At 58.3% G+C, this 57,671-nt stretch carries 35 protein-coding genes, 10 pseudogenes and 1 other annotated feature (1 of these 46 running past the window's edge); of the genes and pseudogenes, 14 read left to right on the top strand and 31 right to left on the bottom strand.

Annotated elements, in window-relative coordinates:
* From ACYCVF_RS36035 to ACYCVF_RS36015, 5 genes are all read right to left on the bottom strand, one after another.
* Window positions 1-359, bottom strand: the start of a protein-coding gene (locus tag ACYCVF_RS36035) for an acyl-CoA dehydrogenase family protein (RefSeq protein ID WP_459607514.1). Its footprint begins 802 nt before the window's first position; 359 of the gene's 1,161 nt are visible here — the first part of the coding sequence; it begins with the start codon at window positions 357-359; its stop codon lies beyond the left edge, outside the window.
* A 19-nt stretch (window positions 360-378) separates the two neighbouring features.
* Complete coding sequence (locus ACYCVF_RS36030; RefSeq protein ID WP_459607516.1) at window positions 379-1,443, bottom strand: acyl-CoA dehydrogenase family protein; 1,065 nt, start codon at window positions 1,441-1,443, stop codon at window positions 379-381.
* Between the two features lie 88 nt (window positions 1,444-1,531).
* On the bottom strand, window positions 1,532-2,929 hold the full coding sequence (locus ACYCVF_RS36025; RefSeq protein ID WP_459607518.1) for an aminotransferase: 1,398 nt from the start codon (window positions 2,927-2,929) through the stop codon (window positions 1,532-1,534).
* Window positions 2,930-3,085: 156 nt separating this feature from the next.
* Window positions 3,086-4,120 (bottom strand): dipeptidase, encoded by a 1,035-nt coding sequence (locus ACYCVF_RS36020; RefSeq protein ID WP_459607520.1) that lies wholly within the window; start codon window positions 4,118-4,120, stop codon window positions 3,086-3,088.
* 244 nt (window positions 4,121-4,364) lie between these two features.
* Window positions 4,365-5,402 carry an ABC transporter substrate-binding protein gene (locus ACYCVF_RS36015; RefSeq protein WP_459607522.1) on the bottom strand — a complete coding sequence of 346 codons (1,038 nt, stop codon included), beginning with the start codon at window positions 5,400-5,402 and terminating at the stop codon, window positions 4,365-4,367.
* Window positions 5,403-5,527: 125 nt separating this feature from the next.
* Between ACYCVF_RS36015 and ACYCVF_RS36010 the strand changes: the two genes are divergently transcribed.
* A complete protein-coding gene (locus ACYCVF_RS36010) occupies window positions 5,528-6,790 on the top strand; it encodes an NAD(P)/FAD-dependent oxidoreductase (protein WP_459607523.1) in 1,263 nt (420 codons plus the stop codon).
* Here the strand turns inward: ACYCVF_RS36010 and ACYCVF_RS36005 are convergent.
* The 4 genes and pseudogenes from ACYCVF_RS36005 to ACYCVF_RS35990 all read right to left on the bottom strand — a co-directional run.
* Window positions 6,760-6,969: pseudogene (locus tag ACYCVF_RS36005) on the bottom strand (hypothetical protein); the annotation flags it as partial. The gene ACYCVF_RS36010 and the pseudogene ACYCVF_RS36005 sit on opposite strands and share 31 nt — an antisense overlap.
* A 268-nt stretch (window positions 6,970-7,237) precedes the next feature.
* Window positions 7,238-8,002, bottom strand: coding sequence for an ABC transporter permease (locus tag ACYCVF_RS36000; protein ID WP_459607492.1), 765 nt, complete (start codon window positions 8,000-8,002; stop codon window positions 7,238-7,240).
* Between the two features lie 57 nt (window positions 8,003-8,059).
* Entirely contained in the window at window positions 8,060-8,884 is an 825-nt protein-coding gene (locus ACYCVF_RS35995) for an ABC transporter permease (protein ID WP_459607494.1), read from the bottom strand.
* 511 nt (window positions 8,885-9,395) lie between these two features.
* Window positions 9,396-10,187, bottom strand: coding sequence for an SDR family oxidoreductase (locus tag ACYCVF_RS35990; RefSeq protein WP_459607496.1), 792 nt, complete (start codon window positions 10,185-10,187; stop codon window positions 9,396-9,398).
* Between the two features lie 175 nt (window positions 10,188-10,362).
* Here ACYCVF_RS35990 and ACYCVF_RS35985 point away from each other — a divergent pair, with 175 nt between their 5' ends.
* Entirely contained in the window at window positions 10,363-11,448 is a 1,086-nt protein-coding gene (locus ACYCVF_RS35985) for an ABC transporter ATP-binding protein (protein ID WP_459607498.1), read from the top strand.
* 139 nt (window positions 11,449-11,587) lie between these two features.
* A complete protein-coding gene (locus ACYCVF_RS35980) occupies window positions 11,588-13,285 on the top strand; it encodes an MFS transporter (RefSeq protein WP_459607525.1) in 1,698 nt (565 codons plus the stop codon).
* 32 nt (window positions 13,286-13,317) lie between these two features.
* On the opposite strand, the gene ACYCVF_RS35975 is transcribed toward ACYCVF_RS35980, so the two are convergent.
* From ACYCVF_RS35975 to ACYCVF_RS35930, 10 genes and pseudogenes are all read right to left on the bottom strand, one after another.
* On the bottom strand, window positions 13,318-14,706 hold the full coding sequence (locus ACYCVF_RS35975) for an aminotransferase family protein (protein WP_459607526.1): 1,389 nt from the start codon (window positions 14,704-14,706) through the stop codon (window positions 13,318-13,320).
* Between the two features lie 115 nt (window positions 14,707-14,821).
* Window positions 14,822-16,222 (bottom strand): amidase family protein, encoded by a 1,401-nt coding sequence (locus ACYCVF_RS35970; protein ID WP_459607528.1) that lies wholly within the window; start codon window positions 16,220-16,222, stop codon window positions 14,822-14,824.
* 128 nt (window positions 16,223-16,350) lie between these two features.
* Window positions 16,351-17,391: an ABC transporter substrate-binding protein gene (locus ACYCVF_RS35965; protein ID WP_459607530.1), complete on the bottom strand. Its 1,041-nt coding sequence runs from the start codon at window positions 17,389-17,391 to the stop codon at window positions 16,351-16,353.
* Window positions 17,392-18,346: 955 nt separating this feature from the next.
* A complete protein-coding gene (locus ACYCVF_RS35960) occupies window positions 18,347-18,493 on the bottom strand; it encodes a hypothetical protein (protein ID WP_459607532.1) in 147 nt (48 codons plus the stop codon).
* A 70-nt stretch (window positions 18,494-18,563) separates the two neighbouring features.
* Window positions 18,564-19,736: pseudogene (locus ACYCVF_RS35955) on the bottom strand (amidase); the annotation flags it as partial.
* A complete protein-coding gene (locus ACYCVF_RS35950) occupies window positions 19,733-19,936 on the bottom strand; it encodes a hypothetical protein (protein ID WP_459607534.1) in 204 nt (67 codons plus the stop codon). The gene ACYCVF_RS35950 and the pseudogene ACYCVF_RS35955, both read right to left, overlap by 4 nt.
* A gap of 33 nt (window positions 19,937-19,969) precedes the next feature.
* Window positions 19,970-21,007 carry an ABC transporter substrate-binding protein gene (locus ACYCVF_RS35945; protein WP_459607536.1) on the bottom strand — a complete coding sequence of 346 codons (1,038 nt, stop codon included), beginning with the start codon at window positions 21,005-21,007 and terminating at the stop codon, window positions 19,970-19,972.
* 743 nt (window positions 21,008-21,750) lie between these two features.
* Window positions 21,751-22,797 (bottom strand): dipeptidase, encoded by a 1,047-nt coding sequence (locus ACYCVF_RS35940; protein WP_459607537.1) that lies wholly within the window; start codon window positions 22,795-22,797, stop codon window positions 21,751-21,753.
* Between the two features lie 825 nt (window positions 22,798-23,622).
* On the bottom strand, window positions 23,623-24,810 hold the full coding sequence (locus ACYCVF_RS35935; RefSeq protein ID WP_459607539.1) for an acetyl-CoA C-acyltransferase: 1,188 nt from the start codon (window positions 24,808-24,810) through the stop codon (window positions 23,623-23,625).
* Between the two features lie 395 nt (window positions 24,811-25,205).
* Window positions 25,206-27,302: a 3-hydroxyacyl-CoA dehydrogenase NAD-binding domain-containing protein gene (locus ACYCVF_RS35930; protein WP_459607541.1), complete on the bottom strand. Its 2,097-nt coding sequence runs from the start codon at window positions 27,300-27,302 to the stop codon at window positions 25,206-25,208.
* Between the two features lie 297 nt (window positions 27,303-27,599).
* Between ACYCVF_RS35930 and ACYCVF_RS35925 the strand changes: the two genes are divergently transcribed.
* Window positions 27,600-27,842 carry a hypothetical protein gene (locus tag ACYCVF_RS35925; protein WP_459607543.1) on the top strand — a complete coding sequence of 81 codons (243 nt, stop codon included), beginning with the start codon at window positions 27,600-27,602 and terminating at the stop codon, window positions 27,840-27,842.
* A gap of 33 nt (window positions 27,843-27,875) precedes the next feature.
* On the opposite strand, the gene ACYCVF_RS35920 is transcribed toward ACYCVF_RS35925, so the two are convergent.
* The 3 genes from ACYCVF_RS35920 to ACYCVF_RS35910 all read right to left on the bottom strand — a co-directional run bounded on the left by ACYCVF_RS35920 (window position 27,876) and on the right by ACYCVF_RS35910 (window position 33,308).
* Window positions 27,876-28,904 (bottom strand): ABC transporter substrate-binding protein, encoded by a 1,029-nt coding sequence (locus ACYCVF_RS35920; RefSeq protein ID WP_459607545.1) that lies wholly within the window; start codon window positions 28,902-28,904, stop codon window positions 27,876-27,878.
* 13 nt (window positions 28,905-28,917) lie between these two features.
* Window positions 28,918-30,546 (bottom strand): L-glutamate gamma-semialdehyde dehydrogenase, encoded by a 1,629-nt coding sequence (gene pruA / locus ACYCVF_RS35915; protein WP_459607547.1) that lies wholly within the window; start codon window positions 30,544-30,546, stop codon window positions 28,918-28,920.
* Window positions 30,547-32,456: 1,910 nt separating this feature from the next.
* Window positions 32,457-33,308 carry an IclR family transcriptional regulator gene (locus ACYCVF_RS35910; protein ID WP_459607549.1) on the bottom strand — a complete coding sequence of 284 codons (852 nt, stop codon included), beginning with the start codon at window positions 33,306-33,308 and terminating at the stop codon, window positions 32,457-32,459.
* A 682-nt stretch (window positions 33,309-33,990) separates the two neighbouring features.
* Between ACYCVF_RS35910 and ACYCVF_RS35905 the strand changes: the two are divergent.
* A pseudogene (locus ACYCVF_RS35905) lies at window positions 33,991-35,199 on the top strand (IS3 family transposase).
* Window positions 34,275-34,391: a sequence feature (AL1L pseudoknot), on the top strand. Its footprint overlaps the pseudogene before it by 117 nt.
* A gap of 111 nt (window positions 35,200-35,310) precedes the next feature.
* Here the strand turns inward: ACYCVF_RS35905 and ACYCVF_RS35900 are convergent.
* The 5 genes and pseudogenes from ACYCVF_RS35900 to ACYCVF_RS35880 all read right to left on the bottom strand — a co-directional run bounded on the left by ACYCVF_RS35900 (window position 35,311) and on the right by ACYCVF_RS35880 (window position 41,645).
* A pseudogene (locus tag ACYCVF_RS35900) lies at window positions 35,311-36,392 on the bottom strand (IS5 family transposase).
* A gap of 2,001 nt (window positions 36,393-38,393) precedes the next feature.
* Window positions 38,394-39,144: pseudogene (locus ACYCVF_RS35895) on the bottom strand (IS5 family transposase).
* Between the two features lie 184 nt (window positions 39,145-39,328).
* The gene (locus ACYCVF_RS35890; protein WP_459607551.1) at window positions 39,329-39,544 is read right to left on the bottom strand and encodes a hypothetical protein; all 216 of its coding nucleotides are present in this window, start codon (window positions 39,542-39,544) and stop codon (window positions 39,329-39,331) included.
* Window positions 39,541-40,768: pseudogene (locus ACYCVF_RS35885) on the bottom strand (IS91 family transposase). The gene ACYCVF_RS35890 and the pseudogene ACYCVF_RS35885 overlap by 4 nt, the downstream one beginning before the upstream one ends.
* Window positions 40,769-40,788: 20 nt before the next feature.
* A pseudogene (locus ACYCVF_RS35880) lies at window positions 40,789-41,645 on the bottom strand (tyrosine-type recombinase/integrase).
* Between the two features lie 1,207 nt (window positions 41,646-42,852).
* On the opposite strand from ACYCVF_RS35880, the gene ACYCVF_RS35875 reads away from it, so the two are divergent.
* Together ACYCVF_RS35875 and dapA are read left to right on the top strand one after the other, a co-directional pair.
* A complete protein-coding gene (locus ACYCVF_RS35875; RefSeq protein WP_459607553.1) occupies window positions 42,853-43,080 on the top strand; it encodes a hypothetical protein in 228 nt (75 codons plus the stop codon).
* Window positions 43,081-43,580: 500 nt separating this feature from the next.
* Window positions 43,581-44,468, top strand: a complete 888-nt coding sequence (gene dapA, locus ACYCVF_RS35870; RefSeq protein WP_459607568.1) for a 4-hydroxy-tetrahydrodipicolinate synthase — start codon at window positions 43,581-43,583, stop codon at window positions 44,466-44,468.
* Between the two features lie 88 nt (window positions 44,469-44,556).
* Here the strand turns inward: dapA and ACYCVF_RS35865 are convergent.
* From ACYCVF_RS35865 to ACYCVF_RS35850, 4 genes and pseudogenes are all read right to left on the bottom strand, one after another.
* Window positions 44,557-45,489 (bottom strand): annotated as a pseudogene (locus ACYCVF_RS35865) (IS630 family transposase).
* A 194-nt stretch (window positions 45,490-45,683) separates the two neighbouring features.
* Entirely contained in the window at window positions 45,684-45,899 is a 216-nt protein-coding gene (locus ACYCVF_RS35860) for a hypothetical protein (protein ID WP_459607551.1), read from the bottom strand.
* A pseudogene (locus ACYCVF_RS35855) lies at window positions 45,896-47,123 on the bottom strand (IS91 family transposase). Before ACYCVF_RS35855 ends, ACYCVF_RS35860 begins: the two are co-directional and overlap by 4 nt.
* Window positions 47,124-47,143: 20 nt before the next feature.
* A pseudogene (locus tag ACYCVF_RS35850) lies at window positions 47,144-48,000 on the bottom strand (tyrosine-type recombinase/integrase).
* Window positions 48,001-48,690: 690 nt separating this feature from the next.
* Between ACYCVF_RS35850 and tnpA the strand changes: the two are divergent.
* The 7 genes from tnpA (at window position 48,691) to ACYCVF_RS35815 (ending at window position 57,572) form a co-directional block, all read left to right on the top strand.
* Window positions 48,691-49,164 carry an IS66-like element accessory protein TnpA gene (gene tnpA / locus ACYCVF_RS35845; protein ID WP_459607555.1) on the top strand — a complete coding sequence of 158 codons (474 nt, stop codon included), beginning with the start codon at window positions 48,691-48,693 and terminating at the stop codon, window positions 49,162-49,164.
* On the top strand, window positions 49,145-49,498 hold the full coding sequence (tnpB, locus tag ACYCVF_RS35840; protein WP_459607557.1) for an IS66 family insertion sequence element accessory protein TnpB: 354 nt from the start codon (window positions 49,145-49,147) through the stop codon (window positions 49,496-49,498). Before tnpA ends, tnpB begins: the two co-directional genes overlap by 20 nt.
* A gap of 52 nt (window positions 49,499-49,550) precedes the next feature.
* On the top strand, window positions 49,551-51,122 hold the full coding sequence (gene tnpC, locus ACYCVF_RS35835; protein ID WP_459607559.1) for an IS66 family transposase: 1,572 nt from the start codon (window positions 49,551-49,553) through the stop codon (window positions 51,120-51,122).
* Between the two features lie 408 nt (window positions 51,123-51,530).
* The gene (locus ACYCVF_RS35830) at window positions 51,531-52,046 is read left to right on the top strand and encodes a PleD family two-component system response regulator (RefSeq protein ID WP_459607561.1); all 516 of its coding nucleotides are present in this window, start codon (window positions 51,531-51,533) and stop codon (window positions 52,044-52,046) included.
* Between the two features lie 167 nt (window positions 52,047-52,213).
* Window positions 52,214-53,032, top strand: a complete 819-nt coding sequence (locus tag ACYCVF_RS35825) for an IclR family transcriptional regulator (RefSeq protein WP_459607563.1) — start codon at window positions 52,214-52,216, stop codon at window positions 53,030-53,032.
* Window positions 53,033-54,238: 1,206 nt separating this feature from the next.
* The gene (gene ccrA / locus ACYCVF_RS35820) at window positions 54,239-55,504 is read left to right on the top strand and encodes a crotonyl-CoA carboxylase/reductase (protein ID WP_459607565.1); all 1,266 of its coding nucleotides are present in this window, start codon (window positions 54,239-54,241) and stop codon (window positions 55,502-55,504) included.
* A 1,636-nt stretch (window positions 55,505-57,140) separates the two neighbouring features.
* Entirely contained in the window at window positions 57,141-57,572 is a 432-nt protein-coding gene (locus ACYCVF_RS35815) for a nitroreductase family protein (protein WP_459607566.1), read from the top strand.
* Window positions 57,573-57,671 lie beyond the last annotated feature (99 nt).

The following is a 57,671-nucleotide window of genomic DNA, read 5'->3' as shown; positions in this document are numbered from 1 at the left end:
AGGATATTGCTCTTGATGTGCTCGGGGGCATATTTCAGGAGGACTGGCCCGCTCTGTCGATCAGCGGTGAAGAATTGGCGCGTAGGCGCGTTGGCAACTTTCATCTCCTCCGTCACCACATACCGCTCAAGAAAAGAGCGCTCGTGGCCACCATACTTTCTTGGCCAAGTCATCCCGATCCAGCCGCGCTCGCCGACCTTGCGCGAGAAACCCGACACATCCGCGCCCTCATGGTTCAGTGAGTGGGGGTTGAACGTACCGGTCGCGATTTCTTCCGCAAGGAAGGCGCGCACTTCCTTGCGCAATTCGTCGCACTTGGGCGGCAACCGGATCGGGTCAAATCGCAAAGCTGCGGTCATATGCAGAACCTTTCCAGTATCAGCGCGAGGCCACCAGCGGCCACAGTTCGTCGGCGCCCCGCCGGGCGACCCGCTTGCCGAGCTCGACCGCCCAAAAGCTTTCCGAGCCGAAGTCGTCACGCCATGACAATGCGCGCAAAGAGAAGCGATGTAAGACGTGCTCGAGCGTAAAACCGATGGCGCCATGGACCTGGTGCGCAATGGCGCTGCCCTTGTCGGCCGCCTCCGCGCACCGAATCTTGGCCGCAGCCGCTTCGAGGAACACCGCGTCGTCGAAGGAGGCACTGTTCGCCAGCGTGTCGGCGCCGGAAGTAGCCGCCGTGAGCGCCGCCGCCACTTCGCCGGCAAGGCGCGCGAGGTTGTGCTGAACGGCTTGGAATTTCGAAATCTTCTTCTCGAACGCCACGCGCTCGTTGGAATAACGCACACTGAGATCGAGCATAGATTCGAGCGCGCCCGCAATCTGCAAAGAGCGCACCACCCCGCCCATCAGCATCAGGGCAGTCTGATCCAGACCTTTCGGCGCGGGTTTGATCGCGACCGGTTCGACCTTGTCGAACTTTACAGTATCACTACTGTCATTGGCCAGATTGAGTCCAGACTCGATTCGCAGTCGCGAGGCGTTGACTAGCGCGACTGACCACTCGTCCGCTCCGCTCGCGAGAACCGCGACATGCTTTGCAGATTTTGCGAAGGGCACCCCGCGGGCGCGGCCTGACAGCAGGCCATCGGAGCTCACCGTGACGCGATCGTTCGGGCGCGACGGGGCAACTGTCATCTCGCCTTCGGGGGGGGCAATCCCCGCCTGCGACAGCAGCCAGCCAGCAAGCATTGTCTCGGCTAGCGGCACTGCGATTGCAAACCGCCCGGCAGCGCCGAGCACGGCAAAACCTTCGGCCAAAGTGACGCCTGAGCCGCCGTATTCTGCCGCCACCCATGACAGCGGCAAGCCAACTTCAGTCAGCGCTTGCCACAGCGGCGCTTTCCATGCGCCAGTCTTATCGGCGTTGATGGTTTGGGCATCGGCGAAATCGGAAAAAATTTTTTCAGCGGTTTCGGCGACGATATTCTCAATTTCTGCCACGGCGTTGCTCGTTTCGGTTGAGTTAGCACCTGCGCGGCAGGATCACGCGGCGATCGTGTCGTGCAAGGGGTGAGAAGAAGCGGCGGAGTTAAACCCGCTTTGCTAGACCCTCCTTGGTGATCCAGGACGCGGTGTCGGCCAAGGCCTTGTCGAAGCGGTCGAACATCTCGTTAAGCTCGACTTCGGATATGATCATTGGAGGGCAGAAGGCGATGCTGTCGCCAAGTGCCCGGAAAATTGCGCCGTGACTTTCGGCGAATTTCGCGAGTGCTGCGCTGACACCAGCTTTCGCATCGAAAGAACGCTTCGTTTTCTTATCCGCGACTAGTTCCAGAGCCCCGATAAGGCCGCAGTGGCGCACCTCGCCAATAAATTCATGTTCTGCCGCCTTCTTGAGCCGCGCCTCAAAAATCGGTGCGAGCTTTCGTACATGGCCCAGAATATCGCGCTTCTGATAGATCTCGATGGCTTTGACTGCAACCGCGGCACTGACCGGATGGCCGCCATAGGTGAAGCCGTGGCCGAAGCTACCTATCTTGGCGGAGTGGTCGACATAGGCCTGATAAATGTTCTCAGGAACCATGACGGCGCCGAGCGGGGCGTAAGCGGCGGTAAGCTGCTTCGCAGCTGTGATGGTGGTGGGTGTCATGCCTAGCGACTGACTGCCCCACCAATTTCCGGTTCGGCAAAAGCCGTTTATGACCTCGTCATCAATGAACATGATGTCGTGTTCGTGGAGCACTTTTTGGATAGCGGGATAGTAACCCCTCGGCGGCACAATGACGCCGCCGGCCCCCATGACTGGCTCGGCAATCATGGCGGCGATCGTTTCTGGTCCTTCGCGCTCAATCAGGTTGCGGAGCGACTGCACAAGGCGCGCGGTGAACTCTTCCTCGGTCTCGCCCTCCTTGCCGGCGCGGTAGAAGTGCGGGCACTCTGTGTGCAGGACGCCAGGCAGCGGCAGATCCCAACCATTGTGGTTAATTGGTAGACCTGTCAGAGAAGCAGACATTATAGTAACGCCGTGATACGCCTTCACGCGCGAAATGATCTTCTTCTTTTTCGGCCGTCCGAGCGCATTGTTAAGGTACCAAGCAAGCTTGACCTGCGTATCGTTCGCCTCGGAGCCGGACGAGGTGAAGAATACTTTTGAGATTGGAACGGGCGCCAGTTCCTTGAGCTTCTCTGCCAGCTCGATAGCTGGCTCCACACTCTTTGCGGCAAAGAGATGATAGTAAGGAAGATTGCGCAGCTGCGCAGTCGCCGCCTCGATCAGCTCTTCGTCTCCGAAACCGAGCCCAGCGCACCAGAGGCCCGACATGCCCTCGATATAACTGCGACCTTGCGTGTCGTAGATGAATACGCCCTGACCTCGCTGGATGATATTAGGCCCTATCTCGCGCAATTTGTGCAGCGCGGTGTAGGGATGCAGGAGTGCCTCGACGTCACGGACCTGCAGATTGGTAAGGGGCGGAAGCGTGTCCATGCACAACTCTCTGTTTGGTTTACGTTCTAGGCACCCGTCGATCACAGAACGGTGCTTAAGCGTCCATTGGAAGCCGACACGCATCGAGGGAATGGCCAGCCAACTCCCGAGCAGCGGCAGAATTGATGTCTTCGGCTAACGCGCCGGCCCGTGGGGCTATTTCCAGACCTTCTCTGCAACGCGCAAGAAATTCTCGCCCATAATTCCGCGGACATCATCCACGCTGTAGCCCTTGTTGAGCAACTGACTCAACACTGATGGTGTTTCGCCAGGATCGAAGAATCCCCAAGGCAGATCTTTGGGCAGCCCCATCTTCGACACATCGCCATGAAGCTGCGTCTCAAATATCCACTTGTTACATTTCGGACTTGAGTAATCGAGGCCAAGCGAAATATGCTGAGGTCCAACGAGTTTAGCCACGTAGTCGATCTGGCGAACGACGGCATCCGCAGGGCACGCCTTATCATATTCCTTGCCGATGAATGGCCCTACGCCGTGAATGCCAATAATCCCGCCGGTCTCCGCACACGCTTTGATTTGATCATCCCGTATATTTCGTGGGTGGTCGTTCAACGCTCGCGGATTTGAATGTGAAAATATACACGGCATAGCTGAGGTGGACATTGCGTCCATCGATGTGCGATATCCCGCATGCGAGCAATCGACGAGCATGCCGACGCGATTCATCTCGGCAATTAAGTTTTTACCGTAGTCTGATAGCCCAAGATCGCGCTTTTCTCCCTCAAGGCAACCCGTGCCTACATTGTTCTGAAAGTTGTACGCCAATCCCATGATACCAACGCCGAGCCTGTAATAAGCTCCGACATTTGCGAGATCGCGCCCGATCGGCTCGGTGCCCTGGAAAATAAAATTGACTCCAAGTTTTTTGTTTTTCTTGGCAGATCGAATATCTTCCACTGAATAGGTCAGAGCAAACTTTTCTTCATGGCGACTGATCCCGTGCCGTATTCGAGCTAATCTGGAGAAAACCTGGGACGGCGCGGCCTCGTTGTCTGCGGCCATCGACAGCGACACAAACGAAAACCCTTTGGTCCACTGGGCCTCCATCACCTCAAGAACATGGTCAGGCTCAATCGGCGAAGCATTGAACACCAAGTCGCACAAAACGGCATCGCTAAACTGCGGAAGATCGGAAAGCACTTCAGTGGCTGCCGCATAGTTTCGGGTCATCGCGTTATCCTGATCAAAACGAATAGATAGACCTAGAGGTCACCACTCAAACTGTAGCCTGGGTGATAAGCAATTCGTTGGAAGCATGGCATTTTGGCTGCTCGATGTTCGTCCGCCGCTCGGCGGAGCACGACAATTGGACTGACCAACTCGCGCTTTCGCCGCGACGCACTGCCCCAGAACGCTTCCGCGGCGATTATGCCGACTACGCTGGGACGACCTCAAGAGCTCTGAGCCGATCACCTCAGGACAAGATCCACTCCTTGAAGCGCTTCTCCAGCACTTGATCTTTTTCAGCCCAGTATTTGTCCTGCGCCACCAGACTCTTGGGATTGTCCGGATTGGGAAACCAGCGCTTCGCCTCGTCGCTAACGAGCCGCTCAGCACCTTTCGTCATCGGCGAGAAACCCAGCTTGGTACCTATTGCCGCTTGCTGCGCATTTCTGGTGACGAATTCCAAAAATCGCATCGCAGCCTCCTTCCGCTTGGTGCCTTTGAGCACAGAAAAGCACCCAAACTTCAGAACGTTTTGACCAAACGAAAGATCAATTGAGACGCCCGAATCTTTAGCGGCCTTGACCCGGTTCTGGGACGTGTAAGTGTAGTCCGCCTCATTCGTCTGGATGAGGGTCGTCCCCTCACCACTTGCTGCAAACCACTTCCTGACGAAGGGCTTGATCCGGTCGAGCGCCCTGAATGCACGCTCGACATCAAGCGGATAGACCTCGTTTGGCGGCACGCCGTCCGCGAGTAGAGCAAGCTCAAGCGTTCCGTTGGCGTAACTATTTAAGGCACGACGCCCGGGAAAGTTCTTGACGTCCCAAAGCTGAGGAAAGTCATTTGCCGGGGGCTTGGTCCGACTCGGGTCGTAAGCAATACCAAGCGCGTAGCCATATGTGGGCACAAAGAACGGCGGAGGCTCAATATTAAATCGCGCGCGATCCACGATTTTGGTATCGACCGGCTCCCACAACCCCTCCCGCTCGCCACCCCAGGCCATACTGCCATTCAACTCAATCACATCCCATTCGACATTCCCTGTCGTGACTTGAGCCTTCACCTTCGCCATGTCCGGCGTATTGATGTATTGCACTGATATTCCGGTCTCAGCGGTAAAAGGCGCTAGCCAGAGTTCTTTCTCGGCATCACCTAAGCTTCCACCCCAGCCAGCGAACACCAGTGTGGTCTCGGCACGAGCTCGAGATGGGAGGACGAAGGGAGCGCTTACAGACAGCGCCGCGCCCAGTTTCGCTGCGCCGGTCAATACTTCTCTGCGGTTCATAATTTCCTCCTGATCAGGCCATTACGATCATTTGCATTACAATGCAATATATCGTATCTGCGCTTCTTTCAAGCGGTTTTTGTGACATCTGAACGACAGACGGTCGCTGCTGAGGACTAGCCATAATGACGAACTCTCCAACCAACCCATCGCCTCAAACCGTAGCCGTTATCGGCGCCGGCATCGTAGGCGCGGCTTCGGCCTGCTCTTTGGCGCGAGACGGCCATCGCGTAACCATTTTTGATCCAAATAAGCCGGAGGTCGCGGCAAGTTTCGGCAACGCAGGCCTGATTACCCCCGGTGGCTGTGTTCCGAATGCTATGCCCGGAATCTGGCGCAAGGTGCCGAAGATGTTGCTCGACAGCAATTCTCCTCTCACGATTCGGCCTTCCTATGCTCTTCGGATCGCGCCGTTTCTTCTGAGGATGCTGGCATCCTCGCGGCCTGCGCGTGTAGAGGAAATCTCAAAAGGTCTCGCCGGCCTGCTGGAGGGAGCTGAGGAGGCCTATTTTGATCTATTGGGCGAGACCGCTGGAGAGCTGATCCGCCGAACCGGCCTCCTGTACACTTTCCGCTCAGAAGATAGTTTTGCTGGTGCGGCAGGCTCGATTGATCTTCGAACACGTCGCGGTGTGAAATTAGAGATCCTGGGGCCGGAAGAGCTTTATCGTTTGGCCCCCTCATTGGACCGGAAGCACGTCAAGGGAATTTACCTGCCCGATGCGGCGCACTCATTAGACCCGCAATCACTCGTCAGCGCTCTCTTGGACAAGGCTGCCAACCACGGAGCTCTGTTTGAGTATCAACGGGTTGATAGGATAGAGGTTCTAGGAGATGCCCGGCTGAAGCTCTGGAGCGGACGCGAGCAACGTGTCTTCGACAAGATCGTCATCGCGGCTGGTGCTTGGTCAAGGGAGTTAGCACGGCAGGTAGGCGCGAGAGTGCCGCTCGAAGCAGAGCGAGGATACCACGTAATGCTTGAAAAGCCCGGCCTGGAAATTCGGGTTCCGATGATCTCCGACTTTGGAATCGCCGTAACTCCGATGCGGCACGGCCTTCGGATCACTGGCATTGTGGAATTTGCTGACGTAAGTGCGCGGCCAGACTGGTCGAAAGTAGCCCGAATTTTAAGCCAGGCTAAGAGACTGTTGCCGGATCTGCAAACGGATAGTCATACCCGTTGGATGGGCCCGCGACCGGCACTTCCCGACACGTTGCCCGTGATTTCTCCTGCTCCCGCCACACCAAACGCAATTCTTGCCTTTGGCCACGGACATCTCGGCGTTACTTTTGGGGGAGTGACAGGACAGCTCGTCGCTAACCTCATCGCAGGACGGCCAAACCGGCAACTCAGTGCTTACCGATCCAGCCGGTTTGTTTTCATGTGAACGGTGGATTTTAAGTGAGCGCTTCTGTGGCCAGTCCTCCTTCCAATCGAAGACGCGAGCCCGAGGCCGCTTGGGGCAGCCCGCCGGATATTGCCGACGAATAGGTTAGCCGATCTCATCAAACAGCGCACGATTGATTTGCCGGCCTCGGACTTCGAATCAACAGCAACACTTCGTTTGTTTCTATTTCGTCTTCGCCCGCCGGGATTGTCGCGAACATGCGGCGCCCAGGAAAGCCCTTATGTCCAAAGTCCTTCGCCGGATGCCTCGTTTGGCTCGGGTCGTCGGTGATGATGCCCATCCTGATGTGCACGGGCGCAGCGAAAGCAGCCGGCGTCCAAACAAATGGTGCAGGATCGACAATTTCTGGGATCAATCGTTTCCGGAAAAGGCCCTCTCTCGACCCTCCATAATCCATAAGCCCTGTTGCGGCGCGTTCTTAGCGATCTATTTGGCCGTCGTGCGCCCTCTGGTCAGCGCAACGGTGGCAACACAGATGAAAATCGAAAGAGCGGTGAGGATTGTTGCGATCGCCGCCAGAACGGGGGCGCTTTCCCACTTGATGCTCGAATACATCTTGACTGGCAGCGTCATGGTGCTCGGCCCCGTGATGAACCAGGCGATCACAACTTCGTCGAACGACATCAGGAATGCGAACAGTCCTGCGGAGATCAGCGAAGGAATGAGTTGCGGCAGCACGACCTGGCGAAATGCGCGCCACTGAGTGGCGCCCATGATGACTGCCACCTTTTCCAGCCGCTCGTCCAGATTCTCAATGCCGGCCGATATCGTCAGGATCACGAACGGCGTGACGTACATCGCATGGGCAAGGACCAACCCGACGATCGTGTTGGTGAGGGAAATCCGCAGATAGTAGAAGTAGAGCCCAAGCGAAATCACGACGACCGGCACCAGCATGGGGCTCAAGATCAAGAGCACGAGCAGCCGCTTGCCGGGGAAATTCGTGCGCGCGAGCGCGTAGGCGCCCGGCACCCCGACCAGCATCGCGAGCGCCGATGCGAGTAGAGCATAGGCCGCGCTTCGGTATGTCACGACCAGCCAATCGGGCGAGCCGAAATATTCGCGATACAAATCGACAGAATAATGCGTCGGTGGAAAGACCAGCTCGACCTTGTTGCCAAACGAAATCGGCACGATGATCAAGCTTGGGAACAACAAGTAGATGTAAAGGATTGTGGCCAGCGCGACCACAATCCAGCCCTTTGAAAAGGCTCGCTCTGAAACGGTCGAAGTCAAGCTGGCTCTCCTTCAGATCAAACCGTTGCTGCCTCGGAGCTTGCCGACCAGGAGCAGGAGCGTTGCGCTCACCGCAAAAAGAAGCACGGCAATGGCCGATGCGGTCGCCCAATCCAGCGACTCACGCGTGTAGAAGTCGATGAGATTGGCAACCATCATATCCTGCCGTCCGCCGAGCAGAGCCGGCGTAATGAAGAAGCCAAGGGAAATGACGAAACACATGATCGCGCCGGCGACGAGACCAGGCGCGCTCAGCGGAAACGTGATCTGCCAGAAGATGCGGAGATCGGACGCGCCCATTACCGCGGCGGTCTTTCGCAGATCCGCGCTTTGCGCAAGCAAACTGGAGAGCAGGGGGAATACCACAAACGGGATCAGGTAATTGCTCATTCCGACAAGGACGCCCACACGATTGAACATCATCGGCAGGCGCGGCAGCCCCACGGCGGCGAACGCACTATTGACGATCCCCTGATCACCCAGAACAACAATAAAGGAATAGCTCTTGACCAAAATGCTGGTCCAGAAGGGCAACAGAACGAAGATCAGGAAGATCGGGCGCCACCGATCGGAAAGCCGGGACAGATGCAGAGCGATCGGGTAGCCCAGCAACACACTTACAACGGTCGAGGCCACGGATATCTCGATGGTTGTCCATGTGACGCGAAGGAACAGCCGGCTCTGGAACAAATTAATGTAGGCATCCAGGGACGGATGGGCAGCGCCGAGACTATTATAGACGATGAAGGCGAGCGGCATGAGCAGGCCAAACGCCATGACGGCCGACACCGGGCCCACAAACTCGACCAATTCCCGTCGATTCATCTCGATTGACATAGGAGCTCAATACGATTTTCTATATCGGATTGCAATATGATTTTTTGTTCCCGTTGGCCAGAAGGGGATTGAGACCGAGAGCAGCGAATATGCCAGAAGGTAAAGTGCGATCGAGGGGGTGCCCGCTCCACTTCACCGCCTCGAGAGCAGCCGCCGCGGCGACCCCATTAACCGCCACGTGGCGGGCGTCGCCGGCGCGATGAGAACGCTGGGAGGCTTTCCGCCGGCTTGACCTCGCCTCGATCAGTTGCGTATCGCATGGACGCGGTATGCCGAAGCCTCGCCACAAGCGGAGTCGCCGCGCGTTTGTTTTGAAACGGTGATCTGCGCATTCATCTACCGACTAAAAGCCAGGTCCTTGCGATCGATGTCTTCGTGCGCAGGATCGCCCTCTTCCATTCGGACTTCGGCAAAGCGCAAAACTACTCAGGTTGCCAAAAGGCCATTGCTAAGCGATTGACTTCGCCGCGAGAGCTTTCTCTCGTGCTCATGAAACAGCGTGCGGTGAAACCTAGAAGGCATAGCGCCCGATACCGCCATCCATCACGATCGTTGAACCGGTCAAGTACGCCGCCTCACGGCTAACAACGAACGCGACGAGCGCCCCAAACTCCTCAACCTCACCGAAGCGTTCCAAGGGAATGTGGCTGGTCATTCGACGGGCAGCCTCCGAATGGCTGGTTTTCTCGGCCAGCGCCTTTTCATTAATGCGCCGAATCAGCTGCGCAGTATTAAAAGGTCCAGGCGCAAGGACGTTCACTCGGATATTATCGCCGCCAACCGCATGGGACAACGTTTTTGCCAGGCTGGAAACGCCAGCACGAAACGCATTTGATAGGATCAATTCGTTCGGCTCACGGACACGCGATGCCGTGATGTAGGCTATATCGCCGATCTTCCGCTTGCGCATATGCGGCACGACCAATCGGGTCAACCGCACAGCACTCATTAGAAGAAGGTCAAAGGCTTGGTACCAATCCAGATCGTCGAGATCTTCGACTGTCCCGGACCGCACATGGCCGGAATTGATTACCAATATATCGAGACTATCGAACTGCCTGAGCGTTTCTGCAACAAGCCGCTCTGTATCGGCAGCCTTCGTGAGATCTGCCGCTATTGCAATAGTCGATCCATTGCCACTGGCAGCATCGATTACCTTTTTTGCTTTAGCTAGTTTCGTCGTATCTCGACCAGAGATCGCAACGCGCGCTCCAGCGGAGGCGATCTTGATGGCTGACGCAAGGCCAAGACCTTCGCTCGCTGCGGTAACAAGAGCCGTTTTACCGCGAAGGCTGAAACTCATTGCCTATATTCTCCATTCCTAGAGAGAATTGGCCGCTTTAGTCACTTCGATTGACATAGGTAACTTATTACGACCTTGCATATCGGATTGCAATATGAAACATTTTTTGCGATAAAACGACAGCTACGGAGGAGACTTCTAGGCAATGCACGGAATAAAACGGGCTGGACAAACAATGGATAAGCCTTTGCAAGCTGCGGTGCAGTTTCGCGATCTCAGAAAAAGCTATGGACCCGTCGTCGCGCTCGACAGGATCAACCTGTCCATTGCGCCCGGAGAATTCTTGACCTTGTTGGGTCCAAGCGGCTCGGGCAAGACGACGCTGCTCAACATCGTTGCGGGGATGGTGATGCCAACCGGCGGCGCCGTGTTGATCGATGGCCGCGACGTCACCCATATCGCCGCGCGCGAGCGGAATCTGGGCATGGTTTTCCAGAACTACGCGCTGCTGCCGCACATGACTGTCTTTGACAACGTAGCTTTTCCGCTGCGCATTCGCAAGTTTGCCAAGCAGGACATCGAGCGTCAGGTCATGGCCGCACTTGACGTGGTCCGCCTGAGGGATTTCGCGCAACGGCAGCCGAAAGAACTTTCGGGCGGTCAACAGCAGCGGGTCTCGATCGCGCGTTGTCTCGTCTACAAGCCAAAGCTCATCCTGATGGATGAGCCGCTTGGGGCTCTCGACAAGAAGCTGAGGCTCCAGCTCCAGTTCGAGATCAAGAAAATACACGCAGAGCTTGGCGTAACGATTCTTTACGTCACTCATGATCAGGAGGAGGCGCTGGTTCTGTCCGACCGGATCTGCGTCATGAACCATGCTCGCATTGAACAAGTCGGCACTCCCAATGACCTTTATTTCCGGCCCACGAACGAGTTTGTGGCAGATTTCCTGGGAGACTCGAACCTGGTCACTGGAACTGTGGATCAGGCCTCCGGCGACGTCGCGCGGGTTCGAACGAATGATGGATCGGTGATCTGTTGCTCGCTGCAGGGCGATGTCAGCTCGGGCAACCCGGTCAAGGTGATGGTCCGGCCAGAGTCGGTTCGACTGTCGCGGCTTGATCGACCTGGCACGTCTGGACTGCGAGGAGTTATTCAAAACCGCGCATTCGTGGGCCACGCGATCCGGTATGTGATCGCGGCAGGAGATCAACGTCTCGCGGGCTTGCAGAATAGTGGCTCCGGAACGCCAATCCTCGAGCCCGGCGAGGAAGTTTGGGTCGACTGGCTGCCAGGCGACGCGATTGCGCTCCGTTCGTGAGCCGCCTCAGAACCCAGGTTGGCCAATGAGGCTTGATGGACCAAGTGCGGGCACGCGTGATGATCCCGTTCGAGCTCGACGGCAGCCTCCCCTGCTGTGATCCAGAATCAAGGTACGGGCAGGCCAGACAGGATCCAATATGACTGATGCGTCCAAGCGCCAGATGTTCAGCGCTGAAGGCATCACCGCCCCTCTGCGCCATGTCGCCTTCCGGCGCATCTGGCTCGCGAGCGTGCTTACCAATCTCGGCATTCTGATCCAGGGCGTCGGCGCGGCTTGGGCAATGACACAGATGGCGGCGTCCGCGGACCAGGTCGCACTGGTGCAGACGGCGCTCTTCCTGCCCGTGATGCTGATCTCGATGCCAGCCGGCGCGATTGCCGACATGCATGATCGGCGCATCGTGGCGCTGGTTGCGCTTTCGATCGAGCTTTGCGGTGCAACCGCGCTGACTGTTCTCGATTGGCTGGGTCTTGCTACACCGAATCTGTTGCTGCTGCTCTGCTTTGTGGTCGGCAGCGGCATGGCGCTCATGGGGCCGGCCTGGCAATCCTCGGTCAGCGAGCAGGTACCGCTGGAGACACTGCCGGCGGCCGTTGCGCTCAACGGCATCAGCTACAACATCGCGCGCAGTGTAGGGCCGGCGATCGGCGGTCTTGTGGTGGCGACCGCGGGCGCAATGGCTGCGTTTGCGCTCAATGCGCTGCTCTATTTGCCCCTGATGGTCGCGCTGTTCCTGTGGAAGCGCGTCTCTGAGCCCTCTCGCCTGCCCCCTGAAAGGCTCAACCGCGCCATGATCTCGGGCGTGCGCTACATCGCCAATTCGCCGGCGATCAAGATCGTGCTGATCCGCACCATGGTCATCGGCGTGATCGGCGGCGCGATCATCGCGCTGATGCCGCTGGTGGCGCGCGATCTCCTGCACGGCGGCGCTCCCACCTACGGCATCATGCTCAGCGCTTTTGGCCTGGGCGGCGTGATCGGCGCTCTCAATATCCCCGAGATGCGCAAGCGCATGAGCGGGGAGGCCGCGATCCGCGCCTGCTCGGTGTCGATGGGCGGAGCCATCGCCGCGGTGGCGCTGAGCCATCAGGCGGCGTTGACGGCGGCTGCGCTGGTCCTGGCGGGGGCGGTGTGGATGATGGCCTGGGTGCTGTTCAACATTGGCGTGCAGCTGTCGGCCCCGCGCTGGGTGGCGGGCCGTTCACTTGCGGCTTATCAGGCGGCGGGCTCCGGCGGCATTGCCGTAGGTAGCTGGGGCTGGGGCCGTCTCACCGATGCCGTCGGGGTTGAAAACGCGCTTCTGGTCTCGGCCGCCCTGATGCTGGCCTCGCCGCTCCTGGGGATCTGGTTGCGCATGCCACGCACTGGCGCGCGAGGCGAAGAGACCAAGCTGCTTGCGGATCCCGAGGTGCGGCTCGCGCTCACCGCGCGCAGCGGACCACTGGTGGTCGAGATCGAATATCGCGTCACCCAGGACAATGCGCGGCCGTTCCACAACCTGATGCAGGAGGTGCAGCTGTTTCGCCAGCGCAACGGCGCCTATGGCTGGTCGATCGCACGCGATATCGCCGACCCCGAATTGTGGACCGAGCGCTATCACTGCCCGACCTGGTTCGACTACCTGCGCCAGCGCAACCGCTCGACCCAATCGGAGGTCACGCTGGAACGACAGGCCACGGCGTTCCACCTCGGCCCCGATCCCGTACGCGTGCGCCGCATGTTGGAGCGTCCCTTCGGCTCGGTGCGCTGGAAGGATGACACGCCCGATCACCCCACCAAAGACGTACTCCCGGTCATCACAAGCGCATCGGGAGGCAGTGCGCAGCTGTCTTAAGACCTCTCTGAGCGCTGCGCAACCGAGGCTCTTCAGGTGTAGTCGAACTCGCGTTCGGCAACGGTGAGGCTCTCGTCCACGATCGAGACCATTTGATCGATTTCGTCCCGTGTCGCGACAAGAGGCGGGCAGAGGTGAATGGCCATGTAAGCGCGCGTCAGCAAACCGCGATCCTGCATCGCGGCAGAGATCCGCCGGTTGAAGGGATGGTCGCCCGCCGCTGGCCCCCAGGCGAATGGTTCTTTGCTGACCTTGTCCTTGACCAGCTCGACCGCGCACATCAGGCCGCGTCCCCGCACATCGCCAACAGTCGGATGCGACCGCAAGAGTTCGAGGCGCTCCAGGAGGTACTTGCCGTTCTCCGCGCTGCGCTGCGCAAGCCGCTCTCGCTGAATAATTTCTATGTTTTTGAGAGCCGCGGCGCAGGACACAGCCTGGCCGCCGAAGGTCAGGAGGTGCCCAAGCGCCGCATCTTGCTTCTTGAACTCCTCATAAAGAGTCTCCCTGACGGCAACGGCGCCGATCGGGGCATAGCCCGATGATAGTCCTTTCGCCATAGTCATGAGATCTGGGACCACGCCATATTGTTCTGTTGCGAACATGGTCCCGGTTCGACCAAATCCGTTGATGACCTCATCCATAATAAGAAAAACACCGTGCTTGTCGCAGATTTCGCGCATCCGCTTCCAATAGCTGACCGCCGGAACATGAGTGCTGTTGGCGACGGATATCGGCTCGCCAATCACCGCGGCAACTGTATCCGGCCCTTGGGCCTCGATCTCCTGCTCGACGGCTTCGGCGCAGCGCAGATCCCCCTCTTCGCCATCAAGGCCAAAATCGTTGCGATAGCGGTTGGGCGACGGTACGAAACTGACGCCGTACATGAACGGACCGAAGAACTTCTCGCTTCGCGAAGAGGTGATACTCATCGAGCCAAACGTCGCGCCATGGTAACCGCCACGGCGGGCAATAATCTTGTAGCGCTTGGGAAAGCCCCTCATCGCCTGCGCTTGCTTAGCAATCTTCATCGCGCTTTCAACAGCCTCCGAGCCGCCGGAGCAGAAAAAGAAGCGATTGAGGTCTCCCGGAGTTATCGAGGCTAGCACGTCGGCTAGCTGAACCGCCGGGAGATTGGTGTAGCTGGAAGCTGAAACGTAGGCGAGCTCGCGAGCCTGTTTTGCCATCGCTTCGGCAATCTCGGTCCGGCCATGTCCGACGTTTACCACATAGAGGCCCGCCAACCCATCGAGATAGGATCTTCCGTTGGAGTCGAACAGACGGCAACCCTCGCCCCGAACCATAACCCGGAGCCCGTCATGCTCGGCAAGATCACGCCAGCGCGCGGTGTGGATCCAAACATGGTCAAGCGCCTGTTGCTCAATCTCAGTTCGACCTGCGGGCTTGGTTTGATCATCAGTCATGCAGTAGTAGTACCCTTGTTACGCGATATCGTACAGGACGGGAAAAGGATCCGCATCAAGTTGACCACTACGTGGCTCGAACTATGTCGAGCCCACAGCTGAGTGGGGCATATCTTCAGTTTATCGGATCGATTGGCGATGGGGGCACCCCGCCCGCCTCAATCGCCTCGCCCGCGAGCAAGCAAAGGTCTTCGCGGTAGCGCCCTGACACGACCTGCACGCCTACGGGAGCGCGGCCGACGAGGCCTGTCGCGACGCTGAGCGCAGGCAGGCCCATGAAGGGAATGGCGATCTGCGTCAATTGTGCCCGCCAGACCCTTTCGAAAGCGGCCTCGTCCTTGAGGTCGAGATTGTCCGCAAACGGCAGTTCGGCCGAGATCGGAACCAGCAGCACGGCGTATTTTTCGAAGAACTGTAGCCACTCGCGGGTCAACGTGGCGCGCCGGGTCAACGCTGTCAGATAGGATGTCGCGTCGAATGGAAAGACTTTCGTCCGATGGCCGCGCAAACAGGCGAGCGCGCCGGGATCGCCCTCCCGCTCGGCGTCGGCCAATTGCGCCTCAAAGGTATATCCGAGCCACAGCTTCATCTGCAAATCGGCGGCCTCCAGCATGGGCGGCGTATTCTCGATTGTTTCCACCGTCCAACCAGCGCGTTCGAGCCGCTTGCCGGCATCGCTGATGGCGGCTTTCACTTCGGCCGCTGTCTCGAGGCCGTCCGGATTGAGACACAGCGCAGCACGCTTTGGCGTCGGTGGACCTTCCAGCGGGGCTGGAACCCAACAAGGGTCGCGTACGTCCCTTGCAGACATTGCGGCAAGCGCGATGCGCACGTCGTGGATCGTGCGCGCAAGCGGACCGGAAACCGCCGTAAGCTGCCCGCCGATGCTCCATTCTGGTCGCGATGCGTTGAAGGCGGCGATTCGTCCTATAGTCGGCCGCAAGCCATGCACGCCGCAGGCGTAGGCAGGGTAGCGGATTGATCCCGCGATGTCGGTACCGTGCGCGATGTGCCCAATGCCGGCGGCAACTGCTGAGCTCGCGCCACCCGAAGAGCCGCCCGGCGTCAGCAAGGCGTCGCGCGGATTCTTGGTGTCGCCATGGATTAGGTTGGTGGTGAAATAGCGCGAGCAAAACGCAGGACAATTGGTGCGCCCTAGAATGAGTGCACCAGCTTTGCGCAGATTGTCGACCACAGGATTATTGCTTCTAGCGATCGCGTCGGCTAGCAGCCTGACGCCGCTGGTGTTCGCAAAGCCTTCTTGATCGATACAATCTTTGACAGTGATTGGCACGCCGGCCAGTGCGCCGATCGTTTGCCCACGTGCAATTCTCCCGTCAACCTCGGCGGCCTCTTTCAACACCTCCTCGGGCCGGTGATCGATGACCGCGTTGATCTTCGGATTGACTGCCTCCAATCGCCCCAGCGCGGCCGTGGCCGCCTCTTTGGCCGAGACTTGCTTCGATTTAATCAGGATGGCGAGTTCGCCGGCCGATAGGCGCCAGAGATCTTGCATAAAGCTGCTCCGCTGGAAGAACGCGCGATCATGAGTCGATGACACGATGTATCACCGTAGACGCTTTGCCATTTCTCAGAACCAATCGAGCAATGGCGCAGTGCGGGAGGGAGATATAGCCGTTCACCTCACGTTAGGAGCCACTCTTTGAAACGCTTGTCGAGCTCGACGAAATGATCGCCCCAATATTGGTTATCCGTAATCACGTTCTTGGGATTGTCCAGATCGGCGCTCCAGCGCTTCGCCTCCTGGTCCATGAGCTCTTTCGCACCCTTTGCGGATGGAATTCCAGCAGTTTTGTTGGAGATCAGCGCCTGGCGGTCCGGTCTGGTTGCGAATTCAAGGAACCGCATTGCGGCCTCCTTCCTCTGGGTACCCTTCACCACAGCAAAGTATTCAACGGTCAGGATACACTGGTCGCGCGAGAAGCTAATCGAAGCGCCAGACTCTTTCGCGGCCTTGGCTCTGTTCACGTACGTGAGAGTGTAGTCGGCTTCGTTAGTCTGAAGAAGCGTAATCCCTTGAGCGGTTTCCGCGAACCAGCGTTTCACGTATGGCTTAATCCGCTCGAGCGCCCTAAAAGCGCGGTCTATGTCAAGCGGGTACAGCTCCTTTGGGGCAACACCATCGCCAAGCAAGGCACCTTCGAGCAACTCATTAGCATGATAAGAAATGAGGGCACGGCGCCCGGGAAAGTTCTTGACGTCCCATAGCTGCCCAAAGTCCTGTGCCGGCTGCTTTGTTCGGCTGGGGTCATAAGCAATACCTAACGTCTGATAACCTACGGGGGCAGCAAAAGGAGGCGGCTTCGCAACAAACCGCGAAGGATCAAGTATTTTTTGGTCAATCGGCTCCCATAAACCCTGGTTCGCACCCGCATAGATCGCAGGCCCGCTGAGGTCGACTATGTCCCACTCAATGTTGTTGGTTGCGACCTGCGCCTTCACCCTCGCCAAGTCTGGACCGGTAAGGTATTCGACAGAGATTCCAGTTTCAGCCGTGAAGGGCCTGATGAGAACCTCCTTCACGAGGTCCCCCCAACTCCCGCCCCAGCTCACTAGCGTCACTGAGCCAGCAGCTTGCGCGCGACGCGGCCCGACGAAGGGAGCACTCAGAGACAACGCCGCACCCAGCTTCAGAGCACCTGTCAATACGTCTCTACGCTTCATGCGCCCCTCCGAAAATTATTCGTATCAGAATACGATACTTCATATTTAGGTGATCCGCAACTCCATTTTCATTTGAGATTCCACCCAACGGGTCCCAGAACAAAGGTCGGATAGAGAGATCAGACATCGACGTCGACGCTCAACGTACGTCGCCTTGACGCGAGCGTAGATCGGGACCCCGGTAGCTTCCTGTTGATGAAGAAGCAATAGGGCTGCTCGCCTCTGCTGCTGGTGAGGAGATGATGTGGCGCGATTCTAGCGTCGCTTACTTGCGCGGGATCGCCGGCGGCCGTTTTGGTGAGCAGGTAAGTAGGCAACGGCAAATGGGCCCAACAATGGCAACAATCTTCAGCTACAGAGGCCACGCCCTTCAAAATGTACCCGCTCGAGTCGCCTCCTGCCAGCATACGTTCTGTCGCGATGATCCGGTTGAGGGGTGCAGCCGTTGGCGCCTTCGCGCGACGACCACTGAAAAGTTGCCCTTAGGAAAAGCTTCGCAGAGCTATGTCCAAACTTCCCCCGCAACACGCAAGAAGTTCTCGCCCATAATCCCTCGCAGATCGTCTACAACTATTGTCGAGGCGCTGGAAGGTGATGGCCCCTTAACGCCGTCACGACCAAGTCGGGTCGTGCCAGGAAAGATCGGCAGCGTTCCTCGACGGATTTCATCCGGGGGAGGATCGCTTTGTCCGTCGAACGCCAGAATAATCGTCTTGCGCGAGCTGCTCCGGCATTGGATGCTCGCCTTGGATACCACGTGCTGCGCTTGAGCCCATGCATGGCAGGTCCGCTCGCTGCCAGCTATGAAGTTCGTTTGGTCGTTCGTCCGAAAGGATTGGCCGGATTAGCGCGACGGCCTCACGCAGCGCCGCGCGTGCACAGGCTAGCCTGAAGCAGGCTGGTAAGCACGTAGTCCCCCAAGCATCGATCGCGAAGCGCATGCGTGCTCCATGCTTTAAGCCAACACCGAGGGGCGGCGCCTGTGCCAATCGGTTTGCTGCTGATAAGCGTCGGCCACTCTGAGCAGGTCAGCCTCGGCGAAGGGGCGCCCGGCGAAGGAGAGGCCTATGGGCAGCCCATTTGGGTCGAAGCCGCAGTTCACGCTGATCGACGGCAACCCCAAGTAGTTGAAGAAAGCGGGTGTTGGTGCCCAACAACAACGTGGGCTCGGCCTCAACCAGAGTCGGTACGCAGGTCCGGATCGTAGGCGTGGCCAGCACGTCGACGCGGCCGAACACCTCTTTGGCGAACACGGCTAGGAGCGGTCCGCGCCGCGACAAGGCTTCGACATAGTACGTCGCGGGGATAGCGTAGCTCGCATAAAGCCGGCTCGAGATTTCCTGGCCGGAATCCTGCGGACGCTTGCGCATCCACTCGGCATGGATGGCAGCCGCTTCGACCCTGGCCACGAAGCTGGCATAGGACAGGATCGCGTCGACAAAGGGCAGCGCGATGCGTTGGACCTTGGCGCCCCGTTTGGCCAACCCCCTGAGCGCCTCCTCCAACGCGAGCGCAACTGGCTGATCGGCCTTATCCAGGAAATACGTCGTGGGCACGCCGATCTTGAGCCCCTCGATTTTACCGTCGAGTGCCGCCTCATAGTTCGGCACCTTCTCGTTCGAGCTGGCGGGATCCAGAGGATCATGCCCTGCGATGACGGTGAGAATGCGCGCACAGTCGCGGGCAGTGCGGGCAAGAGGGCCAGCAGTGTCGGTAGAGAAGGGGAGCGGCATGACTCCGGCGCGGCTGACCCGAGTCTGGGTCGGCTTGATGCCGGTGACGCCGCAGGCGGCCGCAGGAACCCGGATCGAGCCGCCGGTGTCGGACCCGAGGGACGCAAACGTCATGCGCGCGGCCACTGCCGCTCCCGATCCATAGGAGGATCCACCCGTCACGTAAGATAGGTTCCACGGATTACGACAGTCGCCGAATTCCCTGTTGTGCCCACTCCCGCCCATCGCGAACTCGCCCATGTCGAGCCCGCCAAAGCTGTAGGCGCCCGCCATTTCCATGCGAGCGAGGACGGTCGCAGTCACGTCAGGCACCAAATCCTTGCGGATTCGCGAACCGCAGGTGCACGGCTTGCCCTTGCGGTAGAAAATGTCCTTATGCGCCATGGGCACGCCATGCAGCCGGCCGAGCTTAGCGCCTTTCTTCACCGCTTGATCGGCTTTGCGGGCGGAATTGCGGGCGCCCTCGTAGTCGAGCCAAATGGTGGCGTTGATCTGCTTGTTTGCGCGCTCGATGTTGGTGAAGCACGCATCCAGGAGCTCGACCGAAGAGAGCTTACGCTTCTGGACCGCCGCCGCGGCCTCGGTCAAGGTAAGATCGGCGGGGCCGCTCATGGGGGCTTTCCCTTAGCTTGGATGAGTGCCAACTCGAAGCTCGCCGGCTCGTCCTCGAAGCGCAAGGAGCCTCGCAGGCTCTCGAGCTTTCGGATGAGATCGGCGAGATCCGCAGTCATGCGCTTTGCATGCTCAGTCGGCGCTGAGATGCCATGCCAGGCGTCGATCCACCACTCAAGGCGATCGATAAATTCACTCATTCCGCTCTCTGTGATGCTCTCGCCCCGACATTCTTACGTCAGGATCCACTCCTTGAAACGCTTGTCGAGTTCGAAATAATGATCGCCCCAGTACTCATCGTTCATAAGCACGTTCTTGGGATTGTTGAAATCGAAGATCCAGGGCCGCACCTTCTCGTCTATCTGTTGCTCGACACCTTTTATTGCCGGCGATGCGCCGTACTTGTTGGCGAGCAAGACCTGCTGCTCCGGCCTGGTGACGAACTCAATCAATCGCATCGCCGCTTCTTTCCGCTTACAACCTCTCGGCACAGCCCTGTAAGCCATTCCCCCAAGGCGCTGGCCGAAAGACAGATCGATCGTGACGCCTGATCCGCTCGCTTGCCGAACCCGGCCGCCATACGCGTAGGTATAGTCGGCTTCATTCGTCTGAATGAGAGACACTCCCTGCTGGGGTTCTGCGAACCACTTCTTGACGTCCGGCTTGATCCGTTCCAGCGCCTTGAAGGCGCGACTAACATCAAGCGGATACAGTTTGCTCGGGTCAACGCCGTCCGCAAGCAACGCGACTTCAAACAACTCGTTGGCATGATAGGAAATAAGCGCGCGACGTCCGGGAAAATTCCTTACGTCCCAAAGCTGGGAAAAGTCATTCGCCGGATGCTTCGTGCGGCTTGGATCATATGCGATGCCACCAACCCAGATATCAGCGGGCACAGCAAAAGGAGGCGGCGTGCGAACGAAACGCGCAGGATCGATTATTTTGTGATCGATCTCCTCCCAAAGACCGTCCTTCGCGCCCGCATAGATCTGACTGCCCAACTCCACTACGTCCCACTGAACGTCGCCAGATCCGACCTGGGCCTTCACCTTCGCCAACTCCGGGCCCATGATATATTCGACGGAAATGCCGGTTTCCGCCGTAAATGGTTTGATCCAGTGTTCCTTAACGAACTCACCGAAGGCACCGCCCCAGCCTGCGTATGAAATTGTTGTCGCAGCTTGAGCGCGACGAGGTAGGACGAGCGGAGCACTTATAGAGAAAGCGGCACCGAGCTTCAGAGCGCCCGTTAGAACGTCTCGACGATTCATACTAATCCCCCCCCTCACACCATCTTATATTTCTTTGTAATACCTTATATCGTTTCTGCTGAACCGCAAGAACATTTTGGTCCGCGAGAGGGCGCGAAGAATTTCGGAAGTGGGGCCGCACCACAGTGTCGACAGTTCGTGTCGGAGCGTGCGAGTGCGGGACCGACTTCACGGTCGGAAGGCACGGCACGCTCTGATATGCTCGTAGCGCGGGTTCTCCACCGCAAGCTTGCCCTTGAAGCCCAATGGAGGCCTGTTAACCCGTCCAGATAAGACCTTCCGTTGGAACGAAGGACAGCATCGCTTGCCTCGCACTATGACCTTAAGCCCGTCGCGGCCGGCAAGATCGAGCCAAGCGTGGTGTGGATCCAAACATGATCCGGCGCCTGGCGCTCCATTGATCCTAGCATGGGTTATCGGGAGCTCCTTTGTTAAGCGAACGAGTGCAGGCGGAGCGATGACAATGTGCGGCCTTACACAGGCACCACTCGGCGCGCGTCTGCCCGTGTGCGCGAGAGGGTCCGACCGGCTCGGCTAAGCGACCGGCTTAGCCAGAAGACGGACCGTTGTTGAAGCATCCCGCCATGAGAAAGCCGCCGCTGGGTGGCCCGGCGGCGGCTTTTGTATTCACGACAGCTAAACCGCGCGAGGCAAAGGTTAAGCCCTCAAAAACTCGGCGGTTACTCGCCCAGACCGGCGAATTGCGTAGCTGCACTGATCGAGTTTCGGAGAGTCAAGCCCAACTACTTCCAAACCTGTGCCGCAACACGCAAGAAGTTCTCGCCCATGATCCCCGTTACATCATCAACACTGTAGCCCTTGTCAAGCAGCTGCTTCAAAACAAGCGAGAGCTCCGCAGGGTCAAAAAATCCCCAGGGCTGCTCAGCAGGAAGTCCCATCTTAGACGTATCACCAAGGAGCAGATTATCGATGATCCATTTGTTGTCAGCCGGAGTCGAGTAGTCCAGACCGAGCGCAACGTGCTTCGCCCCCACGAGCTGAGCCACATAATCGATTTGGCGAACAAGTGCATCCGCAGTGCACTTCTTTGCATATTGTTCCCCCATAAAGGGCCCCACACCGTGGATCCCAATAACACCCCTATTCTCCGCACAAGCTTTGATTTGATCGTCCCGAATATTCCTCGGATGATCCGACAATGCCCGCGGATTTGAATGTGAAAATATGCAGGGCTGTGTTGAGGCGGACATCGCATCCATTGTGGTGCGATATCCCGTATGCGAACAATCAACAATCATACCCACACGGTTCATCTCGACTATCAGAGCTTTTCCAAATTTTGATAGACCGATATCGTTCTGCTCCGCCTCGAGACTGCCCGTTCCAACATTGTTGTGGTAATTGTACGCCAACCCCATCACACCAACGCCTAGCTTATAATAGGCCCCAACATTGGCAAGGTCGCGCCCCAGCGCTTCCGATCCCTGAAAATTAAACCGGATCGCAAGTTTACTATTTTTCTTTGCTGCCCTGATGGCTTCGACAGAATCGACTAGCGTGAATTTGTCCGCATGAAGGCCAATGCGATAGCGCCAATTAGCTAGTCTGGAATAGATCTGAGACGGTGCTGCTTCATCATCTCCCGCCATGGTGAGCGACAGAAATGAAAACCCGTTCCGTCGGTGCGCTTCGATGTTCTCGACGTGGCTGGCCGAAGGCGTGCGATCACCGGCAAGCGAGCGCGGGAGCAACATGTCACACAAAATCGCTTCACCGAGCCCGGGGATGTCGGAAAATGCTGCAGCAATAGGCGTCATATTTTTAATCATGATGTTGTCCTTCGTCCCGTTCTAGACCAAACAGCTGTTTAGTTCCGGCCCCGCCTCGCAAGATGAGCTCAACAATGGCGTCAGCCACGTAGTCGTGTGAACCCCAAGGTAGCGCATCTGCGCTTAGTCCCCGGATCCAGCGCGGCGTCAGAAATGCAATGAGAGCGCGCTCGCCGAAACAGCAGAACGTTCCAAGCCTCTGACGCCATTTGCCTCATTGAAGACTGTCATGCCGCGGCGATCGTCACCGAGTGTCGCAGGCAGGCTAGTGCCGCATCAACAAACCCAACCACGCCCAGACTGGCTTGAGGGCCGCCGTATTCTTCAAAGGAGCGATAGCGATGGGGCACAAGTTGCTCCTGCGAGCGAACTTGAAGCGGTTGCTCCCGCGGCTTGGCCGCCAGACCAGCCGGCGGTGCCGATCTGGATCCCGAAGAGGTCATGCTGCAGCAGTTCCTACGGCACGCCGCGCGACTTTTTGCTGGTCGCGCAGATTGAGAACCGCATTGCTCAATTTGCTGGCGTCGTTACCACTCGACTGCATTCTGATGCCATAGCCATATGACCGAAAGAATATTACTTTAGTAATACATCGTGTTGCACGTCAATACACTTCTGCGGCAATGCCAATTCACCCGTTGTTTGCAATACGCCGCGAAGGAGGTTTCGTCCGGCTCTCTTGGCTCGATCAGGCGGCCAGGGATGAAACAGCAAGGACACAAGCAGCCCCGGTCCCCGCGAATGGTCGCGGAAATTGCGCCGCGCAGACGTCCCTAATCGTCTTTGGACGGAGCGCGAGATTTAAAACACTCGCGCTCCGTTCTGCTAGTGGACGATCTCGAACAAACCAGCCGCGCCCATACCGCCGCCGACGCACATCGTGACAACCGCGTATTTCGCTTTGCGGCGGCGGCCTTCGATCAGGGCGTGGCCGGCTAGCCGGGCGCCGGACATGCCGTAGGGATGCCCGACTGAAATGGCGCCACCATTGACATTGATTTTGTCCGAGGCGATCCCGAGTCGGTCGCGGCAATAGATCACCTGTACCGCGAAGGCCTCATTGAGTTCCCAGAGATCAATGTCGTCGACACTCAGTCCGTGCCGCTTTAGCAGCCGCGGCACGGCAAACGCAGGACCGATGCCCATTTCATCCGGCTCGCAGCCGTGGACGACAAAGCCACGGAAAATGCCAAGCGGTTTCAGACCTCGCTTGGCAGCCTCCTTGTCGCTCATGACGACACTGGCGCTGGCGCCGTCCGAGAGCTGGCTAGCATTGCCGGCGGTGACGGTGAAGCCATTGCCGCGCGCCGGCTCCAAGCTAGCGAGACCTTCGGCCGTAGTGTTGGGGCGCGGCCCCTCGTCCTGCGTAAGAGTGACATCCTTCAAAACCAATTCGGGCGTCGCCTTGTCTCTCGTGAGCATTTTGGTCGTGATAGGCGCAAGCTCCTCTGCGAACTTGCCATCCCGTTGCGCGGCTGCAATGCGACGCTGGCTCTCCAACGCATATTGGTCCTGCATTTCGCGGGAGATGTTGTAACGCTTAGCCACAACCTCGGCGGTGTCGATCATGGGCATGTAGACTTCACTCTTGATCTTCAAAAGTGCCGGATCCTCAGCGTGGAAGGCGTTCATTTTGTCGTTCTGGACGAGTGAGATAGACTCGCCGCCCCCGCCGACTGCAATCTCAATGCCGTCAAAAATTACCGATCGGGCGGCCAGTGCAATCGCCTGTAGTCCTGAAGCGCATTGGCGGTCAATTGTGGTGCCGCCGACGCTAACCGGAAGACCAGCGCGGAGCAGCGCCTTGCGTGCAACGTTGCTGCCAGTTGTGCCCTGCTGCATCGCGACGCCGATCACCACGTCCTCCACGTCCTTCGGTTCGACCTCGGCACGAGCTACCGCCTCCCGAATAGCGTGACCAATTAGCGTCGCCCCCTCCGTGGCGTTGAGCGCGCCGCGATAAGCCTTGCCGATGGGGGTGCGGGCGGTCGAAATAATAACGGCGTCGGGCATAAACGTGCTCCTGTTGCGAGTTGTTGAACTAACGCGGAGTTGGATCGCTCTAAGTCGTGCTGTATGCACAACTTTGTGACGCATCAACTCGGTGATTGGCGTGTGCGGCAGATCGGCAATTTGCTCGTCGCTGCAGTGAGTTCATGCTTATCGAATCGAGCAGGCGGGAGACGCGCCGCTCTTGCCTTTGGAACGGAATGGTTCGCCGGGATGGACCATGAATTGAGAAAGCCACGGGCTGTTATTTTGCGGCGATCCACGAGCGACGCTCCTGGAAGCGTGTGCGACCTATTTCTTCCGCGGATGCGGCAAACCGCATGATTGGAGTTGTCAGTAATTTCGGGTCTTGTCGTTCGGGATATCCCGGAACGATATCTGGCGAAAGCGTCGGCCCATCAGGGCGTTCTTGAAGGCGCCGCAGCGAGCGAAGCAAAGGCCTGCCCTTGAGCTGCAAGCCGCTTGAGCAGCGGCGTGGGCTCAAGTGAGGGATCGTTCGTCTCCTTGGCATAGAACGCGAGCCGGTCAGCGATATGCTTCAGCCCGACTTGGTCGGCCCAATACATCGGACCGCCGCGATATATCGGCCAGCCATAGCCGTAGATCCACACCACATCGATGTCGCCCGGCCGCGCCGCAATGCCTTCATCAAGGATCCGCGCGGCCTCGTTAATCATAGGATAGTTTAAACGCTCGAGAATCTCTTCGTCGCTGATGGTCCGACGCTTCCGCCCTAGCCGCGTCAGCGTCCGATCAATCAGCTTTTCGACTTCGGGGTCCGGCGTCGGCGTCCGAGAGCCGGCTTCATATTTGTACCAGCCCTTGCCGGTCTTCTGGCCAAAGCGCCCGGCTTCACACAGTGCATCCGCTATCTCGGATTTAATGCCTTGATCCTTGCGCGAAAGCCAACCGATATCCATGCCAGCCATATCGCTCATCACGAACGGCCCCATTGGCATGCCGAATTTGGTCACGACCGCATCGACCTGCTGCGGTAGCGCGCCCTCGAGCAGCAGCTTTTGCCGCTGCTTGTCGCTCTGATCCCACATGCGGTTTCCGACAAAGCCATGGCAGACACCAACGACCACTGGCACTTTAGCGATGGTGCGCGAAATCGCCACTGCAGTCGCCAGGGCTTCCGGCGCGGTTCTCGAGCCGCGCACGATCTCGCACAACTTCATCACGTTCGCGGGCGAGAAAAAGTGCATCCCCAAGATGTCCTGCGGACGTTTTGTTTGGGCGGCAATGCTGTCGATGTTGAGGTACGAGGTGTTGGAGGCCAGGACCGCAGCAGGCTTGGCGTATTGATCGAGCTGGTCAAATATGTGTTTTTTGATGGCCATGGTTTCGAACGCTGCCTCGATAACAAGATCGGCGTCCTTGACGTTCGCTATGCCGACCACTCCGTCGATCAACGCCATGCGCTTGACAGGGGCATCTGCCGGGATGCCGCCACGCGCCGCTGTCGCTTCCCAGTTCTTCTGCATTATGCCCATGCCGCGCTTAAGCTGCTCCTCGGCGGTCTCGACCAGGGTGACGGGAATACCGGCATTCGCAAAGGCCATAGCGATGCCGCCGCCCATTGTGCCGGCGCCGATGATGGCGACGCGTTCGACGGGACGTGGCTTCGTTCCCGCCGGCAGGCCCTCGATTTTTCTTGCTTCTCGCTCTGCGAAGAAGGCGTAACGCTGAGCCTTGGACTGGTCGCCGGCCATCAGCTGGTTGAACGCATCGCGCTCCCTCTTCAGCCCTTCGTCGAACGGCAATTTGATGGCATAACCAACAGCTTGAGCCGCAGCGAATGGTGCTTCCAGGCAGCGACACCGCGTGGTCATAGAGGCAACCGCGTTAGCAAAGATCGAGCCATCGGCCTTCGCGGCGGCAAGTCTTGAGTCGTCGTCGCGCAGCTTACGCAACGGGCGCTTCTCGGCCAGTACCTTGCGCACGAAACCCTCGCCGCCCACCACTGGACTTTCGACGATCTCCTCGATCAGACCGCTATTGAACGCTTCAGCCGCAAGGATTGGATCCCCCCCGACAATCATTTTGATCGCAAGCTCAGGCCCAACTGCGCGCGGCAGGCGCTGCGTGCCCCCACCGCCCGGCAAAAGACCCAGCTTGACCTCTGGTAAGCCGAGTTTCGCGTCCTTCGTTGCAACGCGAAAATGGCAAGCTAGCGCCAATTCAAGCCCGCCGCCCAGGGCAGTTCCGTGGATCGCGGCCACAATAGGTTTTGGCGAATTCTCCATCATCGCCAAAGTCTCGTCCCAAGGCGCCTTTTGCGGCTTGCCGAACTCAGTGATGTCGGCGCCTGCGATGAAGGTGCGGCCGGCGCAGGTAAGCACGATGCCTTTAACCTCAGGATCGGCGATAGCAACTTCCATGGCTTCGTGAATGCCGTTTCGCACCGCGACGCTCAGCGCGTTCACGGGAGGGTTATTGACCGTGACGACCGCGATTGTGTCACTACGTTCAAGCTTGACCAATTCGCACACGCTGCGCTCCTAGCTAATCGCGAATTTCATTGAAGAATTGAGACGCTGCAGTGACGCCCCCGGCCTACTCCAGCAGTCCTGGTAGTCAGCCCCAATTGCAACTACGCCAAATCACGGCACAATCTTCTGCAGGGATATTGGGGCAATCGCAAACTTTCTCTGCTGGCGGCTAGGAAAACTAATGCAGGTGAGACTAGTGCTCCTTGACGGTAGACGTCGTAAACATGACTAGTTGCGACATTGCTACTGCACAGGGAGGCCAGCGAAAGCCATTTGCAGAGGTTGGGAAATCCCGCGATGGGGCTTCGCCCCATCTTAGTGCAAACGATCGCGTATCCGAACACGATCCTACTTTCGCAAAGAAGATTGACCGGCGCTGATGAGGGTGGCGTATTCCGCTTGCTCAGTAAGGATCGGTCCAAGGTCCAAGTGGATGTTGAATCGGATTATCGGTCCGAAGAAAGCGTGCGCCCCACTGGCATCGACGCATTGCGCAAGGAGAGGCACAACGGCAATGGCTCTCGCTTCCTGACGCCGTAAGCGCGCATGCGTGAAAAAAGACAGGCAGGCGCGCTAGGTCAACATCCACTCCTTGAAGCGCTTGTCGAGCTCGAAGAAATGGTCGCCCCAATACTCCGCGCTGAAGACCACATTCTTTGGGCTCTTCAAGTCGGGCACCCAACGTCGTGCCTCATCTTCCACGAGATGCTCGATACCCTGCGTTGTCGGCAACATGCTGAGTCTATTGGCGATCAATGCTTGTTGAGATGGCCTGGTAACAAATTCAAGGAACCGCATCGCGGCTTCCCTCCGCGGACTACCTCTCAGCACAGCGCAGTAGTTCATTTGGATAATACACTGGTCAAAAGAGAAATCGATCGAAACGCCCGATTCCTTCGCTGCCTTAACCCGATGCGCATAGGCGTAGCTGTAATCAGCTTCATTTGTCTGGATGAGAGTTATAGTCTGAGTGACTTCGGCGACCCACTTGTGGACGTAAGGCTTGATGCGATTCAGGGATTTGAAAGCGCGATCTACGTCAAGCGGATAGAGCTCGCTTGGTGCAACACCGTCCGCAAGCAGCGCAAGCTCAAACATTTCGGTGGCCCAAGTACGTAAAACGCGGCGACCAGGGAAGCTCACAATGTCCCAAAGCGCGGGAAAGTCATTCGCCGGTCTCTTCGTCCGGCTCGGATCGTATGCGATACCACCCGCGTAGCTAAACGTAGGCACGGCAAAAGAAGGCGGTTTCTGAACAAATCGCGAGGGATCGACTATCTTGGTGTCAGTGGGCTCCCATAGGCCTTCCTTCTCACCGTAATAGGTGGCCGCATCGAAAATATCCCACTCAATATTGTTGCTCGCCACCTGGGCCTTCGCTTTGGCCGTAGTTGCCCCGGTGATGAATTCCACTGAGATTCCAGTTTCTGCCGTGAAGGGTTTGATCCAGCATTGCTTGACGAAATCACCGTAGCTCCCCCCATAGCTCGCGAACGAAATCGTCGTCGCGGCCTGGGCTGGACGAGGGAGGATTGACGGAGCACTGACAGAGAAGGCAGCGCCGAGCTTTAGCGCGCCCGTTAAGACATCTCGACGTTTCATGCGCCCCCCTCCTCTAATTGCCGGTGAACTTCCAGTCTGACTGCGGCAAGTAGCTTTCCTTGATGACTCGCGGAGAGGTCCAGCGGAGCAGGTTCATCCAGGAGCCTGCCTTGTCGTTTGTGCCGCTCGCTCGCCCTCCGCCGAATGGCTGCTGTCCGACGACAGCGCCGGTCGGCTTGGTGTTCACATACAGGTTACCCGCCGCATTCGCCAACCTCGCCTCACCCTGCTCCAAAGCGTAGCGGTCCGTGCAGAAGATTGAACCCGTCAGTGCATAGTTGCTAGTGGAATCGACGAGTTCCAGTGTTTCGTCCCACTCGTCGTCCTCGTACACGAACACTGTCAGGACAGGACCAAACAGTTCGTCGCACATGAGCGGGTGCCGCGGGTCAGTGACTTCGATGACCGTCGGCTCGACGAACCAGCCCGGATCACTCCACGTCTTGCCGCCGCTAACGATTTGCGTCTGGTTATCATCACGCGCCTTCCCGATGCGCATTGACAAGCGCGCATAAGAGGCCTCATCGATCACAGCGCCCATAAACGTGTCGGACTGCGCGACATCGCCAACCTTCAGTTCCGACAAACGCTCCTGTAACTCGCGCCTCACGGCGGGCCACATACTCTTCGGGATGTAGGCGCGCGACGCCGCACTGCACTTCTGCCCTTGGTACTCGAACGCACCACGGATTAACGCAATAGTCACAGCTTCTGCCTTGGCGGAGGGATGCGCCAACACGAAGTCCTTGCCGCCCGTTTCGCCGACGATGCGCGGGAGACTGCGAAAGGTCTCGACGCGCTCGCCGATGGCGCGCCAAAGCGCCTTGAACACCTGCGACGAGCCAGTGAAGTGTAACCCAGCGAAGTAGGACGATTGCAGGACGACACGGGTCGCCATCACCGGGTCCGCTGGGATGAAGTTGATCACCCCGGGCGGCAGCCCAGCTTCCTCCAGTGCCAGGAAAAAGCGCCAGTTTGCGAGCGCCGATTTCTGTGACGGCTTCCAAACGCAGACGTTCCCCATCAGCGCAGGGCCGCAGCAAAGGTTTGCACCAATCGCGGTGAAGTTGAAGGGACTGACCGCATAGACGAACCCCTCGAGCGGACGCCAGTCCGCGCGATTCGTCGCGCTTTGCACGGTGAGCGGCTGGTTCGCGTAGATCTTTTGCGCTTCGAACACGTTGAACCGCATAAAATCGACCAGTTCGCCAGCAGCATCCGGCTCTGCCTGGTCGACCGTCTTGCTCTGGCCAAGCATCGTATCCGCAGTAATGCGATGGCGCTGCACATTGGCGATGATCTCCCCGGCACGCAGGAACACCGCAGCACGCTTTTCGAACGGCAATGCCGCCCACTCGCGCTGCGCTTGGACCGCAGTATCAACTGCCGCGCGAATATCCGCTTCGGTTGGCCGATGGATTCGCGCCAGCAGCCGATTCTGATCGTGCGGGGCGCGCACCTCTTCGACGTCGCCAGAGAGGATTCGCTTGCCTCCGATAACGGCTGGGATCTCAACGACTTCGCTCGTCGCCAAATGCCTCTGAAGCTCGGCTCGCCCAGCCTGCTCGGCTTTGTAGTCGAATTCGGGCTCATTGGAGGGTCGCGGGAACTGGGGGGCGGAATTTGCGCCGACCGTGGTCATGATAGTCCTTTGGCTAGCTTGAATGGTGAACCAGCTATCGCGCGTTGCGCGAACGGGGGGAAAAGCGGGGCAGCGGCTTCAGAGCCAGCACGTCTCTTCGCCGGTGTAGACCCTGGACAGCGATAGCCAGCCTCCATAAACTCACGTTTGAGCATGGTAGCACTGGAACAACCCCTAGGATGCGCTCGGTTGAAAGCAATACACCCCGGCGCTAAGACAGGCTGACTCTTCAGCACGAGTTCGCGCAGCCCATCTTCGTCAAGCAGCAAAGGTCGAACCCCTTTGGGAAACTCGTTGGGTCCAGCAGTGCCCTCGCCATGACAATTCCGTTCAGCCCTAGTTGTCTTATGGATTCCCGTTAGCGTCCAAATTTCGCGAAGTGTATTCGTTGCGCGTTCGAGCAACTGAGCTCCTATCCAAGCTGTAGGGACACCTTAGAACCCTCGTATCTGTCGGGCACATAAGTCGACTGCGAGGCTCGAGCACATGCCCTAACCCAGCGTCTGATGCACCCTCGATGGCCTACCGGTTCTCGCCCCGCTGTCGAAGTACAGCATACATGACATTCACTGTATTGCAATACACTATTTCGTAGCACTCACCGCTATATCGCCGCAATTAGACCGAGTCGATTTTTCGCTGGTGCCCTCCCCGCAAAGGTCGTGCGCCCTGGCACCGCCGCTGAACGCGAGCGGATCCATCGAAGGACCTCGCGAGGCGCCAGCGTTCTACATCGAGAGCTTTGTTGTCGACTCCGTGGAACGCGTCCATCACTTGCATTGCCTCGTCGAACGATACTAATCTAGGCTCGAACCCTCACTAATTGTTCATTCGGTTAAATCGGTGAGAAAGAATCGGCTTCCGGATCTGGCTGTGGGTTAGCGTCGGCGCAGTGATGGCGGAAGGCGACCTTCAACGCCAGCGCGATCGTCGAAAATAGCAAAAAGCGAGATCTACTGCGTCGACAGATATCGCGTTACCAAAAGCGCTCCGGCTGCCATGCGTGCGTGCCGTGATCTAAGCCTTTGAATTCGCCATAGCCCAGCTGCTCATCTTAAACGCAGGCCTCGCGGATGACGCTATAGCAACTGCACGCCTTTTGTTCCCGGCGCCGTCCACCTTCAAGATATCTCGCATCTTCCGAATGAAGCCCTCCTCTCAAATCGTATCAGCGTCTCCGTCACGCCCGCGCGACGCAATCCCAAAAAGAGAGATAGATAATCGTGCGTGACAGGAAGAACACCACTACCGAGTGCATCGTGCAAAAACAGAGCCAACATGCCGGTCGTTGCTCGCGATCGTGCCGTACGCCACATAATCCCGTTTGAGCGCGGTGCAAAAGGAGCGCCTGAACATATTTCGAAAGATGCTCTCGAACTTTGAGGCGCTCAAATATCACACGACGAAGATTGTCGACATGGATTCTGAACGCATTCCCCGGAAAGAGCACAACCGATTGATGCGTCGGTAGATATCCACCCAACAAGAAAGAAGCTCCGACGACGCCGCGATATCCCACTAGCGCGCTTTCCAGCATGCTTCCTGCAGCAACAATTCTCAGCGACACAAGGCCTGTTTCTATAAAATATGCATACTTGGGCTGCCTCTTCGGCTCCTGCAAAATCATACGCTCTTAAGAAGATGGGCTCGAGAGTCTCAGCTATTGCCGCGCGATCCTGATAAGAAAGACCGGCAAGAATTATTCCTTCGCGTGCGCTTACCGGCAAAGCAATCTCATCGGCGAAGCATTTCTGAACGGGGCTAACTGGCCCTCTCATCCGCGGAAGACAATCCAAAGCGGCTGAAGCCGAATCTGTTTTGATCGTTGGACGAGCCAGATCTGGCGCCCCGCAGGTAATGCGAACGACGACGGGAGCCGTGTTCTAAAGCACCCCGACACCAAACGGAAATTAATAGGCGCCCAACGCGAGCGAAATCTTGCGAGCGGCCGCAATTGTGGCCGGCAAGAGTTTATCGCGAGCTTCTTTCACTGTCAGCCGGCTACCAGGACCAGATAGACTGATTCCACCCCGCACCACATTTGCACCATCGACGATAGCCGCACCTACGGCGGTTTCCTCGTGAAGGTATTGAGATTTTGACAACACGTATCCATCTTTGGCGGCCCGCTCAATTAGCCCGCGCATTTCATCAGAACTCGCGACGGCTTGATTCGTGTATCTCTCGTAATCTGTACCTCGAAGAATATCATCTCGCTCCTGCGGCGATAGGCGAGCAACGATTGCACGTCCTGCAATGCTATAGAGAGCAGGCATTCGAAGTCCAATCTGTACGTTCATAGCAACAATATCTCGGGTCGGCGTCCTCCAAACAAGAATCACATCGGTGCCCTCCATGACCACAAGATTAACTGTTTCGCCCGTTTTCTCATGGGCTTCAACCAGAAACGGCTGGGCACGCTCGATCAAGCCGTCGCTATACGTATACGCGTACGCGAACTCAAGCAGACGGGGAGAAAGCGAAAATTGCTTGGTGTCTTCATGCTTTCGCAGCAGGTTGAGCTGTTGGAGGGTGAAAAGAAAACGCTGGGCTGCGCTCTTGTCCAAGCCTGTCAGCTTGGTGACCGCTGCGAGCGTCAACCGAGATCGTTCACGGCTAAACGCGTCAAGTACTGAAAACGCTTTCTCAATTGAATTCACAAAGAGAGAGTGGCCGCGACCACTCCCATTTCGTTCAGCGCGCTTCTTCGAAACTCTTTCTGGATCAATTGGACTACGGTGGACATTTCTACGCTCAGACATTCGCCTTTGATTCCATCAGGGATATCGGAATAAGCTCGTGTGGCTGCTGCTTTGACGCCACCTCAATGCAAAGCTGACGGAATGCACGCGATCGGGTACGAATATCCCCACATAAAACTTGAGCGTGAGCGCGCGGCAACCGTCACTGTGTGCATTGGATATTCGCAATGCAGACCAAGCTCTTCGGGGCCGTTACCGTCGGCCGATTCGGCGAGTCCAAGCAAAGGTTCGTCGTTGCTCCAATCGACGGATACAGGAAAGGATCCAAGCCAAGCGTCCGGATAGCCAATATCTCATGAGTAAGCGATATCTTTCGATGATCTACAATGCACGACATCGTATTGCAATACAACAACTTTTTGTAGCAACGCTTGAAGAGGCATCAGCACCAATCCCCATTTGTTTTGCGGTTGACCTTGATGGCCTTGGCGGACTTGGACAGAGACGACGATGCTCCGGTCACAACGTGGTGTCAAAGTTGATGCACGTCGAGCCGTGGTTTATGACGCCCCCAATCAAAGCTGCTAGAAAAGACTTCCTGCGGCAGACCCTCCACAAGCGATGACCGGGTCGTGCAGATGTCACTGACGAACAAGACTTACAAGCTCGCCGTAAGAGGATAGTGCTTTGGATGAACCGCTCCGGGATTGCCGGAGGCTCCAACTCTTGAGAAGGTGGAGCCATGACAAGCAGGACGACGAACAAGTTTTCACCCGAGGTCCGAGCGCGAGCGGTTCGGATGGTTCTGGATCACGCCAGCGAGCACCCGTCGCGCTGGGCGGCGGTGACCTCGATTGCGGCCAAGATCGGCTGTACGCCGCAAACACTGCATGACTGGGTCAAGAGAGCCGAGATCGACAGCGGGCAGCGGGCCGGCGTTCCGACCGACATGGGCGACAAGCTGAAGGCCCTCGAGCGGGAGAACCGTGAGCTTCGGCAGGCCAACGAGATCCTGCGCAAGGCCAGCGCCTATTTTGCGATGGCGGAGCTCGACCGCCGGTCCAAGCCATGATCGCCTTCATCGACGATCATCGTGGGGCGCATGGGGTCGAGCCGATCTGCAAGGTCTTGCCGATCGCCCCCTCGACCTACCACGCCCATGTGGCCAAGCGGCGCGATCCAGACAAGCTGTCGGCGCGTGCCAGGCAGGATGCTGCCCTGAAGATCGAGGTCCGGCGTGTGTTCGATGAGAACTTCTCCGTCTACGGCGCGCGCAAGGTCTGGCGGCAGCTCAAACGCGAAGGCTTCGATGTTGCCCGTTGCACGGTGTCGCGACTGATGAGGAACATGGGTTTGCAAGGGGTCATCCGCGACAAGCCCGTCAAAACCACGATCAGCGACAAGGCTGCGCCATGCCCGCTGGATCACGTCAACCGCCAGTTTAAGGCGCCAAGGCTGAACGTTCTCTGACTCTCCGACTTCACCTATGTCGCGACCTGGACTGGCTTCGTCTACGTCGCCTTCGTCATCGATGCCTATGCCCGCAGGATCGTGGGCTGGCGGGCTTCACGCACAGCACATGCCGGCTTCGTGCTCGATGCGCTGGAGCAGGCCCTGCACGATCGGCGACCGGTCCATCGCGGCGGGCTCGTGCACCATAGCGACTGGGGCAGCCGAGCGCCTGGCTGAAGCAGGCATCGAGCCTTCTGTCGGCAGCGTCGGAGATTCCTATGACAATGCTCTCGCCGAAACCAACAACGGCCTCTACAAGGCTGAAGTAATCCATCGGCGCGGACCGTGGCGCAGCTTCGAGGTCGTCGAGTTCGCGACGCTGGAATGGGTCGACTGGTTCAACAACCGGCGGCTCCTCGAGCCCATCGGCAACATCCCGCCCGCTGAAGCCGAGCAACGCTACTACGCCATGCTGGAACAACCCGCCATGGCGGCATAACTTAAACCAAACAGCCTCCGACAATCCCGGAGCGGTTCATTATTGGGGCGATGCGGCGGAGTTGGACGTAATTTTATCGGCTGGTGTTGGATGTAGCCTGATGCAGGGTGGCTAAGCGGCAAGCAGTTTGGGAATGCGGATCAGGTTATAGGCGATCAGATTGAGCAGGAAGTCGGCGGCGGCGCGAGCGATGCCACGATGTTTGGTCTTGCGCATGGTACCGTGCTGCTTGCCCCACCCAAAGATGCACTCGACCATCGCCCGGCGTGACTGCGACATGCCGTACCCCGGATGCCGCGTGGTTCGTTCGTCGATGGCGCTGTTGCGGGTCTTGCCGGTCTTGGTAACAGCTTGGTTCTGCGTTACATGCGGCGTCACGCCGATGGCGCGAAGATTCGCGACATGATCGGCGGTATCGTACGCCTTGTCCTCACCGGCCGTGAGGCGGCGGCCTGCGGCTTTGCGCCTCGCCTTAAGCATGGTCTCCGAAGCCCGGCGTTCGGCCGTGCCATTGGCATGGGTGACCTTGCCCGGCCACCGCCAGCCCATGCCGGTTCTCCATGGTGGCGTGGCCCAATATAGCAAAGCTTGGCCTCCCGCCCGGCCGCCTTGCGATAAAGCCTGCTGTCCGGGTCGCTAGTACTCGCATGGGTGTCGTTCTTGCGCTTCTGGCCATGGAAGTTGGCGCCGTTATCGTCACCGCTGCCGTCCTTGAAGCTCTTCTGTGAAGCCCAGGCTTCGATCAGCGTTCCATCCACCGAGAAGTGCTCGTCCGACAGCAGCGGCTTGACCTGCGGATGGTTCAGAAGTCTGGTCATGAACTTCGTGAACACATCGCCATTGTGCAGCCGCTCCCGGTTCTTGGTGAAGGTAGTCGGGTCCCAGACCGGATCATCCGGCGACAGTCCCACGAACCAGCGGTACAAAAGATTGTAGTCCAGTTGTTCCATCAACTGGCGTTCCGAGCGGATGCCATAGAACACCTGCAGCAGCAAAGCGCTCAACAATTGCTCCGGAGGGATCGAAGGACGTCCCTCACTGGCGTAGAGCCCGCCAAGACTGCGGTTCAAATCACTCAAAACATCCCGGACGAGTTCCCGCACCTTACGCAGCGGATGGTTCGCCGGCACACGCTTATCCGGCGCGATGTACGAAAACAGGCCGCCCTGATCCGTAAACCTGCCGCGCCTGATCGTCTCCGCCGATTCGAGATGACAAAGTGAATCATCAAGCCCCCTCCCCTGGCGAGACCCTGGCGAGGGAGTTCTTCAGGAGACTGCTAGACGACAAAGGAGTAGTTGCCACGGACGACAACCAATACCCGGTCGATGGCAGACGGCGGAAGCAACTACTAAGCATTCTGGAGCTGCTCCGCTATGCTGAAGCCAAGACATCAGAGTTAGATCTTAAAACATCAGCGGTGCTTTTGCGAGCGGCAATTGCCGATGTCGCTCGAAACTTGAAGTAGTGCGCCGCGGACGCGACACTCAAAACGCCGAGCTGTCGGGCTGAATCCGGTAACGTGAGCCACACACGGATCTCAGTTGTCAAACCGAGCGCAAAGAACTGGACGCGCCTTCTACTACATTGGTCAAGCTGGCCCGCCTCTCTTTTGGAGATCACGCGAATCGGACGTCATCCCCGCGCGGCAGTCAAGATCAAATTGTTTGTCACGTCTTCAAGAAAATCCTGGAGACGATTGGTTGTCCTCACCGATCTCTTAGCCGATATCGCTGAAAGCTAAGGGCTCGATGATAGTGCCGCTCACGGTTCAGAATAACTCTCTTGCCTTTGGCGAAGCCGTGATTCTTTTGCGATTGGAGTGCACTGCGACCACTTGTGTCTACTGCCCCGAGACAAAAGGCGAGCAGCATCGGCACCCGAAGTGGCAACATGCGGCGCATTGTATAGCGATCGCGCGAAGTCCCCTGAACCAGCCGCCGAAAGGGGACTGTGGACACACGCTTTTCGCGAAATGAATTTGCCCGATCGGGAGCAGCATGCAGTCTCTCTTCGGTAAAATTTCTGACGCAAGGCATTTGTTCTTCCTAACCAACGCTGAAGCCACAGCTACATCCCGTGTGGGAACCACCAAGCCGCGCGATATCTAACCGTAACTCTCTAGCCAAGCCGCGGCAGGTTGATGCTTTGGTTCTGCACCCATTGTGTCTCCATTGGCGATCCGAAGCCCTTACTTGTATAAGCGAGCGTTGGTTGAAATTGGCGGCCGCCGCAACAAGCGGGGCACGTTTGCCTCATCTAATAGTCTTGCGGCATACGGGCGAGCACGGCTGCCTCATGGATGGTGATTGGCTTGATCTCCATTAGCGTGCCCTCGAGTTCCATCGTGATCAGCGTCGGGACGATGCTTCCGCATCCATTGCTCCGAATCGGGAATCAACCCAGTGGAACTCGCCGTAGACGCTGCGTGAACATCAGACTGATGCGACAAAATCTGGGCCGATGCTGGTACGTGTTCTGCGATGAGCTCGATTCCATTCGCCGTAGACCTCTATCATTTACTCTGGACGATTACCCGGCGGTTCGTGCCCGCTCGTTTCGTCTCTCGGAGATGGGTGCATTGGCGTAAGCGGAGCAGTACATCGGCCGTCTTGCGCGTCTGCATCCACTGGACGTTCGCTGAGTTCTTTCGTTCTTTCTGCCTTTCAACAGCAATTGTCTACCAACGGTCGCCACAACGCATTGGATTTATCATTCTCTAGAACGGGGTTCGCACGGGGCGGGATTCCGCCTTGTGTTGGACACGATAGCCGTTGTACCGCTGTTAGAAACCAGGCACATATCGGCGTTGCTCACAAAAGACTGTTGTTTCGGGATAAACTCTGTGGCGACCGCCGGAATGGAAATCGCTGGCAATCCAGCTCTTTGCTAGTTTGAATCGCTCGTTAGCGCGCGAGCTGGTACGACGACCAATCAGCGCGCTCGAATTTGAGTGCCGATATTGCCAGCAGTGAATTCGGTCTGCAGCCGCAACGATGAGAAACAACTCGCTTATCGCGAGTATCATCGCCATCTATCCCTAGACTGCACTTGGTCTCGATGACGCAACATCGTCGCAAAATCACAAAAGTCCGTGGGAAACACCGAATGTGACAGTTACACAATAATGATGGGCCGCTCGTCTAGCAATGACTTGGCATAAGAAGGCCTCTCCATCTAGGGCCTATTGAGATTCATCTGGAATGGATGACGGCGGTGGCGAGGTAGATCATCGCTTCGAAACTGCTGTCTGTCTTGTCGCATCGCATTGCTATGCGTTTGAATTCCTTGAGCTTGCCGAAGAAATTCTCGATCAGATGGCGCCATTTGTAAATGTCCTTGTCGATGTCGAGAGGCTGAGCGCGCCTTTGATGCTGCGAGATGACGATCCTGGCCTTGCGTTCCTTCAGCTCTTCGATGATCCAGTTGGAATCAAAAGCCTTGTCGGCGATCAAGCCGCCGAATTCGATGTCTTTGATCAGGGGCGCGACGCCGACGGTATCAAAGCGATGGCCGGGGAGCAGAACGAACCGCACCAGATTCCCAAGCGCGTCGGTCAGCGCGAGGATTTTGGTGGTCCAGCCGCCTTTCGACTTGCCGATGGCCTGATTTTTGGTCCCCCTTTTGCTCCCTGTGCGTGGCGGTGAACCTTGACGATTGTCGCGTCGACCATGACGAACTCCATGTCCGGATCATCCGATACGGCATCGAAAATCCGCTTGAAAACGCCGGCCTTCACCCAGTCGCGATAGCGCTTGAACACCGTATTCCAGTTGCCGAACGTCGGGGGCAGATCTCTCACGGACTGCCCGTGCGGGCGATCCACAGCACCGCTTCAAGAAACATCCGGTTATCGCTTCCACTGCGGCCGGGATCCGTCGGCTTGCCCAAACAAAGCGGCTCCATCTCCGCCCATTGAGCATCGGTCAGAACGAATCGGGGCATGCCAAACTCCTTTCGGAGCTTGAATCACGGACGTTCCGTTCTGTGAATCTGGAGGGTTCTGTGAGGTCGCGCTCACGCAGGGCGCGGCAAGCGCTTATCACGCGACCTCATTGAAGCCGGATTGAACGAAGGCGCGGGAGGGTGGGCACGGTGGTGAGGCTATGGGGATTGTTCGAGATCGCAGCTAGCTATCGGCAGACTGTGTATCTGAAGCGGAGACGTGCTGGCTGCGCATCGGCGGCAATTTGAGACCGGGAGCGTTTTTGCAGGCGGTCGCGATCGATGGTCCGCTGCATTGAATGGTTGTCGTCGCGCGGTGTGGCGACACGGTTTCGACCGCGTCGGCGGTGATCGAGACGCTGGGAATGATGATCGTCGTGCAGGGCACGAACTGACTCACGACGTGTCGCATCGGAATGGCGGGGTTCGAGGGCTGGAGCGGCTGCAGCTGTGTCGAAAGCGCTCGACGATGCGCATGACGCCCCCACAATCGGGACAGGCAGGAACCTCGGCCCGGGTATGGAGGGCCGAATCCAAGGGCGACGGCTCGGCATTGTTTGGCGCTGTCCGCTCATGATCGAGAAGTTTGCGGCAGAGGGCGAGTTTGGCAGCGCGATGGCCGTTGGCCATGAAGCCGAAGTGGCGGATGCGATGGAAGCCGTCGGGCAGCGTGTGAAGAAGGAAGCGGCGGATGAACTCGTCGCGCTTGAGCCTCATGATCTTTGTCGCGCCGTTCTGGCGGTAGTCCTTCCAGGTAAAGGCGACGTGATCCTCGTCGAGGGCTGCGAGCCGGCTGTTGGCGATGGCGACGCGATGGGTGTAGCGGCCGAGATAGGCCAGCACCTGTGCGGGCCCGCCGAAGGGCCGCTTGGCGTAAACAACCCAGTTGATGCGTCGCATGACGTCGAGGTGGGCCGCGAAGGCAGCCGGCTCTGCCAGAGCTCCGAGATCGCCGAAGAAACGCAAGGCACCGGAGTTGAAGGCTGCCGACAGACGTTTGAGAAAAAGTGTGCGAAATAGTCTGGACAACGGTTTGACGGCCAGGAAGAAGTTCGGTCGGCAAGCGATCCAGCGCGCGCCATCGGGCGAGAGGCCGCCGCCCGGCACGACGCAGTGGACGTGGGGATGATGCATCAGCGCCTGCCCCCCAGGTGTGGAGGACGGCGACGCCGCCGATCGCACCGCCGAGCCGGCGTGGGTTGGCGGCGAGCGTCGACATCGCCTCGGCGGCGGCTTTGAACGGGATCGCATAAACGATGGCCTTGTTCTGAAAGGCGATCGCGGCGATCGGAGCCGGCAGTGTGAAGACGACGTGGAAATAGGGAACCGGAAGCAGGTCGGCTTGACGCGCGGCGAGCCACGCGGCTCGGGCTCTCCCCTGACACTTCGGACAGTGCCGGTTGCGGCAGGAATTATAGGCAACGCGTGTCGTGCCGCAGTCGTCGCAAGCCTCCACGTGGCCACCGAGCGCCTCGGTCCGGCACGCCACGATCGCGCTCATCACGCGCCGCTCGACCCGACCGAGATGACCGGCATGTACACGGCGATAGGCGTCGCCATGCCGGCGCAGAATATCGGCAATCTCGATGGCGGGCCTGTTGGAGCGGCTGTCGGAGCGGGTCATGACCCACTTCCCGCCGCGGATCATCCAGGTGGCGTCACCTCCAGCGACAGGCGATCGAGCGGGCTCTGGGTCGCTCGGATCGTATCGGTGGCGACCTGCGTGTAGCGCGCTGTCGACGACAAATTGTTGTGCCCGAGCAAGACCTGGATGATCCGGATATCGGTTCCGTTCTCGAGAAGATGCGTCGCGAAGCTGTGGCGCAGCGTGTGCAGTGTGACGCGCTTGGTCAGGCCCGCAGCCTTCACCGCCGACCGGCAGGCGGCATGCAACACGGTCTGATCGATCGGATGATCTTCGTCACGTCCCGGGAACAGATAAAGCCGCGGCCGGGCGAGCCGCCAGTAGGTGCGCAGGATGCCCAGCAGCTGGGGCGACAGCATCACGTTACGATCCTTCGCGCCCTTGCCGTGGCGCACCTGGATGACGCCGCGGGCGCTGTCGATGTCTTCGATCCGCAGTCCCGCGACTTCGGAGGCCCTGAGCCCGGCCGCATGGGCGGTGGTGAGCGCGGCGCGGCTCTTCAGACTCGATACCGCTTCAAGAAACTGAACCACTTCGTCGGCGCTGAGCACGACCGGCAGCTTGCGTGGTTCTCGCGCATAGGGAATGCGCTCCGGGATGAGCGCCTCGCCGAGCGTGACGCCGTAGAAAAACCGTAGCGCACAGACGATCTGGTTCAGCGCCGGCCATGAGATGCCGGTCGAGACCAGATGCACCTGGAACGCGCGGACGTCTTCCAGCTCCAACCGCTCAGGCGATCGGCCAAAATAGCGGCTGAACTTCGAAACCGCGCTGATGTAGGATCGCTGCGTCGCCGGCGACAGATTGCGGACGGGTCTTCGATCATGCGGCGGCGAAGAGGGCTCAAATCGGCCATCTCGATACTCCTGTCTGAGGGGGGTGGGCTCCAACACCCACATCCTCTCAGCCAGGAGGCGATCTACGCCACCTTGCCCCTTACGCCGCGGCAGCGGCTTCGTTCAATCCTGAATCTCAACAGACCCTAGTCCACATTTTCGGCGGGATAACTGACTGCGTCAACCCATCGGAGCGGTCGCGACGCATCATCGCAGGCCTGCGCCCGGCCATCGCCCGAACGGACTAGGTCCGATACGGTGACTGCGCGCTTCGAATGCAGTGTAGACCTCTGTCCCCTTCTACAATCTGACGGCGATCGACAACTTGCTTGAATTTTCTGCTTGGCTGTATCACAGGGTCGCCGGGTTTAGAGACCGGCTCGTCAGATATTTACCCAACGTGGTTTGATGTCATCACAGATGATGACCATCCGGGTTAGCAGCCCGCGAGCAACCTGGATGCGGGCGACACACTGCATTATGCCGGATAACTTACCGATGCCGAGCTGCTCCACACAAAGCCCGCCGTCCTAACAACCCTTCCAGCTGAGGCCGCCGTCATCATTCGTTGATCTCCTTGAGCCATCCATGTCCACTTGAAGACCTTGTGTCAGAAAGCCGACGAAAGAAACAAGCCGTTCCACAGGCAACTGACAGGATACGCCTCTTCATTTCCGTCAAGCATGGCCGCGCATCATCTTTAGCGAGTGGCACGGTGGTTGCTGGGATGAGAACAAAAGACCTACTGCCAAAGCGGTAGGTTCCTTTCGGGAGTTGCCGATGACGCCTCCGCGATTGATCTTGAACAATCCGCTGACGACGTGCCGTGCTTCGCTTAGGCGTAATCGGAGAGTCTTCCAGACAGATCACGCTAGGCGCGCCCTTACAGGTGCGTCTCCCGGAGGAACGTCCCGTCGCGAGGCAACTGGTCGAGCGATGGTCTCGCAGTTCCGAAGAGCCGCTTCGAATAGGCGATTGGCCACTCCCACAATATCGGAACTGTGCCGAGACGCTCGAGTAAGCCAGCGTTCTTGAAGATGCGGACATTTTGAGCAAGCAAAATATGGCCTTTTGAGATCGGCATGACCTTGCCCTCGAATTCATGATTCACGAGACATCATTCGAGTGCGGTCAGTTAGCTATCCTGCAGGCTGACGATCTTTGAACAACTACAGCACAGATTTGGGATGTATCGGCTGAGGGACATATCCTTGAAGGATCATGAACATGAAGCTCGTCGAACCTCATTCGTGCAGCCCCGCAGCCTCGGCCGTCCTTGTTGGCAGGGATCGCTGTGGCAACTGGGTTGTCCGCCAACAGAACGGCATTTTTGGTGGCCTGTTCGTGAGCCGAGCAGAAGCGCTCAAATACGCACTCCGCAAGAATGGCCGTCATCCAGAAGCCATCGTTGAGGTGTCACGCGAAATCGAACTCGACATCCCGTCAGACCGCTGATCGCCGAGCGCGACGCGTGCCTGATACGTCGACCGAACTGAGGGCGATCGAATGGCTGAGCTTTTGCTGCGCCTCCGACCAAGAAGATGTCATAAATGAACGCGATTGTGGTCACCCGCCAACTCAGAATCCATAGTGTAATCCATAACGAGCATCCAAAAGATGAAACTCTAGCTGTCGCTAAGATTGCGCGGATTGGTCGAGGCGCCAGGCCCGCGAGTGTTCCACACCAAAAGGTGGCACGTTTGTCGGTCTGGGCACGGGCGAGAACCTGATAGGAGGGCTTACTCTGGCATCACAGTTGCTCAACGCCAATCAGCTATCGGAGTTTTGATGGATTTTGACGAGGGGCATCTCGCTAACGAATTGGAGCCGGACGGTCTCTCGGATTGAATCTGGCCTTAATGCCATTGCGATCTTTTGCTTTTGGTCTTTTGGCGAATCTTCGGACAGATGGAGCAAGCGGCGTGACCTCGGCACCAAATACCTCAGCTTGGCTGATGGGTTACATACCCGATCTCCCCACTCCATTCGATAAAGCAGACCGCATAGATCTTGGAGCCTTAGAACGCCTTTGTGAATACCAGATCGCAGCCGGCGCTTCGGGCTTGGTGGTTTGCGAGACTGCCGGCGAAGCTTCGACCCTTTCGGACGCAGAGCGAGACATCATGGTCCGTGCGGCTGTCGAGATCGCCCGAGGTCGCACCCGGATTATCGTGGGCGCAGGTTCGAACTCCACCAACCGCGCCATCGAAACAACACGGCGCGCGGAAATGGCCGGCGCCGACGCGGTCCTTTCCGTCGTGCCCTACTACAATAAGCCCATGCAGAACGGCATCTACGCGCATTTTCGCGCCATCGCCGAGTCGACCGGGTTACCAATCATCCTGCACGACGCGCCTGGGTGGACTGCCCGCGAATTGGCGAATGACACGCTTCTCCGCCTCGCCGAAAGCAAGCAGTTCGTCGGACTGAGAGACGGGACCGGGGACATCAACCGTTCTATGCGCCTAAGGACGCTGCTAAGATGCGGCTTTCGATGGTTGTCTGGTGACGACGGAACGGCCTTGGCCTATATCGCACAAGGCGGACATGGCTGTGTCTCGCTGGTCGCGAACGTGAGGCCGGACCTGTGTCAGGCTATTTTTTGCAGTGTGAGACAAGGGCGCTTTCAGACCGCACAGTTCCTTCAAGAGAAGTTGGCCCCCCTCGAATCCTGCCTTTCAAAGGAAAGTCCGGCTGCTCTGAAATATGCCTTGAGCTTCCTCGGCTTGATGCACCCCGGTACGCGGCTCCCGATCGTAGAATTGGACGAGGCCGCGAGGGCCGTGGTCGCGAAGGCCGTCGCTGGAACCGACGGGTATCTGGCCGGCGCTGTAGGCACCTGATACTCATTGTTAGTAGATGTCATAGCGCTCTCGAATAAAGGTACGTCCGCAACGTCGGGCGGGAGCGCGAAGCTAAAGCATGATGGCATTAAGTTCGATATCCTGAATTTTTGAGGTAGTTGGCGCATTCGTTGGGTGTGAAGGCATCGAGTGCCTTGCCGATTGCAGCGCAGACCGCGTCGACGGTTCGCGCGGCAGCCTTGCAGAGCAGGTGCTTGAGCTTGCAAAGACCTGCCCGATCGGGTTCAGGTCGGGCGAGTATTTTGGCAGGAAGAAGAGTTTGGCGCGGACCGAACGGATGAGCTGGCGAACTGCTTTGCCCTTGTGGCTGCCGAGGTTGTCCAAGACAACGATATCGTCGGGCCGAAGAACGGATAGGAGAAACTTCTCGACATAGGTCCGAAAGCTCACGCCATCGATCGGTCTTTCGATGAACCATGGCGCATCGATCCGGTCATGACGAAGCGCCGCCAGGAAGGTCATGGTCTTCCAGCGGCCGCGGGGAACCTTGGCGGGGAGTCCGCGCGGCGTCCATCCCCGCAAGGGCGCCATGTCCGTTCTGGTCCAGATCTCGTCAATGAAGACCACCCGCTCAGCCTCGACGCGACCTTGATACTTTGCCCACTGGGCTCGCCGCCGCGCGACCGCGGGACAATCGCGTTCGCCAGCCGCCACGCTTTTTTTGAAGCTGAGCTTCTCGGCATGCACGAAGTCCCACACCGAGTGATAGTCGACCTTTAGGCCGCGTCCCGCAAGCTCGGCAACGAGCCCCCGTATGGTGAAATCGCCGTCCTTAATACGCTGCGACAGCCAGACCGCGTACTCGCCCGAAATTGCCTACGGCTTGTAACCGCCGATCTGGCCAGGCTCACCGCTACCGGTCTCATCGACCCGCTTCATCCAGCCGATGGCCGTGTTGATCGCCACCCCAAACTGCTTCGCGGCCTGAATTGCGGGACATCCCGCTCTCAATTGCCGCTACAACGCGCTTGCGAATATCCAGAGAGTACGGCTTGCCCATCCATGCTGGCCTCCCGCCCAGCTAGCATGGTGAATCAGAAACCGACTGATTTGGGAATCTGGAGGGTTCTGTAAGGTCGCGCTCACGCAGGGCGCGGCAAGCGCTTATCACGCGACCTCATTGAAGCCGGATTGAACGAAGGCGCGGGAGGGTGGGCACGGTGGTGAGGCTATGGGGATTGTTCGAGATCGCAGCTAGCTATCGGCAGACTGTGTATCTGAAGCGGAGACGTGCTGGCTGCGCATCGGCGGCAATTTGAGACCGGGAGCGTTTTTGCAGGCGGTCGCGATCGATGGTCCGCTGCATTGAATGGTTGTCGTCGCGCGGTGTGGCGACACGGTTTCGACCGCGTCGGCGGTGATCGAGACGCTGGGAATGATGATCGTCGTGCAGGGCACGAACTGACTCACGACGTGTCGCATCGGAATGGCGGGGTTCGAGGGCTGGAGCGGCTGCAGCTGTGTCGAAAGCGCTCGACGATGCGCATGACGCCCCCACAATCGGGACAGGCAGGAACCTCGGCCCGGGTATGGAGGGCCGAATCCAAGGGCGACGGCTCGGCATTGTTTGGCGCTGTCCGCTCATGATCGAGAAGTTTGCGGCAGAGGGCGAGTTTGGCAGCGCGATGGCCGTTGGCCATGAAGCCGAAGTGGCGGATGCGATGGAAGCCGTCGGGCAGCGTGTGAAGAAGGAAGCGGCGGATGAACTCGTCGCGCTTGAGCCTCATGATCTTTGTCGCGCCGTTCTGGCGGTAGTCCTTCCAGGTAAAGGCGACGTGATCCTCGTCGAGGGCTGCGAGCCGGCTGTTGGCGATGGCGACGCGATGGGTGTAGCGGCCGAGATAGGCCAGCACCTGTGCGGGCCCGCCGAAGGGCCGCTTGGCGTAAACAACCCAGTTGATGCGTCGCATGACGTCGAGGTGGGCCGCGAAGGCAGCCGGCTCTGCCAGAGCTCCGAGATCGCCGAAGAAACGCAAGGCACCGGAGTTGAAGGCTGCCGACAGACGTTTGAGAAAAAGTGTGCGAAATAGTCTGGACAACGGTTTGACGGCCAGGAAGAAGTTCGGTCGGCAAGCGATCCAGCGCGCGCCATCGGGCGAGAGGCCGCCGCCCGGCACGACGCAGTGGACGTGGGGATGATGCATCAGCGCCTGCCCCCCAGGTGTGGAGGACGGCGACGCCGCCGATCGCACCGCCGAGCCGGCGTGGGTTGGCGGCGAGCGTCGACATCGCCTCGGCGGCGGCTTTGAACGGGATCGCATAAACGATGGCCTTGTTCTGAAAGGCGATCGCGGCGATCGGAGCCGGCAGTGTGAAGACGACGTGGAAATAGGGAACCGGAAGCAGGTCGGCTTGACGCGCGGCGAGCCACGCGGCTCGGGCTCTCCCCTGACACTTCGGACAGTGCCGGTTGCGGCAGGAATTATAGGCAACGCGTGTCGTGCCGCAGTCGTCGCAAGCCTCCACGTGGCCACCGAGCGCCTCGGTCCGGCACGCCACGATCGCGCTCATCACGCGCCGCTCGACCCGACCGAGATGACCGGCATGTACACGGCGATAGGCGTCGCCATGCCGGCGCAGAATATCGGCAATCTCGATGGCGGGCCTGTTGGAGCGGCTGTCGGAGCGGGTCATGACCCACTTCCCGCCGCGGATCATCCAGGTGGCGTCACCTCCAGCGACAGGCGATCGAGCGGGCTCTGGGTCGCTCGGATCGTATCGGTGGCGACCTGCGTGTAGCGCGCTGTCGACGACAAATTGTTGTGCCCGAGCAAGACCTGGATGATCCGGATATCGGTTCCGTTCTCGAGAAGATGCGTCGCGAAGCTGTGGCGCAGCGTGTGCAGTGTGACGCGCTTGGTCAGGCCCGCAGCCTTCACCGCCGACCGGCAGGCGGCATGCAACACGGTCTGATCGATCGGATGATCTTCGTCACGTCCCGGGAACAGATAAAGCCGCGGCCGGGCGAGCCGCCAGTAGGTGCGCAGGATGCCCAGCAGCTGGGGCGACAGCATCACGTTACGATCCTTCGCGCCCTTGCCGTGGCGCACCTGGATGACGCCGCGGGCGCTGTCGATGTCTTCGATCCGCAGTCCCGCGACTTCGGAGGCCCTGAGCCCGGCCGCATGGGCGGTGGTGAGCGCGGCGCGGCTCTTCAGACTCGATACCGCTTCAAGAAACTGAACCACTTCGTCGGCGCTGAGCACGACCGGCAGCTTGCGTGGTTCTCGCGCATAGGGAATGCGCTCCGGGATGAGCGCCTCGCCGAGCGTGACGCCGTAGAAAAACCGTAGCGCACAGACGATCTGGTTCAGCGCCGGCCATGAGATGCCGGTCGAGACCAGATGCACCTGGAACGCGCGGACGTCTTCCAGCTCCAACCGCTCAGGCGATCGGCCAAAATAGCGGCTGAACTTCGAAACCGCGCTGATGTAGGATCGCTGCGTCGCCGGCGACAGATTGCGGACGGGTCTTCGATCATGCGGCGGCGAAGAGGGCTCAAATCGGCCATCTCGATACTCCTGTCTGAGGGGGGTGGGCTCCAACACCCACATCCTCTCAGCCAGGAGGCGATCTACGCCACCTTGCCCCTTACGCCGCGGCAGCGGCTTCGTTCAATCCAAAATCGATTCAACCTAACCCCATCCCGCTTTAGGCCACGTTCACTGGCGAACGATCGAATGATAATCCAAGGCCCTTGATCAGCAGAAACCCGGCTCGTCCCCAAGATCGAGCACGAAGGGATTGTCGCCGCGCAATTGCAGGATCTCTAAGTGCGCGTCCTCAATTTCGTCGCCAAGTGCGCCTGCCTCACTCTAGCAACATGGCACGCCTCATCCGACAGGCAATCCCTGAAGCAGCAATTCCAATAACTCGTCGAGCGTAGCTTTCAAGGGTTGGTAGGGACGCAACGCGGCATAATTGTCGTACTTCCGGTGCATCCGATGAGTTGGGAATCGCGACGATCAGTATCTGGCGGTCAAGCCCGTTAGCGGGCTCCCGGAAGAGATGCCGAGGTGCGTCTCGCCGCATCGCACTCAGCGAAACACGAGCAGAGCAATTTACTTACCTCCACCAGAGCAGCACAGGAGTTGCTTCGAACGCTCCAGCCCCATGATCGTAAGCGCGAATTTCTCCGCACCTTTTGCTTCTGATTGCTCTGATGCACAAGGTGTCCACCAAAATAGGTGGACACCTTGTGATGGCAGCGGATGATCAGAAACTGCGGGTCAGGCTTGTTGGCCGGAACGGTCGCCGGCGCTACGAGGCGGCATCGAAAGAGCGTCTTGTCACGGCCTGCCTTGAGCCTGGGGTTTCGGTATCGAGGCTTGCACTCGAACATGGGGTCAACGCGAACCTCCTTCGCAAGTGGATTAAGAAGCACACCGCCACCAGGTCGCTGCCGCCGTCTTCGCGCCCGGCGTTCATCCCGGTTCAGCTTGAGGGGTCCGCCGATCGAGCCCTGTCGCGGCAAGACGGCGTGGCGACGGTGGATTTGCCGGCGACTTGCGATGAAGTGCGTGGTTCGGAACCCAAAGGGACTCCAGCTTTTTGCTTTCCGGCCAAAGTGAGCGTGTCGCTGCCGAACGGCGTGAAGCTCGCGCTGGAATGCGGCGATGTGGATGCATTGACGGCGATCATCGGAGCACTGGGCCATGTTCAGACTGGGCGGTGACCTGCAGGTCTATCTGCACCGTGAGCCGATCGACTTCCGGGCTGGCATCAACAGCCTTGCGGTCCTGGTCCAGGAGACGATGGCGCTCGATCCATTCACTCCGGCGGTTTTTGCGTTCCGCAATCGCCGTTGCGACCGGATGAAGTTGCTGTTCTTCGACCGGTCCGGCTTTGTGCTGGTCCTGAAGCGGTTGACCGAGGACAAGTTCCGATGGCCGCGCCGCCAGGAGGCGGTTGTCACGCTGACAACCGAGCAATTGCACTGGATCCTTGACGGCATCGATATCGATGCGATGGTCCGCCATCCGGTGCGGCAATATCAGGTAGCCGGCTGAGCTCTCGAGTTGAGCGGTTGACGCGTCGGTACGGTTCAGATTCAAGAATCCGATGAATCGAACCGGCGATCCGAGTGTTGAAGTGCTGTTGGCGCGCATTGCTGCGCTGGAGGCGGAGAACCATCAACTCGCCGACCGCGTCATCAAACTCGAGGAAGAACTGGCGCTGGCACGCCTGCATCGTTTTGCGCCACGCAGCGAAAAGCACGTCGCTCGTCTCTTCAATGAAGCCGAGCAGGCCGCCGATGAGGATGACGCCGGCAGTGAAACGAACAATATCGCCGAACTTCCGGACACGGGCTTGCCACCCGTCGAAAACACAACGGGAAAGAAGCGCGGCCGCAGGCCGCTGCCGGCGAATCTGCCGCGTGAGCGCGTCGAGTATGACCTGCCCGACGATCAGAAGGCGTGTCCTTGCTGCCGTGGCCAGATGCATCGCATGGGCGAGGCTGTCACCGAGCAACTTCATATCGAGGTGAAGGCGAAGGTTTTACAGAACGTACGCTTCAAATATGCGTGCCGCCATTGCGATCGCACCGGGATCAACGCCCCTGTCGTGACCGCGCCGATGCCGACGCAGCCTCTGCCGGGCAGCGTTGCCACGGCCTCAACGCTGGCGTTCGCGCTGGTTCATAAATATGTCGATGGCACGCCGCTCTACTGCCTGGCGCAGGCCTTCGAACGCGCCGGTGTTCCGGTCAGCCGCGGCGCGTTGGGTCGCTGGGTGATCGGCTCGAGCGAGAAACATCTCTCCCGCATCTATGACGCCCTGAAGCTGCGGCTCAGATCGCAGCCTCTCATCCATGGCGACGAGACGACGGTTCAGGTCCTCAAGGAGAAGGACAAAAAGGCCACCAGCACATCGTATATGTGGGCTTATCGCAGCGGCAAGGGCAATCACGAGCCCATCGTTCTTCTGGATTATCAGCCGGGCCGCGGCCAAATCCACCCGCAGGCCTTCCTCGGCGATTACCGCGGCATCGTGATGAGTGACGGCTATACCGCATGGCGCACGCTGGAACGGGCCACCCACATCGGCTGCATGGCCCACTCCCGGCGGCGCTTTGTCGATGCCCTCAGGGCGAGGAAGAAGGGCGGCGGTCCGCCCGAGCAAGCGCTGCGGTTCTTCGACCAGCTCTACCGGGTTGAAAGGCAGGCGCGGGACGGAACACCGGAGAAGGGTGAAACACAGGCCGACTGCATTCGCCGCTTCCGCCAGCAACATAGTGTCCCCATCCTCAATGCTCTCAAGGTATGGCTCGATGACATGGCCCCGAAGGTCTTGCCTGACAGCAAGCTCGGCGACGCCGTATCCTACACCCGAAACCAATGGGAATATCTGACACGCTACACCGGGGACGGCAGCATGCCGATCGACAACAATCTTCTGGAGCGCGACATCAGGGTTTTTGCAACTGGCAGGAAGAGTTGGTTGTTCAGCGATACCGTGGACGGAGCCAAGGCCAGTGCCGTCGTCTACAGCCTGATGCTGACCTGCCGCGCCTCACGTGTCGAGCCGTTAGCGTGGTTGCGCCACGTCCTCACCGAATCGCCTCAGCGCGCCGGCGACGCCGATATTACCGACCTGCTGCCCTTCAACTTCCACAAAGCCGCCACTGCCTGAACGGCCCGGTATCGCCCGATACTAGGGCAATCCATCAAAACCGCCGGCGTCAACGTGCGGGGAAAATCGCGCTTACCCATGATCGACATGCGGCGATCATTGAGCCAATTTGTCAACGACAAGCGTTCCTGCGCTTCCCTCCCAAAATTGGTAGGCAGATTGCCTCCCGTTTTGCCGTATTGTTTCACCATTGATACCGACGACAGGTACGCGACCGTAGCCCCGCCAGTTGGAAACCATGGTTCGAGACATCCCGAGATCGTGAAGCTCTGCAGAGGCGTATGGATTCCACAGAACCCCACGTGGAGATTGAGGCTGCACATCATGCGAAAGAATACACGCCTCCGAAGAGCGGTTCCCAAAATGCGAGCTAGTAGCAGCTGCCGTTCAATTTGCTTTGAGCGGCCCTTGTCGACTGAACGTCGCGCACCAATGGTATTGGCAATCGCGGCAAGGCCTTACTTGGACCGATTGTCGAAAGTGCTTGATCAATCGGAGGTTTGTCTGGTTGCCGCTGAATTTGAGCGTAGCGTGTTTGCAGCCGCAGACTCTCAGCCAGATCTCATCCTCGTCGCGTCTCCGCCAATCGGAGATGCATTGAACACGTGTCAACGCCTTCGTGAGAATCGCTCAACAAGATATATTCCAATTTTCCTCATCTCGTTGAATTACAACGTGATCGATGACACTTCTTCTATTCACCAAGCGACAGCTGGCGCGTCGCCATGTCGGAACAAAAGCGACAAACGCGTGATCGCCGCGGAGGATGCTCCATCTTTGGTTGGCCGTAAGGAGAAAAAACAACTAGAGGGAATTCTTCACTTGCTTCGCTATGTGGAGGCTGAAATAATACAGCTGCATCTTGAAACATCGGCCGTTCTTTTGGGAGCCTCGATCGCCGATCTCGCTCAAAATTTGGAGTAGTGCGCCGGCATGCGCAACGCCCTGAATGCGATCCACGTCATCAACTGCGGTGTAAAGAAGTGGTAAGCGATTTCGTAGTCCGATCAATTGAGGCGACTAGCCGATCTAAGTCGCCGAACACGCCAAGCGGACGTTTGTCGGGAGCTCCCGCGATCGTTCAATCTAAATTGTTTGTCACGTCGTTTGAGAAAGGGCTGCAGGTATTGGAGACGGTCGGCCGTGCCGATCACAGCCTTTCCCTAGTTGAGATTACCGAGCGCTCTGGACTCAACAAGAGCGCCGCTCAACGGTTCGCCTTCACTCTCTCCGCTCTCGGGTATCTCGAGAAGGACAGTTTAACGAAGCGCTATAGCCTTGGCCCCAAACTCGTCGAGTTCGGCTCATTTCTTCACCACTCGGATGAACTCATTAGGAGTGTTGCGCCGGTATTCGCTGATTGCAACGCCAAATGGGACGAAGCTGTGGCTCTATTCCGATTGGACGGCACCGCGATTACTTGTGTCTACTGCCTCCCGAGCCGATACTCCATTAATATCAACCTCCGAAGCGGTGGGAAGATGCCGGCCTTTTGTACAGCTATGGGGCGAAGCATCTTGGCCTTCCTGCCGAACGAGAGAGTGGAAACCCTATTGCGGCGCTCGCACTTTAGGGCGCACACTTCTCGTACAATTACCGATATTGATAAGATCGAGCGAGCGCTTCGCAGGATTCGTCGCGATGGCTTTGCCATCGTCGATGAAGAGCGCACCGCCGGCGAGATCTCGATCGCAGCACCCGTGTTTGGTCGTCGCAACATGGTGGTTGCCTCGTTAGGGATAGTTGCCCCGGCTGCACGGTGGAGCGCTAACACCGCCAGGAGTACGTTAGGACCGGTTGTCGCTGAGCTTGCGCGAACGATTTCGACGTCAGCGTCCTTCCAGCTCGCGATCAATGGCATTTCGGGCGGATCTAAGAATAACAACCTGCTGGATCCGATAGCTGATTGACCTTCGCACTTTGACAAAGCTGGTCTTTGTGCCGGGACGAGGGCACTCGCGGTAAGTGCCAAATCGCTCCTGTGAACCGATTTTGTCAAACGTAGGACAAAGCAATAGGAGACCTGTACCAGGCCGGGCTGCAGGGATTGCAGCGCAATTCTGTGCTGGAATAGATTGAACCTCGTTGCCGTGGATCTCTCGTATAACAACAGCATTAAGAGCAACGTTTCCGCCAAAGTGCGGCGAAGATTCTCGCCCAATCGCGGCCGCACAGTCAATGATACGACGCCAGTTGGCTTCAACGTACGGCGATATGGCGTTTAGATCCTTCTTACTGCATTAATGCCTGAAAAGGAGTGCGCCTCGCGCAGCGATTATCATGGGTCCGGCCGCTCTCGTGTTCTCTCTGAACAAAATGGCGATGGACGATTCATGCGGATATACCCAGTGCAAGACTACGCGTTCAAACAGCCCTTCAATCCAACTGTGCAGGGTGACCAGAATCTGCGTTTCCGACGGCGCGCGAATATTATCATGCACGGCTCCCCTAAATTGTGGGAGTCATCCTTTCGGCTACGGAATGGCTTGCGCACTTCATTTTTCGTCCAACTGCCTCTTTAAGGCTTCACATCTCTTCTTCGAAGGGACCGATGTTCTCATCATGCATGTCATTCCGATTGATTGTTTCTCATAATAGGTGTATATTTTTCTCGAACCACAAGCTCTAATCCGCTCGCTTCGAAGGAGGTGACCATGCAGAGCCTCCCTAGTGGGCGAAGAGCCGTGCGATATCGCTGAGAAATGGGGGAACGAATGTTCCAGACCGAGATGTCTCAAGTCGTGCAGTTGCGCGCGTCGAGCTTAGCTGCGGAAAGCGCTCGACGGGAAGAGACCTTGCGTCTGTTTGTACGCGTGGCCGATCGCCGCACACCGAAATCGGTTGCATCGGCCTCTCACCAATGCGGCGAGATTTTGGAGCCCTATGGACACTCACTGAGCAACTGCCGCGCGCCTGGGACAGGTCTTCCAGGCGCCACTTCGGGGCCGTTTCAGTTCCCGAGCTGTCCGCCGACGGCGATCTCGGCAGTTGACACCAAGGTGTTTCGGCTAGTTGCCTGCAACAATCCAGCAAGTCGCGTAGCACCGCGAGCGCTGGCGTAACGTAAGTGCAACGAGCGGGTCGTCAGCAGTCCATTCAATTCCTTCGAGGTACCCATGAGCGGAATCAATCAACATGGCGGCTACAATCCGTCCGTAGCGAACGAAGCCAAGCCTATCGCGAAGGATCTTTACGAGATTGGGGAAATTCCGCCACTGGGTCATGCGCCGAAGCACATGCATGCTTGGGTAATACGCCGGGAACGGCACGGAACTCCAGAGATAGCAATGCAAGTGGAAGTGGTGGATACGCCATCGATAGGGCCAGAGGACGCCTTAGTCATGATTATGGCGGCCGGAGTAGGCTATAACGTTATTTGGGCGTCTCTCGGGCAGCCGGTCTCGCCCTTCGACATGCATGGGCACTCTTATCACATCGCGGGGTCCGATGCCGCGGGAATTATTTGGGCGGTCGGAGATCGCGTGAAGAAATGGAAAGTGGGTGACGAGGTAGTTGTTCATTGCCATCAGGACGACGGTGACGATGTCGAGTGCAATGGCGGCGACCCGATGTTCTCGCCTTCTCAGAGAATTTGGGGTTATGAAACTCCGGACGGATCCTTTGCGCAATTCGCACGCGTTCAATCGCGTCAATTGTTACGCCGGCCAACGCACCTAAGCTGGGAGGCGAGCGCTTGCTATCCAGGCACGCTTGGGACCGCATACAGGATGTTGTTCGGTCATCGTCCACACGTCATCCGACCAGGTCAAAACGCCCTAGTGTGGGGGGCGGCTGGCGGGCTTGGCTCGATGGCAGTCCAACTGGTATCTGTGACGGGAGCGAACGCGATTGGTATCGTCTCCGACGAGTCGAAGCGTGACTATGTGATGTCATTGGGGGCCAAGGGCGTGATAAACCGGAAGGAGTTCGACTGTTGGGGGCGACTACCCGATGTCCGTGAGACCGCCTACAGACATTACATGGAGGCCGTGCGCCGCTTCGGCACAGCGATAAGGGAGATTACAGGAAAGGGCAACGACGTCGACATTGTCGTCGAGCACCCGGGAGAAGTGACATTTCCAGTCAGCTGCTATGTCGTGAAACGAGGCGGAATGGTTGTCCTCTGTGGTGGGACCTCAGGTTACAATCTTACGATGGATGCCCGCTTTCTCTGGATGCGGCAGAAGAGAGTCCAGGGCAGCCACTTCGCCAACCCATATCAACTGTGGGAAGCGAATCGGCTGGTTGCTGAACGGCGCATAGATCCCTGCCTGTCCGAAGTGTTTACGTGGCACGAAATTCCGCGCGCACATGAGAAAATGTCGAAGAATCAGCACCTGCCTGGAAACATGGCGGTTCTTGTCCAAGCAAGTGCGGCGTAGCCCATCAAGCATGGTGGGAGCTCGCAAGGCCATAGGTCAACGGCCGAGACGACGTGACCTCGAGAATATCTTATTGACGCGCTCGGGATTCAGTCTGGTGATCGAAAGGACGGAGTCGTTTCAGTCGACTTGGTCTCGGCTGTGATCGCTACCCACACTCAATCTGCGGACCCAGAATGGTGCGTTTGGCTAAGGACTGAAGCCAAGTACTTGCGGGCCAGCTTGCCATATCGGGTTGCGACGCGCATGAAGTCTTTCAGTCTGTTAAAGGCGCCCTCGATGCGTCAGTGAAGCCTGCAAAGGCGCTTGTTGAAGTTGAACAGTCGTATTTTGTTGCTGCGATTTGGAATGACCGGCCTAGTTCCGCGCTTCGTTGCGCCGACGGTTTTCTTGTGACCGATTACGTGCTTGAGCGCTGAGCGCTCGACTTGACCGCGGAGCGGCGACCAGCCGCGAGAAGACGTTTTGGATTAGGCGCAAAGCAGACTCAGCGAGCCAGGGAGGAACCGGAGATTGCCAGGTGACTGCGGGTGACGACGACCTCGGCAGTCGCCGGGGTCGCGCAAGGTTGGATTCGCGGTAGATGCTCACCCACGCTAAGCGCCTCCCGGTGAGGAAAACCTAGGGCCCCCTCATCCTCAAACAACGCTCAAGCTCGGTACGGGAGATGGTCACCATCATCGTCCCTATCCTCGTCAGCCAACCATGTCTGATTGGAGGCCCGATGTCGGAAAGCCAACACAGGCAGCACGGTCATTCCGCAGGAGGGAACGCATATTGCTTTCCTTAAGCAAGGCGCGCATCAGATCTCGCGAGTGGCACGCCGATTGCTGGGATGAGAAGGAACAGCCCCCGCCAAGGCGGTGGCTTAGCTCGGACAGTTGCCGACGGCGCCTCGAATAATGCTAGTGAAATGCGCTGACAGGGTTTGTGTTTGGCTACACCATAGCCGGGAACATTAACGCAGTGCTACGAACTTCGGCTATCCCGCCCAAATTGCTGCAGTCTCCGACAGAAACACCGGGGGCATGAGCTGAGCTTCGGCTCAAGCGGAAGGTTTTAAAGGCGGGATGACTGCCAATATGGATTGAGCACGCATCGGCTGAGCAGCATAGGATTTGAAAGTCATTGACGGGATATCAACAAGAAGCTCGTCGAGCCTCCTTCTTGCAGAGCCGCAGCGTCGACCGTCCTCGTTGGCAAGATTCGCCGTGGCAATTGGTTTGGTCGCGAACAGAACTGGATTTTGGCGGTCCATTCGTGAACCGCGTCAAAGCGTTCAAATACGCACTGTTGGAGAATCAAAATCGCCATGATCCAAACGCCATCCTCGAGGTATGCGAAATCTCGCTCCATATTTCCGTCCAATCCGCAGATCGCCGGCACGGGGTGCTCAGATACGTCAGCACGTTTGAGCAGGTCGAGTGGTTGAGCTTTGCTGCGCGTTCACGAGGATAAGATCGTCAGTACCATCATAGCGCTCGCGCGAGCGTCCAGTTTGGATGTGTGATCATCATGGGCAGCGAAAAAGGTGAAGTCGATCTCGCTAAGACGGCGCGGCTCTGGTCGAGGCCGCCAGGCCCGCGGCCCTACCAAGCGGGCGCCACCGAGCCCCAAATGGACCAAGGAGAAGAGAGTGACCATTCAAGATCCGGCCTCCAAAACCCGAGCCCCCGAACATCCCGCAGATCGGATATTCATCGACCGGTGGTCGCCGCGGGGGTTCACGGAAGATCAGATCCCGGAAGGAGTCCTGAACACCTTCTTCGAGGCCGCTCGGTGGGCGCCGTCGGCCTTTAACTCCCAGCCATGGCGTTTTCTCTATGCCTTGCGCGGTCAGTCAGAATTCGAAATCTTTCTTACCCCGTTAATCGGGTTCAATCGGGGATGGGCGCAACGCGCGGCGGCGCTAGTTTATCTGCTGTCGAGGAAGGCCTTCACCCCACCGGGGAAAACCGACCCGCAATTCTCGCGCACGCATTCCTTCGACAGCGGCGCGGCCTGGGCCAACTTTGCTAACCAGGCAACAGCCGCAGGTTGGGCGGCTGCGGCGCGGCAATCAAGGTGACAGTGGAGCGTCAATCAGGATGAGAGAGTTGTCGCCTGGGCTGTGACGCAGGGAGGGCGTAGCCCGACCGGAGTTACAGCCCAGGCGACGGCGCGATCC

The sequence above is a fragment of the Bradyrhizobium cedriense genome, from assembly GCF_054602315.1.
This window is presented reverse-complemented; position numbering and strand designations above follow the sequence as displayed.

Coding starts and splice junctions, on each gene's coding strand:
- ACYCVF_RS36025 (WP_459607518.1), bottom strand. CDS start 2,929: ATGGACACGCTTCCGCCCCTTACCAATCTGCAGGTCCGTGACGTCGAG.
- ACYCVF_RS36020 (WP_459607520.1), bottom strand. CDS start 4,120: ATGACCCGAAACTATGCGGCAGCCACTGAAGTGCTTTCCGATCTTCCG.
- ACYCVF_RS36015 (WP_459607522.1), bottom strand. CDS start 5,402: ATGAACCGCAGAGAAGTATTGACCGGCGCAGCGAAACTGGGCGCGGCG.
- ACYCVF_RS36010 (WP_459607523.1), top strand. CDS start 5,528: ATGACGAACTCTCCAACCAACCCATCGCCTCAAACCGTAGCCGTTATC.
- ACYCVF_RS35995 (WP_459607494.1), bottom strand. CDS start 8,884: ATGTCAATCGAGATGAATCGACGGGAATTGGTCGAGTTTGTGGGCCCG.
- ACYCVF_RS35990 (WP_459607496.1), bottom strand. CDS start 10,187: ATGAGTTTCAGCCTTCGCGGTAAAACGGCTCTTGTTACCGCAGCGAGC.
- ACYCVF_RS35985 (WP_459607498.1), top strand. CDS start 10,363: ATGGATAAGCCTTTGCAAGCTGCGGTGCAGTTTCGCGATCTCAGAAAA.
- ACYCVF_RS35980 (WP_459607525.1), top strand. CDS start 11,588: ATGACTGATGCGTCCAAGCGCCAGATGTTCAGCGCTGAAGGCATCACC.
- ACYCVF_RS35975 (WP_459607526.1), bottom strand. CDS start 14,706: ATGACTGATGATCAAACCAAGCCCGCAGGTCGAACTGAGATTGAGCAA.
- ACYCVF_RS35970 (WP_459607528.1), bottom strand. CDS start 16,222: ATGCAAGATCTCTGGCGCCTATCGGCCGGCGAACTCGCCATCCTGATT.
- ACYCVF_RS35965 (WP_459607530.1), bottom strand. CDS start 17,391: ATGAAGCGTAGAGACGTATTGACAGGTGCTCTGAAGCTGGGTGCGGCG.
- ACYCVF_RS35950 (WP_459607534.1), bottom strand. CDS start 19,936: ATGAGTGAATTTATCGATCGCCTTGAGTGGTGGATCGACGCCTGGCAT.
- ACYCVF_RS35945 (WP_459607536.1), bottom strand. CDS start 21,007: ATGAATCGTCGAGACGTTCTAACGGGCGCTCTGAAGCTCGGTGCCGCT.
- ACYCVF_RS35940 (WP_459607537.1), bottom strand. CDS start 22,797: ATGATTAAAAATATGACGCCTATTGCTGCAGCATTTTCCGACATCCCC.
- ACYCVF_RS35935 (WP_459607539.1), bottom strand. CDS start 24,810: ATGCCCGACGCCGTTATTATTTCGACCGCCCGCACCCCCATCGGCAAG.
- ACYCVF_RS35925 (WP_459607543.1), top strand. CDS start 27,600: ATGGGGCTTCGCCCCATCTTAGTGCAAACGATCGCGTATCCGAACACG.
- ACYCVF_RS35920 (WP_459607545.1), bottom strand. CDS start 28,904: ATGAAACGTCGAGATGTCTTAACGGGCGCGCTAAAGCTCGGCGCTGCC.
- pruA (WP_459607547.1), bottom strand. CDS start 30,546: ATGACCACGGTCGGCGCAAATTCCGCCCCCCAGTTCCCGCGACCCTCC.
- ACYCVF_RS35910 (WP_459607549.1), bottom strand. CDS start 33,308: ATGTCTGAGCGTAGAAATGTCCACCGTAGTCCAATTGATCCAGAAAGA.
- ACYCVF_RS35875 (WP_459607553.1), top strand. CDS start 42,853: ATGAAGCTCGTCGAACCTCATTCGTGCAGCCCCGCAGCCTCGGCCGTC.
- dapA (WP_459607568.1), top strand. CDS start 43,581: ATGGGTTACATACCCGATCTCCCCACTCCATTCGATAAAGCAGACCGC.
- tnpA (WP_459607555.1), top strand. CDS start 48,691: ATGGCAGCGGATGATCAGAAACTGCGGGTCAGGCTTGTTGGCCGGAAC.
- tnpB (WP_459607557.1), top strand. CDS start 49,145: ATGTTCAGACTGGGCGGTGACCTGCAGGTCTATCTGCACCGTGAGCCG.
- tnpC (WP_459607559.1), top strand. CDS start 49,551: ATGAATCGAACCGGCGATCCGAGTGTTGAAGTGCTGTTGGCGCGCATT.
- ccrA (WP_459607565.1), top strand. CDS start 54,239: ATGAGCGGAATCAATCAACATGGCGGCTACAATCCGTCCGTAGCGAAC.